The organism is Archangium sp. (assembly GCF_057119385.1).
In genome coordinates this window covers 1-52316 of the sequence record NZ_DBNGVP010000155.1, presented here as the reverse complement: position 1 = coordinate 52316, position 52316 = coordinate 1, and the positions used below count along the sequence as shown (strand labels likewise).

Annotated in this window: 41 protein-coding genes and 1 pseudogene; 22 read left to right on the top strand and 20 right to left on the bottom strand. The window is 69.1% G+C overall.

Going from position 1 to position 52316, the window contains the following annotated elements; all coding sequences use genetic code 11:
- Window positions 1–205: DUF3418 domain-containing protein (locus AC16DP_RS37740; RefSeq protein WP_483956948.1), on the top strand; the 205-nt coding region annotated here is incomplete at its 5' end.
- 105 nt (window positions 206–310) lie between these two features.
- Entirely contained in the window at window positions 311–985 is a 675-nt protein-coding gene (locus AC16DP_RS37735; RefSeq protein WP_329729624.1) for a transposase, read from the top strand.
- 180 nt (window positions 986–1165) lie between these two features.
- Here the strand turns inward: AC16DP_RS37735 and AC16DP_RS37730 are convergent, their stop codons facing one another.
- The gene (locus tag AC16DP_RS37730; protein ID WP_329729623.1) at window positions 1166–4108 is read right to left on the bottom strand and encodes a toxin VasX; all 2943 of its coding nucleotides are present in this window, start codon (window positions 4106–4108) and stop codon (window positions 1166–1168) included.
- Window positions 4105–4917 carry a hypothetical protein gene (locus tag AC16DP_RS37725; RefSeq protein WP_329729622.1) on the bottom strand — a complete coding sequence of 271 codons (813 nt, stop codon included), beginning with the start codon at window positions 4915–4917 and terminating at the stop codon, window positions 4105–4107. The genes AC16DP_RS37730 and AC16DP_RS37725 overlap by 4 nt, the downstream gene beginning before the upstream one ends.
- A gap of 395 nt (window positions 4918–5312) precedes the next feature.
- On the opposite strand from AC16DP_RS37725, the gene AC16DP_RS37720 reads away from it, so the two are divergent.
- The 6 genes from AC16DP_RS37720 (at window position 5313) to AC16DP_RS37695 (ending at window position 14007) form a co-directional block, all read left to right on the top strand.
- The gene (locus AC16DP_RS37720) at window positions 5313–5729 is read left to right on the top strand and encodes a hypothetical protein (RefSeq protein ID WP_329729621.1); all 417 of its coding nucleotides are present in this window, start codon (window positions 5313–5315) and stop codon (window positions 5727–5729) included.
- 244 nt (window positions 5730–5973) lie between these two features.
- Window positions 5974–7656 (top strand): recombinase family protein, encoded by a 1683-nt coding sequence (locus AC16DP_RS37715; protein ID WP_329729620.1) that lies wholly within the window; start codon window positions 5974–5976, stop codon window positions 7654–7656.
- A gap of 699 nt (window positions 7657–8355) precedes the next feature.
- Window positions 8356–9477, top strand: coding sequence for an AAA family ATPase (locus AC16DP_RS37710; protein ID WP_329729619.1), 1122 nt, complete (start codon window positions 8356–8358; stop codon window positions 9475–9477).
- The gene (locus tag AC16DP_RS37705) at window positions 9461–10042 is read left to right on the top strand and encodes a hypothetical protein (RefSeq protein ID WP_329729618.1); all 582 of its coding nucleotides are present in this window, start codon (window positions 9461–9463) and stop codon (window positions 10040–10042) included. The genes AC16DP_RS37710 and AC16DP_RS37705 overlap by 17 nt, the downstream gene beginning before the upstream one ends.
- Before the next feature lie 562 nt (window positions 10043–10604).
- A complete protein-coding gene (locus AC16DP_RS37700; RefSeq protein ID WP_329729617.1) occupies window positions 10605–13193 on the top strand; it encodes a WD40/YVTN/BNR-like repeat-containing protein in 2589 nt (862 codons plus the stop codon).
- A gap of 139 nt (window positions 13194–13332) precedes the next feature.
- A complete protein-coding gene (locus AC16DP_RS37695; protein ID WP_329729627.1) occupies window positions 13333–14007 on the top strand; it encodes a TVP38/TMEM64 family protein in 675 nt (224 codons plus the stop codon).
- Here AC16DP_RS37695 and AC16DP_RS37690 read toward each other — a convergent pair.
- Window positions 14004–14561, bottom strand: a complete 558-nt coding sequence (locus tag AC16DP_RS37690; RefSeq protein WP_329729616.1) for a hypothetical protein — start codon at window positions 14559–14561, stop codon at window positions 14004–14006. The genes AC16DP_RS37695 and AC16DP_RS37690 overlap by 4 nt on opposite strands.
- 529 nt (window positions 14562–15090) lie before the next feature.
- On the opposite strand from AC16DP_RS37690, the gene AC16DP_RS37685 reads away from it, so the two are divergent.
- Window positions 15091–15639, top strand: coding sequence for a hypothetical protein (locus tag AC16DP_RS37685; protein ID WP_329729615.1), 549 nt, complete (start codon window positions 15091–15093; stop codon window positions 15637–15639).
- 22 nt (window positions 15640–15661) lie between these two features.
- On the opposite strand, the gene AC16DP_RS37680 is transcribed toward AC16DP_RS37685, so the two are convergent.
- Window positions 15662–16588 (bottom strand): UbiA family prenyltransferase, encoded by a 927-nt coding sequence (locus AC16DP_RS37680; protein WP_329729614.1) that lies wholly within the window; start codon window positions 16586–16588, stop codon window positions 15662–15664.
- A gap of 554 nt (window positions 16589–17142) precedes the next feature.
- Here AC16DP_RS37680 and AC16DP_RS37675 point away from each other — a divergent pair.
- Both AC16DP_RS37675 and AC16DP_RS37670 read left to right on the top strand, forming a co-directional pair.
- Complete coding sequence (locus AC16DP_RS37675; protein WP_329729613.1) at window positions 17143–17553, top strand: hypothetical protein; 411 nt, start codon at window positions 17143–17145, stop codon at window positions 17551–17553.
- A 163-nt stretch (window positions 17554–17716) separates the two neighbouring features.
- A complete protein-coding gene (locus AC16DP_RS37670; RefSeq protein WP_329729612.1) occupies window positions 17717–18148 on the top strand; it encodes a CBS domain-containing protein in 432 nt (143 codons plus the stop codon).
- Between the two features lie 64 nt (window positions 18149–18212).
- Here AC16DP_RS37670 and AC16DP_RS37665 read toward each other — a convergent pair whose 3' ends face one another.
- Both AC16DP_RS37665 and AC16DP_RS37660 read right to left on the bottom strand, forming a co-directional pair.
- Window positions 18213–18797, bottom strand: coding sequence for a hypothetical protein (locus AC16DP_RS37665; protein WP_329729611.1), 585 nt, complete (start codon window positions 18795–18797; stop codon window positions 18213–18215).
- The gene (locus AC16DP_RS37660; RefSeq protein WP_329729610.1) at window positions 18794–20218 is read right to left on the bottom strand and encodes an AAA family ATPase; all 1425 of its coding nucleotides are present in this window, start codon (window positions 20216–20218) and stop codon (window positions 18794–18796) included. Before AC16DP_RS37660 ends, AC16DP_RS37665 begins: the two co-directional genes overlap by 4 nt.
- A 149-nt stretch (window positions 20219–20367) precedes the next feature.
- Between AC16DP_RS37660 and AC16DP_RS37655 the strand changes: the two genes are divergently transcribed.
- A complete protein-coding gene (locus AC16DP_RS37655) occupies window positions 20368–21519 on the top strand; it encodes a site-2 protease family protein (RefSeq protein WP_329729609.1) in 1152 nt (383 codons plus the stop codon).
- Here the strand turns inward: AC16DP_RS37655 and AC16DP_RS37650 are convergent.
- Window positions 21508–22056, bottom strand: a complete 549-nt coding sequence (locus AC16DP_RS37650) for a hypothetical protein (protein WP_329729608.1) — start codon at window positions 22054–22056, stop codon at window positions 21508–21510. The genes AC16DP_RS37655 and AC16DP_RS37650 overlap by 12 nt on opposite strands.
- 271 nt (window positions 22057–22327) lie before the next feature.
- Here AC16DP_RS37650 and ggt point away from each other — a divergent pair, with 271 nt between their 5' ends.
- Entirely contained in the window at window positions 22328–24160 is a 1833-nt protein-coding gene (gene ggt, locus AC16DP_RS37645) for a gamma-glutamyltransferase (RefSeq protein ID WP_329729607.1), read from the top strand.
- A gap of 24 nt (window positions 24161–24184) precedes the next feature.
- Here the strand turns inward: ggt and AC16DP_RS37640 are convergent, their stop codons facing one another.
- Entirely contained in the window at window positions 24185–24910 is a 726-nt protein-coding gene (locus tag AC16DP_RS37640; protein WP_329729606.1) for a Uma2 family endonuclease, read from the bottom strand.
- Between the two features lie 174 nt (window positions 24911–25084).
- The gene (locus AC16DP_RS37635) at window positions 25085–26530 is read right to left on the bottom strand and encodes an ATP-binding protein (protein WP_329729605.1); all 1446 of its coding nucleotides are present in this window, start codon (window positions 26528–26530) and stop codon (window positions 25085–25087) included.
- A 421-nt stretch (window positions 26531–26951) separates the two neighbouring features.
- On the opposite strand from AC16DP_RS37635, the gene egtB reads away from it, so the two are divergent.
- Together egtB and egtD are read left to right on the top strand one after the other, a co-directional pair.
- Window positions 26952–28256 (top strand): ergothioneine biosynthesis protein EgtB, encoded by a 1305-nt coding sequence (gene egtB / locus AC16DP_RS37630; RefSeq protein WP_329729604.1) that lies wholly within the window; start codon window positions 26952–26954, stop codon window positions 28254–28256.
- Window positions 28257–28277: 21 nt separating this feature from the next.
- Window positions 28278–29285: an L-histidine N(alpha)-methyltransferase gene (gene egtD / locus AC16DP_RS37625; protein ID WP_329729603.1), complete on the top strand. Its 1008-nt coding sequence runs from the start codon at window positions 28278–28280 to the stop codon at window positions 29283–29285.
- 129 nt (window positions 29286–29414) lie between these two features.
- Here the strand turns inward: egtD and AC16DP_RS37620 are convergent.
- Window positions 29415–30101, bottom strand: a pseudogene (locus tag AC16DP_RS37620) (formate/nitrite transporter family protein); the annotation flags it as partial.
- 190 nt (window positions 30102–30291) lie between these two features.
- Between AC16DP_RS37620 and AC16DP_RS37615 the strand changes: the two are divergent.
- The 3 genes from AC16DP_RS37615 to AC16DP_RS37605 all read left to right on the top strand — a co-directional run bounded on the left by AC16DP_RS37615 (window position 30292) and on the right by AC16DP_RS37605 (window position 32547).
- The gene (locus tag AC16DP_RS37615) at window positions 30292–30465 is read left to right on the top strand and encodes a hypothetical protein (protein WP_329729601.1); all 174 of its coding nucleotides are present in this window, start codon (window positions 30292–30294) and stop codon (window positions 30463–30465) included.
- A gap of 28 nt (window positions 30466–30493) precedes the next feature.
- Window positions 30494–31165, top strand: a complete 672-nt coding sequence (locus tag AC16DP_RS37610) for a DUF2231 domain-containing protein (protein ID WP_329729600.1) — start codon at window positions 30494–30496, stop codon at window positions 31163–31165.
- Window positions 31166–31236: 71 nt separating this feature from the next.
- The gene (locus AC16DP_RS37605; RefSeq protein ID WP_329729599.1) at window positions 31237–32547 is read left to right on the top strand and encodes an MgtC/SapB family protein; all 1311 of its coding nucleotides are present in this window, start codon (window positions 31237–31239) and stop codon (window positions 32545–32547) included.
- Window positions 32548–32820: 273 nt separating this feature from the next.
- Here the strand turns inward: AC16DP_RS37605 and AC16DP_RS37600 are convergent, their stop codons facing one another.
- The 8 genes from AC16DP_RS37600 to mnmG all read right to left on the bottom strand — a co-directional run bounded on the left by AC16DP_RS37600 (window position 32821) and on the right by mnmG (window position 43417).
- Window positions 32821–33378 carry a hypothetical protein gene (locus AC16DP_RS37600; protein WP_329729598.1) on the bottom strand — a complete coding sequence of 186 codons (558 nt, stop codon included), beginning with the start codon at window positions 33376–33378 and terminating at the stop codon, window positions 32821–32823.
- Window positions 33378–33830 (bottom strand): bactofilin BacM, encoded by a 453-nt coding sequence (gene bacM, locus AC16DP_RS37595; RefSeq protein WP_329729597.1) that lies wholly within the window; start codon window positions 33828–33830, stop codon window positions 33378–33380. Before bacM ends, AC16DP_RS37600 begins: the two co-directional genes overlap by 1 nt.
- A 3-nt stretch (window positions 33831–33833) precedes the next feature.
- Complete coding sequence (locus AC16DP_RS37590; RefSeq protein ID WP_483956947.1) at window positions 33834–34748, bottom strand: ParB/RepB/Spo0J family partition protein; 915 nt, start codon at window positions 34746–34748, stop codon at window positions 33834–33836.
- A gap of 209 nt (window positions 34749–34957) precedes the next feature.
- Complete coding sequence (locus tag AC16DP_RS37585) at window positions 34958–35749, bottom strand: ParA family protein (protein WP_329729595.1); 792 nt, start codon at window positions 35747–35749, stop codon at window positions 34958–34960.
- A gap of 2514 nt (window positions 35750–38263) precedes the next feature.
- Window positions 38264–38959 carry a hypothetical protein gene (locus AC16DP_RS37580; RefSeq protein ID WP_329729594.1) on the bottom strand — a complete coding sequence of 232 codons (696 nt, stop codon included), beginning with the start codon at window positions 38957–38959 and terminating at the stop codon, window positions 38264–38266.
- 142 nt (window positions 38960–39101) lie between these two features.
- On the bottom strand, window positions 39102–40433 hold the full coding sequence (locus tag AC16DP_RS37575) for a sensor histidine kinase (RefSeq protein ID WP_329729593.1): 1332 nt from the start codon (window positions 40431–40433) through the stop codon (window positions 39102–39104).
- A 379-nt stretch (window positions 40434–40812) separates the two neighbouring features.
- Window positions 40813–41469: a 16S rRNA (guanine(527)-N(7))-methyltransferase RsmG gene (gene rsmG / locus AC16DP_RS37570; RefSeq protein ID WP_329729592.1), complete on the bottom strand. Its 657-nt coding sequence runs from the start codon at window positions 41467–41469 to the stop codon at window positions 40813–40815.
- Window positions 41470–41566: 97 nt separating this feature from the next.
- Window positions 41567–43417, bottom strand: a complete 1851-nt coding sequence (gene mnmG, locus AC16DP_RS37565) for a tRNA uridine-5-carboxymethylaminomethyl(34) synthesis enzyme MnmG (RefSeq protein WP_329729591.1) — start codon at window positions 43415–43417, stop codon at window positions 41567–41569.
- 343 nt (window positions 43418–43760) lie between these two features.
- Between mnmG and AC16DP_RS37560 the strand changes: the two genes are divergently transcribed.
- From AC16DP_RS37560 to AC16DP_RS37550, 3 genes are read left to right on the top strand one after another with little or no spacing between them, the layout of a single operon-like run.
- Window positions 43761–45113: an AAA family ATPase gene (locus tag AC16DP_RS37560; protein WP_483956946.1), complete on the top strand. Its 1353-nt coding sequence runs from the start codon at window positions 43761–43763 to the stop codon at window positions 45111–45113.
- Window positions 45110–46105, top strand: coding sequence for a hypothetical protein (locus AC16DP_RS37555; RefSeq protein ID WP_329729589.1), 996 nt, complete (start codon window positions 45110–45112; stop codon window positions 46103–46105). The genes AC16DP_RS37560 and AC16DP_RS37555 overlap by 4 nt, the downstream gene beginning before the upstream one ends.
- A gap of 17 nt (window positions 46106–46122) precedes the next feature.
- The gene (locus AC16DP_RS37550) at window positions 46123–47763 is read left to right on the top strand and encodes a DUF262 domain-containing protein (protein WP_329729588.1); all 1641 of its coding nucleotides are present in this window, start codon (window positions 46123–46125) and stop codon (window positions 47761–47763) included.
- Window positions 47764–47817: 54 nt separating this feature from the next.
- Here the strand turns inward: AC16DP_RS37550 and AC16DP_RS37545 are convergent, their stop codons facing one another.
- Together AC16DP_RS37545 and AC16DP_RS37540 are read right to left on the bottom strand one after the other, a co-directional pair.
- Window positions 47818–49797, bottom strand: coding sequence for an ATP-binding protein (locus tag AC16DP_RS37545; RefSeq protein ID WP_329729587.1), 1980 nt, complete (start codon window positions 49795–49797; stop codon window positions 47818–47820).
- Complete coding sequence (locus tag AC16DP_RS37540; RefSeq protein ID WP_329729626.1) at window positions 49757–50290, bottom strand: substrate-binding domain-containing protein; 534 nt, start codon at window positions 50288–50290, stop codon at window positions 49757–49759. The genes AC16DP_RS37545 and AC16DP_RS37540 overlap by 41 nt, the downstream gene beginning before the upstream one ends.
- Before the next feature lie 843 nt (window positions 50291–51133).
- On the opposite strand from AC16DP_RS37540, the gene AC16DP_RS37535 reads away from it, so the two are divergent.
- The coding region (locus AC16DP_RS37535; RefSeq protein ID WP_483956945.1) for an ISAs1 family transposase at window positions 51134–52316 on the top strand (1183 nt) is incomplete at its 3' end.

Below are 52316 nucleotides of genomic sequence, written 5' to 3'. Positions count from 1 at the left end.
CAAGGACGCGGGGAAGGCCGAGCCCTTCACCCCCCTGTGGGAGACCTTCCTCGCCAGGCGCGCCACCGTGCGTGACCAGGAGGCGGCGCAGGAGCTTCGGTGGGCCTTCGAGGAGCTCCGCGTGGCCATCTTCGCTCCGGAGGTGACGACGCCCGTGTCGGTGACGGTGGCGAAGGTCGGCGCGGCCCTCGCGGCGCTGCGCTAGAAGCGAGTGGCTGTGCGTCCGCGACGTCCAGTTCTTCGGCTCGGCCTTGCAAGTGACGCCTCACTTCCACTCGCTGGTGCCGGACGGCGTCTTCGTGCCGGAGAGGTGGAGCGGCTGCTGAAGGTGGTGCGGCACCGGGTGCTGCGGCTGTTGGAGAAAAGAGGGGCCCTGCCCGCGCAAGGGCCCGAGGACGCGCTGCAGGCGTACCAGGCGCATTCCCCGCAGCAGCGACTGCGCTGGACGGAGGTGGACGTGCGGCCTCCTCCCCGAAAGCAGCCCCGGTGCACCTTCCTGGAGGGCTTCTCCCTGCACGCCAATACGCACCTGCATGCCAACGACAGGCAGGGACTGGAGCGGCTATGCCGCTACGGGGCACGCGGTGCGCTGGCGCTGGAACGTTTGTCACGAGCGGAGGACGGCCACATCACCTACCGCATGAAGCGCCCGCTGCCGGACGGCACCACGCACCTGCTCTTCACCGGGCTGGAGTTGCTGCGTCGCCTGGCATCCCTAGTGCCTCCGCCTCGGGCAAACCTCACGAGGTTCCACGGCGTCTTCGCTCCAGGCGCCAAACTGCGGCCATTTCTGCTCCCTCAAGCAGGTGCGGAGGAGGCGAGCGCGAGGCTTGAGGTAGCGGCCAGGAAGGAGCCGATGAAGGAGAAGACGCCGCGAGTGGACTGGGCAGAGTTGCTCAAGAGGACGTTCGACTTCGACGTGTTCGTCTGCGTGAGGTGTGGAGGCAGGCGAAAGGTGCTGGCGGATGTGACGGCCTACTCATAATGCCCCTCCTTCCTCCACACTTATTTGAGCCTGCCCATAGTCACCTGACTTGTAGCTCTGGGCTCTCTCTAACTTCATTGTTCCCAACCTTTACTACGCTGGCCGGACCAGCATGGTCGTCGACCTCAGCCTGCCACTCAGACTCCAGGCACAGTTGGCCCTTCGATTCCGAGACAGAAATCATCTACGGCTCACCTTCGTGCGCTTCTTGGAATCCATCGGGAGCACGAGCCGCGGTATCCCCTTCGCGTTGGGATGATACGAGAGTTCGACCTCGACCCCCCGGAACTGAGCGTCCTCCAGTTTGAGCTTTCCGCCATAGGCGTCATTCCTGATGGCTGGCGGTTCCAACCATCTGAACTGAGGGGAGCCATTCGAAAGGGGTTCACTACGTGCACTCAGCCTCTGTTCGTGCGGGTCGACCACTTGACCTTTCACGATCTTGGGTTGAATGATTTCATGAAAGATTTCACGACGACTCTCGCCTCGGACCAGCAGCGAGATCTTGCAGTCGATCACACTGTCTATTCCTGCTCCTGGCAGATCAATCCTGAAGCTGAACTCGGAACCGCTCCACGAGTCCTGGATCTCCATGGCCTTGGCATACACGACTTCATGCAGTGCATTCAACTCCTGTTCCGGTTCCTGGGCTGAATACTTCGCTCCTCCTACACCCTTCCCATAGAAAGACTTCCTGAGCCAAACCTCAAGCTTGTTATCTTCAGATTCCTTGGCAAACCAAAGAGATGTCACCCCGCCCGCCGCGAAGAAAACACTCGAGAAGAACCAGACGATTCCCGCCACGGGCGCACTCACCACCCCCAGCAGGATACCGACAATCGGGACGAAAGACGTCACCATGGAGCCCACTGCGAAACCACCCGCGGCCACGTGGAGCAACGCGGAGTCATAATCGTCAGCTCTCATTCGCTCATGAGCCTTGGAGGCGGCCTGTATGACATCCACGAGCGAAGACAATGATGACAGGACTCCAGCCTTCATCGCCATACTCGCGAAGACCTTGGTCCCCAACCGCTTCTGCATCCCATTGGAGTACATTTCCAACGCGAGCCCCGCGACTCCGAGGGTTCCCGACAGGACACTGAAGTACGCATCGGACTTATCGTCCTGGCCCGGATCGCGGCTGCTCTCGATGCTGTTGGACAGGTTGAGCATCTGGAGGGTCAGCCCCAACCAGGGCAGCGCCCCAGACGGGTTTTTTTTAAAATACTCCATCATTTCCCGAAATGGATTCACCTGTGGAGACGGCAACGCTCGAGCCGTCTCCTCCGTCAGCCAGAACTCGACCATGCGTGTCCTTTCCGCCGAGGACGAGTCCGCGCCGCTGGGCCCCACCAAGACCGCGCCGCTGGGCCCCACCACATGGACATGGACGCGCTTGCCGGTCGTCATCTCGGCATCGACCAACCGCTTGAGACGGGGATCGGGCGGTCCATGGGCGGCCTCCGCCAGCAGCCATGCCGCCTGGGAGAGACTGAGCGGAATGGTCCTGAGCTTGACGGTTATGTCTGTGCGAACCAATATGACACTCAGGACGCGTTTGAGCGCGATTTTGTAGAGTTCTGGTTCGCTCTGCTTCAATCGAATGAGTTGGTTGACCATGACCGCGCCGATGCGCATCAGGGCGTCGGGTTGGTCTCGCTTCTTCAGGTTCTCACGATACTTTAGGTTCTCACGATACTTTTTCACGCCCTCCATTATCTTGTCGGCCATATCAGTGATTTTGTCTGTCTTGCCGATATCTGTTCGCGACTCGCCCAGCATGAACTTGTCAAATCCAGCGTCGAGGGCCGTGAGGGCACCCCACAGCATGGCATTGGGATCGCTGAGGCTCTCCTTGAACCAGTCGTCCCACAGCTTTCTCTCGGCCTCGATGATGACGGCGCCGTCCAGACACAGGCTTGTCGCTTCCTGCCGGTCCTTGGCAGATTGATCGTCGGAGCGATCAAAATCACTCCACCATGCGCTCAAGGAACTGTTCAGTCTGGCCACGTCATGGGACATGCGGTTGATGCGCTTAAGGTCCCTGTCCATCTTGGTCTGGTAATCGTTCTTGTCGCGCTTCAATTGTTGATGTTCGTAGTGCGGCTTGTAGCGGTTCTCCCATTTTTTCGCTTGGTCGTTCCGCTTGAACATCTCCTCGAAGTGCAGGATGTATTCACCGACTCGTTGCGCGCGCTCGTTCTCCGCGACATACGCATTCATGCTTTGCACCTCGGCGTTGCGCAACGCATTGAGGTTGAATGCTAGCCCGAGGTCGTCCTTCAATACAAGGATGGCGCCATGCTTTTGCTTTCCCCTCTTTTCCCTGGTGACCTTCGCCATCATGCCAGCGAGCGCATCCGCGGCGTCGCTCCCACGCTCAGGAATGGGCGAGAGCAGGTTCCACGAGTTCCGCGAGTTGCTGTTGTACAGGCGCGGGCTGTTGCTCGGCATGATGGAGCCAGACAAATTCGAGTTCAGCCAGGATACGATTTTCTGTGGTGCGTAATCAGCCACCATGGTCTCAATATCTTTCCCCTTGACTTCCTTTGCATCGGATGAGCCCAACCGCACTACTTTTTGAGAGTGATCAATCGGGGAACCAGCCACGGCCGCCTTCACGTCGAGTTTGCTCATACGGTTGCGGCGGCTGCCCGCATCGGCAGCGTAGTTGGCCAGGACGGCATCGGTCCAGCGGTAGTAACTGAAAGCCAGCCACACCTCGCTGTGTTTGTCGGGATCGATGACGAGGAACCGCTCGTGCTTCAACTTGCATCCGAGCAGTTGGCCTTTTTCATTGATGGAGTAGGTGTCCCACATCAATGGCTTCGATGCGGTGGGCTTGAACACGTACAGGTAGCCAGATGGAAGCGTACGCAATACGTAGTTGTATTCTTCCAAGCCCGAGGCCCCCGCACTGATGTACAAACCGCCCAGTAGTGAAGCTTCCTTCGCGAGGTCGTCCGTAATCGGGGATTTTCGTGCCAGGGTACGCACCACCGGCAAGATCGCCAAACCCATGTCCGGTTGGGAGCAAGCCTCACAGATATTGTCCACTGGCCTCGAGCCGTCCGGGCATTTCGCGGGATCCGTGGGCGGTCTGCTTCCCGTGGTGCTCATGACCTCGCTCCGCGGCGTTCAAGCACGGATTGGGAACCCCTGCTCCGCGACAGGTTCTCGATCATTCTTCCGAGATAATGCATGGCCACACCTCGCAACCGCTCGAAACGTCCGAAGCCGCCGCTTGCCTTGCGTGCTGAAAGGGTCGCGGCGATCCAGGGAAATTGTGGATCCGTCAAGCAGCCATGGCCCAGCCCGAACATCAGCAAGGCGATGAGCGCCTCGTCAACCAAGGTCTGTGCGCCATGCGCTCGCGCCTGTGCGCGTGCGTGCCGGAGCAAGTCCCGAAGATCTTGCTCACCGACGTAACGCGACTTCTCGGGCCCAAGGACTTGAAGTTCCTCCAGCATCCATCGGTCCCATTCGGCGAACGGACCGATGGCTGGCTTCAGGCCGACAGCCCGAGCACGCCGCAGTGCATCCAGGGTGTACTGGCCGTCGGGACCGGCCGCGGCGTCCAGGAAAGTGCTCGTGGCGCGGTAGAGTTCGTGCGCACGGATACCTTGGAGTTCGTCCGCCAGCTCCTGTCCGAGGATCGTGGCGGCCCACGGAAACTGTGGATCGGAATCGAAGTCGCTGCCCAGGGTAAACATGACCTCGATGTACAAGCGCACCGGCCCACGCTGGGTCCATCCATGCCCGTTTGCCCGTTGAATGCCCAGCTCGATGATCGACCGCAGCGTCTTCGGCCGGAGGCTCCGTGCATGCACCGGAGTGAACTGGTGCAGATGGCCGAGCATCTCCTCGACAAAGCTTTGCCGCGATAGCCGCCTGAAGACTTGTAGCTGCTCTTTCGTGATTCTGAGCATAAAGGGTCCACCTGCCTCTGGAGGGTCGGCTCCAGTCCTGTTTTAGGGTCGCCTGGATACGGCTCGTGAACGTAAGGCCCTGACAAGGGGGGCGCCATTTTTTTGGATGGGAGACGATCCGGAATCCACCCAGGGAGTCTTTGTCTCAACCGTTCGCGGCATCATGGCGTATAGGAGGCATGGGGGCCCTGTTGAGCCCTGGGGGTTGGAGCAGAGAGGCAGGGGAAGGCTGCTGACGGGAGCCCAAGAGAAGTGCGCCATGCCGGTGCACTCACCGTGCAGCCCCCTTGAGGCACACGTCGGCCCTGCCGTCCTGCCAGCAGGGGCAGCTCAGGGAAGCAGGGGGCTTGGGCCTGTTGGCTGTGGCTGCTCAAGCCTCAACACCACGCGACCTTATGTGGCCCTCGCTGCCCGCGCAAGGGCCCCAGGACGCGCTGCGGGCGTACCAGGCGCACTCCCTGCAGCAGCGGCTGCGCTGGACGGAGGTGGACGTGCGGCCCCCTCCCCGAAAGCAGCCCCGGTGCGCCTTCCTGGAAGGCTTCTCCCTGCATGCCAATACGCACCTTCACGAGAACGACAGGCAGGGCCTGGAGCTCCCTCAAGCAGGTGCGGAGGAGGCGAGCGCGAGGCTTGAGGTAGCGGCCAGGAAGGAGCCGATGAAGGAGAAGACGCCGCGAGTGGACTGGGCCGAGTTGCTCAAGAGGACGTTCGACTTCGACGTGTTCAAGACGCAAACGGCAAAAACCCCATCCGCTTCTCGCTGCACCGCCGGGTCTTCAGGCTGTCCAGGCGCCCGTCGGCTTCGCGCGTAGCCGCTCAGCCAGGCGACCCATGTCCTCAGCAGCAGAGGCCGTCAGGCGAGCGGGATGGGCAAGCGTGTTTGGAAAGTGAAGTGGAGGGCGCGCCCGGCCCCGGACGGCGAGGAGCGGCTGAGCAGGGCCGTCAGGCTGCTGCTGGAGGCAGCCCGCAGCGGCTCGTCGGCAAGAAAGACAGGCCCCGGGGCAGCGTCGCTCAGTCAGGAGCCAAGGGGCCAGGAGGACAGCAAGGAGGAGGGCCATGACACAGAGGACGGCGATGTATGCGCGAGTGTCGACGACGCGCCAGCAGGAGGAGAGGACGGTGGCCTCGCAGCTGGCGGCCCTGGAGAAGGCCGCTGAGGGCATGGGGCTGGTGGTGGCCGCCGAGCACCGCTACGTGGATGAGGGCTACAGCGGCTCACGCCTGGACAGGCCCGGCCTGGATGCGCTGCGGGACGCTGCCGCTGACGGCCTGCTCGACCTGGTGCTGGTGTACGCCCCTGACAGACTGGCTCGCAACTACGTCCACCAGCAGATTGTCCTGGAGGAATTGGGCAAGCGCGGCGTGCAGGTGCACTTCCTGGAGCGGCCCGTCAGCCAGAAACCCGAGGACCTGCTGCTGGTGCAGATGCAGGGCGTGATTGCCGAGTACGAGCGGGCCAAGATTCTGGAGCGCACCCGCCGCGGGCGTATGCACAAGGTGAAAAGCGGGCAGATGCTGCCCTTCTACAATCCCCCGTACGGCTACCGGGTGGTGCGCACGCCCCAGGTGCCTCAGGGCATCATCGTCCTGGACGAAGAGGAGGCCACGCACGTGCGCCAGATGTTCCGCTGGGTGTTGGAGGAGGACCTCAGTGCGCGTCAGGTGGCCAGGCGCCTCAATGCCCAGGGGGTCCGCCCGCGCAAAGCCAACCTGTGGCGCCAGTCCACGGTGTATACCCTTCTCACCAATCCGGCCTACGCGGGCATGGCCACCTACGGAAAACGCGAGCCGGTGGAACCCACCCGGCCACGCCACCCTGGCAAGTACCGCAAGAACGCCAAGAGCAGCCACCGGGCGCGACCCAGGGCGCAATGGCTGCAGGTGCCTGTGCCTGCCGTGGTGGGAGAGCAAGAGCAGCGCGAAGTGCGAGAGCGTCTGGCGCGCAACAAGCTGCTGAGCCCGCGCAATGTCCGCCACGACTACCTGCTGCGCTCGCTGGTGGTGTGCGGTGGGTGCGGTTTGAGGATGGAATGCCACCACCTGACCCATCGCCAACGACACCCCTACGAGTACCACTACTACGCCTGCCAGCGTCGCTCCGCGGTGGACACCGGCCGCGCCGAGCGCTGCACCGCCCGGCGCGTGAGAGCTGAGGAACTCGATGCGGTGGTGTGGAAGGCTTTATGTGATTGGCTCCAGCAGCCGCAGATGCTTCAGAAGGAGGTGGAAACCTGGCAGGAGCGCCGTGAGAACTCGCAGGCCGCGAACCAGGAGAGAGCGCGGCTGGAAGGGGCCTGCCGGCACTTGCAGGGGCAGATTGACCGGCTCATCGACGCCTACCAACAGGGCGCCATCGAGGTAGAGGAGCTCAAGGTCCGGCGCGAGCGGCTGGAAGCTTCGCTCCAGGCCACGCGCACGCGAGTCGAGCACCTGGAGGCTCAACACGCCGAGGGGGCACGCATGGAGCGGCTGGGGGCCGACCTCGAGGCGTTCGCCGCAGCCATCCGGGACGGCTTGGAGGCGCTCGACTTCGCCGGGCGCCAACGCCTCGTCCGCTTGCTCGTCGAGCGGGTCATCGTGCTGGGGGAGGACGTCACCATCGAGCATGCCGTCCCCCTCTCCGGCCGTTTTTGTCGTTTGCGTCCTGATGATCGATGTGCTCGCGTGCTTGAGGTGTGGAGGCAGGCGGCGGGTCTTGGCGTACGTGAAGGGAGCAGCAGGGGGTGCGCGCGATTCTAGAGCACCTGGGGTTGCCCACGAGCCTGGCCCCGGCGCGGGGCTGGCAGCGAGGCGCAGGGCTCCCTGGCACGAAGGGACCCGGGCCCTCTGGCGAGTGAGGCCCGGTTCGGGATGGCATCTGCCACGCGGGCCCTCTCGTGCTCCCATGCGGCACGGGAGGCGGATGGCACGTCCCTTCGTCTGACGGGAAGCAGGGGCGGGAGCGCGCTGGCGAAGGAAACGAAGCCGGGCGGGGAGGCCGTCAGGAAGTCGGAGTGCAGCAGGCCGCGTCCAGGTCGCTCAAGCCCCTCCGAGGGGCGGGGAGCGTACGAGCGCTGGCCAGCACTGAACGCATGAGCCTGCCCCTCCCTGGGGACCATCCGGGCCGGCGTGTGCCCAATAGGGCCGCACCGCGTCTCCACCGGCCCGGCTCGATTGGAGGCGGCGGGAATCGAAGCCGCGAAGGGCGGATCCGCCCTCCCTCGGGACCTGAGGCACAACCCCGTTTTCCCTCTGGAAATGGAGAGCGGGTGGAGCCCCGCAGCACCCTGAACGTGCGCCGCGCGGCACCGCAACCACGGTACCTGGGGGCAGGTCCACCCCAGCAGGTCCATTGGCACGGGAGCGTGACACTCCCAGAAGTCTCCGATTGTACGTGTCCATTCCAGCGTGTTACCCCACCTGCCTACACCGCACCGCAGCCGTGCTCCGGGGTGAGGCATGCTGAAGCGACTCTACGCCGACAACTACAAGTCCCTCTTCAACTTCGAGTTTCAACCGGCGGCGGTGAACCTCCTCGTGGGCCGCAACGGCTCGGGCAAGACGTCGCTCTTCGAGGTGCTCGGGGGCCTGCAGGATCTGCTCGTCTGGGATAAGGAGGCCTCGGCGGCCTTCCCCACGGAGACCCTCTCACGCACCCGGAAGGACTCGCGGCAACGGTTCGAGCTAGAGGTCCAGCAGCCCAACGAGGGCACCTTCCGGTATGTGCTCGAACTCCACCATGAGCGTGAAAAGCAGGTGACCAGGATTCAGCAGGAGAAGCTGGAGTTCGAAGGTCTCCTCCTATTCGAGAGCAACGAGTCCGGAGTCACTCTCTACGAAGGAGCTCTCATCCCCGGCGCTCTCAAACCAGGTTTGTTCTTTCATTACACGTCCGAACGCTCCTACATCGCAACGATCGAGCCCGGGAATTCTCCCAGGATCGCCTGGTTCCGGCAATTCCTGGCAAACATCTGGCTACTGAATCTGGATGTCCGCAGCATCGGCGCCACCAGCCAGCGCGAGACACCCTTCCTGGAGCGCAATGCCAACAACTTTGCCTCCTGGTACCGCCACACGCTGCAAGAGCAGCCGGACGCCATTGCAGTGGCCAATGAGAACCTCCGAAAAGTCCTCCCTGGATTTCGCACGCTGAAGGCCATGGCCAGCGGCCGAGCGAAGGTGTTGACCGCCAGCTTCAATTGGCCCGGGGCAGGGGCGTACGATCTCGATTTCACCGAGCTGTCCGAGGGGCAGCGGACCCTCGTGGTGCTCTACGCGCTGCTGCACGCGAGCGCGAAGGGCGCCTCGCTGGTCTGCTTCGACGAGCCCGACAACTTCATTGAGCTGGCGGAACTCCAGCCATGGCTGGTCCGGCTCAGCGAGATTTCCCGTGAGGCGGGTAACCAGCTCCTCATCATCTCTCATAACCCGGAGGTGATTGATTACCTGGCGGCGGACCATGCGTGGATCTTCTCCAGGCCAGGAGGAGGGCCCACGCGGCTCAAGCCGCTGAAGATCGATCTCGAGGAGGGCTTACGGGCTTCCGACTGGCTTCGGGGGCGCTATGGCGAAGAAGAATGAGCCGCTGCGCATCACCCTCTTGTGCGAGGACCGGATGCAGGAGCAGTTCTTCGCCGCCATCTGTGAGGAGGAGGGTTGGCAGGTCCTCGACAGGCGTGTCGCGCCCAAGGGGGTACGCTCGGCGGAGCAGTGGGTGCGGGAGCAACTCCCCACATGGGTTCTGCAGTACCGCAAGTGGCGGCGTGAGAATCGGGCCCTGATGGTAGGCATTGATGGGGATAAGGTGGGCGTGCCCGGACGACGGGATTCGCTCAACGCCCGGCTGCGTGGCCAGGGCCAGGCCGCCATGGACCCTGGCGAAGCCATTGCCCTGATGGTGCCCACCTGGAGCATCGAGACGTGGATCCTCTACCTGCATCACGGAGAACTGGTGCCCGAGAGCGAGCAAAGCAAGGATTTTTTGCCCGCCAGGCTCCGTGCCCAGGAGCATGGCACCCTGACCCGCCAAGCCATGCGTAATGTGCAGTCCGCCTGGTCGCGAAGAGAGGTGCACCCGGACCTGCCTTCGTTGGAGGCAGGCTGGGCCGAGTGTAGAAGACTCCAGCTGTTGCGCGCTCCAGCCTGACTCCATGGGGACTCATCGAGGTGGGATGGCTCCCATGCTACGGTAGCGAGCTGTGCAGCGACGGGCTCATTCCCTGGGTTCCCCGGAAGCTCTTGGATTCTCCGCCCAAAGCTGGAGCCCGTCAGGTCGTAAGCGGCCCCGGAGACGTCACCCGAGGCGTTGTTGCTGAGTCCGGAGAGGCGGACCACCAGGCGCTGGTGGGTCTCCCCGGCACTTCCGAAAGCGAGCCACTCGCGGGTGTCCGTCGCGTCGCCGTTGAAGTCGTCGCTGAGTGTATGGGCTTTCGACACGGTGCGCTCCTCACGGCCAGGGCTCATCCCCGCCGTGTGTCTGGGGATACGGGAGCCCTCTGACAGGCATTGATGGGCGTCAGGGCGCCGCAATCCGTCCGGGATGAAAGTCAGGCTGTCTGGTTGGAAGCGCCCACCGCCGCCACAGCACATTTCCCTCACTCCTGAAAAACTTGTTTTTCCCGGATGCCGGGTGCTATGAGCGCGCCCAGGCTCCGGCCACCATCCCCCACCCCCGAAACCCGCAACGCACTCCGAATGGAGGAGAACCCGTGAAGCATCAATCCCGATGGCCCGCCCGTGTGATGGTGAGCGCCCTGTTGGCGCTCGGTGGTACCGCATGGGCTGAAGAAGAAGAGGAGTACTCCCGCCCCTCCGAGCGCCGCGGGAAGAACCGCGACGACAGCTACCAGATTGAACAGCGCCAGCGCTGGTTCATCGAGTCGCGCGGGCTCGACCGCGTCCCCAACGCCAACGCCGAGCGCGCCCGGGCGGCGCGCGAGCTGAAGGACCAGGTGAGCGCCCGGGCCATGATGCTGGGCCCCGGCGAGGTGTGGCAGTCCATCGGCCCCTCGTCCATGCAGATGGGCAGCTGGGTGATGGGCCGCGTCTCCGGCCGCACCAACGTCATCGTCCCCCACCCCACCGACGAGAACACCGTGTACTTCGGCGGGGCCGCCGGCGGCGTGTGGAAGACCACCGACGCGGGCGCCTCGTGGACGCCGCTCTTCGACTCCGTGGGCACCCTGCCCATCGGCTCCATCTTCGTGGAGCCCTCCGCCCCCAGCAACGTGTGGGTGGGCACCGGTGACAAGAACGGGGGCGGCTGCGCCGGCTACTTCGGCCAGGGCGTCTTCCTGAGCCAGGACGGCGGCTCCACCTGGGCGGCGAAGAATGGCAGCGGCACCACCAACATGCCCCTGTCCATCGTCAACGCGGTGGCCGTGCAGCCCACCAACACCAACGTGGTGCTCGCCGGTGGCTCCGGCACCTGCAGCAGCACCGGCTCCCTGTCCGGCGCCGGCATGTTCCGCTCCACGGACCGCGGCGCCACCTGGACGCGCGTGCTGAGCGTCAACGTGGAGGACATCGTCTTCGTCCCCGGCTCGGCCACCGTGTACGCGGCCGCTCCGGGCTCCGGCGTCTACAAGTCCACCGACGGCGGCGCCACCTGGTCCATCGCCATCTCCGGCATGACCGTCTCCGGCTCGCGCATGCGCCTGGCCATGTCCCCCAGCAACAGCAACGTCCTCTACGTGCTGATGGGCGGCAACGTCTACCGCACCCTCGACGGCGCGGCCACCTGGACGCTGCGCTCCAGCACCGCCTGCGAGGGCCAGTGCACCTACAACCAGGCCATCTCCGTGCACCCCACCAACACGAACGCCATCCTCGTGGGCACCATCCGTCCGTCCATGTCCACCGACGGCGGCGCCACCTACACCTTCCTCACCACCGGCTGGGGCAGCAGCCAGAAGGTGCACCAGGACATCCACGTGGTGCTGTTCTCCAGGACGAACGGCAACCGCTTCTGGATTGGCGGTGACGGCGGCCTGTGGCGCACCGACGACAACGGCGCCAACTTCACCAACATGAACTCCAACCTCAATGTCACGCAGTTCTATGACATTGCGGTGCACCCCTCGAACTCGGACATCGTGTTCGGCGGCGCGCAGGACAACTCCTCGCTGAGCCGCAGCAACAGCATCGTGTGGAACCTGACGCAGGTGACGGGTGACGGCTTCATGAACGCGCTGGACCCGGCCAACCCCAACATCGTCTTCCAGACGAGCTACCCCTCGGGCGGCTACCCGAAAATCCTCCGCTCCACCTCGGGCGGCGGCGCGGGAACCTTCAGCTACCTGCCGAGCACGGGCCTCACCTCCTCCAGCAACTTCCCCTGGGTGACGCCGCTGGCCGTGGGCAATGGCTACCTCTTCGTGGCCTCGGACGTGGTGTACCGCGGCGTCACGTCCGCCAGCCCGTTCACCTGGACGGCCGTGTCCGGAAACGTTGGCCGGGTGTCCGTCATCACGCCCATGCAGCAGGGCGCCATGCTCCCCACCTACGTGGGCACCGCCGCCGGCCGCGTCTACTTCTCCGCGGACGCGGCCAGCGCGAGCCCCACCTTCACGGACGTCACCGGCAACTACCCGGGCGGCAACGTGTCGGACGTGGCCATGACGCCGGGCAACCCGCAGCGCGTGTTCATCACCCGCTCGGGCTTCGGCGCCTCGCGCCTCTACCGCTCCACCACCGGAGGCACCACCTGGACGGCGGTGGGCGCCGGCCTGCCCAACGTCCCGGCCAACTCGGTGGCCATTGATCCGCTCGACACCCAGCGTGTCTTCGTGGGCACCGACGTGGGCGTGTACGAGAGCACCGACGGCGGTGACAACTTCATCGCCTTCTCGCTCGGCCTGCCGCTGGGCCTGGTGGTGATGGACCTCGAGGTGGATGACTCGCCGCACTTCCTGCACGCCGGCACCTACGGCCGCGGCGCGTGGAAGGTGGCGCTGGCGGGTGGAAGCACCCCGGGCGGAAACACCTTCAGCTACACCGCGGCCAACACCACCAGCGCCACGGTGAACACGGCCAAGAAGGTCATCGCCCTGACGGCGGGCCAGACGCTCACCCTGGGCACCTGCGGCGTGACGGGCGCCTCGTTCTCCGGCGACACCTACCTGCGCCTCTTCAACCCGGGCGGCACCGAGGTCATCTCCAACGACGACGCGTGCGGCGGCCAGGGCTCCAACTTCACGTACACCGTCCCGGCCGGCGCCGGGGGCAACTACGAGCTGCGCGCCGGCTGCTTCTCGAGCGGCAGCTGCAGCGGCACCGCCGCCTGGACCGTGCAGTAGGCCTCGCCGGGCCTGGGGCGGCCGGGTGAAGTGTTGCCCGGACCGCCCCGGTCCTCCCCGGCCCCCCGAACGTATCAGGCGATTCGGGGGGCGGGTTAGAGTGGGCCTCCATGAAGCACCTGAAAGCAGTCCGCCCGTGATGATGGAGAGAGCGACGGAGGCCCCGGTGTCCCGGGCTCGCACGGTGGCGGGGTGGACCGCGCTGGGAGCCCTGCTCCTCACGGCCATCCTCGTGCCCTTCTTCCTCTGGGAGGACCGCATCCACGCGGCCACCACGGCCTTCCTCCAGATGCCCCACTCGCGGGGGTGGATGGCCGGGGTGCTCGCGGGGCTGCTGGCGGCGGACATCGTGCTGCCGGTGCCCTCCAGCCTCGTCAACCTGGCCGCGGGCAGTCTGCTGGGGCTCTGGGCCGGCACGGCGGTGTCGTGGGTGGGCCTGATGGGGAGCTCGGTGGCGGGCTACCTCCTCGGGCAGGGCGCCAGCGCCACCGCGCTGCGGCGGCTGGTGGGCCACGACGAGGGACGCGCGGCCCGCGTCACCTCGGCCCTGGGCCCCTGGGCGCTGGTGGTGTGCCGGGGCGTGCCCGTCCTCGCCGAGGCCTCGGTGGTGCTCGCCGGCTTCAACCGCATGCCCTGGCGGCGCTTCCTCGCCGTCTGCGCGCTGTCCAACCTGGGCATCGCCGCCGCGTACTCGGCCATTGGCGCCTACGCGGTGGACACCGGCTCGTTCCTCGTGGCCTTCGCCGGTGCCGTCTGCGTCCCCGCCCTCGGCTTCTTCCTCACCCGCGGGCTCCAGGCACGGCCCGCGCGCTAGAAGCCCCCGCCCACCGTCAGGCTCACCGCCGGCTGGAACTCCGACTGCGGGTTGGCCAGCTGCGGCGCGTACCGCAGCCAGGCCATGCTGAAGCTCAGCTCGCCCACCAGGTCGAAGCCCCCGATGACCGGGTAGAGGCCCCGGATGCCCAGCGACGCCTCCGGCCCCGCCGTCTCCATGCCGCGCGGCCCCACCCCGAGGAACTGGAAGCCCGGGTCGTCCCGGCCAATCTGCAGCTCGGTGAACCCCACCCCCACGCGCGGCTGGAGCCAGCCAATCTCCGTCTTCCAGTTCGTCAGCGTGTACTTGCCCCGGAAATGCGCCAGCTCGGGCGATTCCGCATGGTGCAGGATTTCGCTCCCGGTGCCGCACGCCTCCAGGCTCCAGGCCTCCAGCGGGGAGATCTCCAGGCACATCTCCATCCGGTTGCTGCCCGTGCTCGCCCCGAAGCGGAGGTTGATGAAGTCCCGCGTGGGAATGTCCCTCGCGTGCGCCGTGACTTCCTGGGCCGCCACTTCCTGCTCCGCGGACCAGGCCAGCGTGGACCCGAGCATCCACGGTACGCCCACCAGAGCAGCGATTCGCCTTCCCAGAAGACTTCCGTGCCGACGCATGTGTCCCTCCCTGGCGAGAGGGTCCACGGGTGCCCCGGCCCTCTCGCTCGGCGCACCAGCATAGGGGGCGGCGCGGGCCGGAGCCACGATTTGGTTTCCGTGAGGACTCCGGGCTCCGCGGGAGGACCCCACGGTGAACGGACCGGTAGACCCTCACCCCAGCCCTCTCCCAGAGGGAGAGGGAGCATGCACGGACTCAACCTGGGGCCCTCGCCATCCGGATGCGGGTCATCGCCTCCAGCAACGTCACTCCCAATGACAGCCCCAGGAACAGCACCGACACCGGCAACACCACCCTCCTCGTCCCCCGCTGCTCCACCAGGTGCAACCCCTCCGGGTCCGTTGTTCCAGAACTTGTCCAACAGTTGGACAAGTTCGTGACGAGTGCGCCCGGAGTGCTTCCCGTCTCGCTTCGCCCACCTACCATGGGCCATTTCCCCATACGGCCCTCGGGCCTGGAGGTGGACTCATGGTTCCCACGACGTGGCGCTTCGCCCTCTGTCTCGCCGTGCTCTCCGTGAGCGGGTGCGCGGGCCAGCGCATGGAGGCGGCCCGCTCCCAGGAGGCTTCGCGCCCCCGGTGCTCCAATCCCGCGGGCCGGTACTCGATTGTCTATCCCTCCGGCTGGACGACGAACACGGGCAAGGGTGTGGAGCCCTGCCGCTTCTTCCACCCCACTCCCTTCGAGGTTCAGCCCAATAGCGAGGAGCCGCTCGTCGCCGTCTCCGTGAAGCGCGAGCCCATGCCGCTCGATGCCTTCGTCCAGGGCAGCACGGGCTCCAGCAATGAGGTCCTCCAGCAGGAACGGCTCACCCTCGCCGGGCACCCCGCCGTGCGTCTGGAATTGCGCGCCACCCAGGACTCTCCCCTGCTTCCCCCGGGCACCCGCGAGTACCTCTATGCCATCGGTGATGGGGACTCCGTCGTCCGCGTCAGCACCCTCGCCGTGCGCGGGCTCGACTACGCGGGCAACCAGGCCGTCGTGGATGAGATGGTGCGCTCGCTCGAGCTGCGCTGAGTCTCCGGGGCCTCGCCGCCCCTCACAGCACGACGATCGTGCTCAGCAGCGCCAGGCAGTACCAGTAGGTGAACAGCAGGTACGTCCGGTGGTCCGCGCTCCGCGTCCTCCACCCCACCACCCGCGCTGAAATCACCCAGCTCACCACCGCCAGCCCCACGTCGCACGCCACCACCGCCGCCGTCAGCCCCAGCGGCTTCATCAACACCTCGTGGATGGCCAGCGGCAGCAGCCCGAACAGCGTCCCCAACACGTACCGCGTCGGCTTCTCCCCGAACACCAACGGGAATGTCTTGCGTCCGCTCGCCCTGTCTCCCTCCAGGTCCCTCAGGTCCTGCAGCGACACCAGCATGAACACCACGCTCGACAGCACTCCCATCCACCGCCACGTCACCGCCGTCAGCGGCCCCACCAGCTCCCACGCCGCCGCCAGCTGCGTCACCACCCCCAGCGCGATCAGCAGGTTCTTCGCCCACCAGCGCTTCGCTCCCCCCACCTCGTTGTGCACCACGATGATCACCTGCCACAGCAGCGCCCACTCCCACACCCCGAACGCCCACCCCACCAGCGTCAGCAGCGTCATGCACGCCACCCACCGCCAGCGAGTCCCCCTCACCGACACCTCGCCCCGCACCAGCGGCCGGTGCGGCTTGTTCACCCGATCCTCCTCCACCCCCACCAGCTGGTTGGAGAGTCCAAAGGCATACGCGAACAGCCAGAAGTACAGCGCTCCCCGGCCCAGCGCCCCCAACACCGCTCCCGCTCCCAGGCCGTGATGGCTGCTCGCCGCCCCGATGAACAACAGCGGCGGCACCACCGCCGACGACACGTCTCCTCCCACGAATCGCCAGCTCACCCACAGCTCTCGCGGGATGAACCGCAGCCATGCCGCCGGCTCCGCCGGATTCGTCTCCGCTGACAGGGTCCGCATCGTCAGTCTCGGCTGCATGGTCTCCACCCCCGCTCGCCCCCGCCGCGCGAGCTTTCCCCAATCCTATCTCAATCACGACAGCTCTGTACTTCACGTCCACCCGGCCGCTCGCGCATTCAGCGACGCTGGGACTTTGCAGACAGCCCGTGCCGCACTCGCCGTCTGCTTCCACCTCGCTGCAAGTGCACACCCTGGCTGCCGCCATCGCGCCCGCCATCGCACACGCGCCCAGCTTCCCGGACTCCGGCTCCCCCCGCCTCACGGCCTCGGCGCCGACAGCAGGCCCTGGATTCGAACCCCGTGCGTGGACGCCGGATAACGCGCCCCCACCGCCCACGCGTCTCCGGGCCCCGTCACCCACACCGCGCTCAGGTCCACGCTCGTCCCCGAATGGGAGCCGCCGCGTGTTTCCTTGAACCGGTTCTTCCCGCGCCGGATCGCGGGGTTGCACCGCCGTCCGGGGGGTCCGGCCGCGAGCGGACACTTCAACCCCCCTGAATCCCCGCATCCGGCAACGTCAGACACCTGCCGTATTGTGTTCCTCATCAAGCGGGTGGATCACGAGGTGCGGCATGAGCTGGATCATCTATCTGATGGGCGCAGCGGGCTTCGATTCGGTGAGGGATTTCCCCGAAGGCTGGTCGCCTCCTCCGCTCGGTCCGCGCGAGGCCGTCATCCGCCAGCTGCGCGAGGTGCTCCCCAGCATCTTCTTCCCCACGCTCGCCGAGGGCTCCTTCCACGGCGATGGCTTCTCCATCACCTTCGAGCTCGGCCCTTGGGAGCCGGCGCCCCGTGTGAAGCTCATCGTCCACGGCACCGGGGACGAGGTGCTCGACCTCATCGGCAGGGTGGCCGAGGCGCTGGACGCGCGCGCGCTCGACACGGGCCTGGGGGACTTCATGCGCTTCCACAAGGACCCGGACACGGGCCGCCACGTGTGGCGCGACGCGCCCCAGCCCGGCCAGTGGATGGCTCCCGCCTGAGGGAGTCACCGGGCGAGCCCCTCGCTCCGGCTCGCCTCGCGGCCCGCCCGCCCGTGCGCTCTCCGGGAGGACGGCCCCGGCCCGCGTTGCCCCTCGCCGGGATGCTCCCCACGGTTCTCCGGAGGAGCACCCCCCCTCGCGGGGCACCCACCAAGGAGCGGCCATGGCCAGGATCATTCGTGAAGTGATGTCGAGCGACGTGGAGGTCATCAACCCCAATGACACCCTCCGCGATGCCGCCGAGAAGATGCGCAGCCTCAACGTGGGCCCCCTGCCCGTCTGCGACGGCCAGCGCATCCTGGGAATGATCACCGACCGCGACATCGTCGTGCGCGCCATCGCCCTGGGGAGGGACCCGAACACCACCCAGGTGGCCGACGCGATGAGCTCCGGCATCGAGTACTGCTTCGATGACGACGACGTGGACGGCGTGCTGCGCAACATGAAGGTGAAGCAGATCCGCCGGATGATCGTCGTGGACCGCAACAAGAAGCTGGTGGGCATCGTCGCGCTGGGCGACCTCACCGGCGAGGTCAGCGAGCAGCAGGTGGCCGAGACGCTCGAGGGCATCTCCGAGCCCTCCAGCCCCATCTGACGCACGCTCCGGCTCCGGGGCCGGCGCCCTCGTGGCGCTCCGGCTCCCGAGCGTGGCCCGTGTTTCAGGAGAAGAAGCTCTCCAGCCGGAGCTCCACGCCTCCCGGCGAGTGGTAGATGCGCATCCTCGACAACTTGTCGAAGCGGTTGGGCAGCTCCACCTTGCCCGGACGCATGCTCCCCTTGGCGAGCAGGCTGGCCGGGAACTCCGGACTGGCGATGAGCCCGCAGCACCAGAGCTTCGGGACTTCGGACTCGCCCAGCGTGAGCGTGGCCACCCGCACCAGGTACTCCGCGAGCAGCTTGCCCAGCTGCACCTGGGCCAGGGCCGCCTCGGCGCCCACCGCACTGGACTTGAGCTCGCACACCAGCACCTGCAGCGCCACGTCCTCGGGACGCTGCGCGGGAATCCGGGGCTCACTGAAGACGAGGTAGTCCGGCAGCCGGCGCACGCTGCGCTCCTTGGCCAGCGCGGCCAGGAGGGGCAGGTGGTCATCCGAGCGCAGCCGCAGGGCCCAGTGCGGAGTCGTCCCGCGCACCTGGAGGGGCGGGCACCGGCTCGCCTCCGCTTCCTCGTCCAGGGTCATGGGTGCTGGGACGATGCGCGCGGGTTCGAGGATGCCCTGGACCGCTTCGAGCAGACCGGTCATCCGCCGGTGCCACCAAACAGGGTGAAGTAGATGTCCTGCGACACGGTGTTGAGCGCGTTGATCTCCCGCTCGATGGTCGCCACTTCGATTCCGGTCGGGGTGACGGGGATGGGGTTGGCCTTCTCCGAGTCGAACAGATAGGCCCCCACCTGAGAGGGCGAGAGGGTCTCCTCCTCGTCATAGCCCAGCCGCTGCCGCACGCTGCCGTCCTTGTCCGCGCTCAACATGATGAGGTTGTTGAGCTCGCGGATGATGTAGTCGCTGTGGGTGCTGATCAGCACCTTGATGCCGGAGCGGACGATCCGGGCGAGCACCCGGGCCACGCGGCGCTGGTTGTCGGGGTGGAGGTTCAGCTCGGGCTCGTCGATGATGAGGAACTGGCTCTTCTCCGCGACGTGACGAAGAAAGAAGGAGAGCCCCGCCAGCGCTTTCACGGAAGAGGAGGACAGGTGCAGACTCAGGCGGGTGTCCGACTCGCTCGGATGAAACGACATCTCGCCCTCTTCATCCATGCGGATGGCGCCGCCCAGCACCTTGCCCTCCAATTGATCCGCGAGCGCAGCAAAGGAGGAGGTCTTTCCTTTGTATGTCGCAGGGTCATTGGCGATGAGCAAACTATTGCGGATGGCAAGCGGATAGCGCCGGGCCCGGTGCCCCAACGTCTCCCACAATGCATCCCGAGGGTCCGCTCGGTGGCCCGCGCTGCTCCTGAGCTGCATCAGGTCATCCACGAGCTCCGTGCGCTTGCTGGCCAGTTCGCGGCTGAAGAGCTGGATGGCCGCTCTCTCGGCGGTGAGCACATGCGTGTACCAGGGCATTCGCAGAAACAAGTCCGATATCGCCGCCGCGATACGCCAATAGGCGAATGAGCGCACCGGTAAGTCCACCCGGGGCAACGCAGACGCGCCGCTCACTTCCAGTGGAGCGGACTTAGGTAGCCGTTCGAAAGTCCAAAGGGGCTCCCCAGCCACCTTGTGCTCGGTCAGCCCGATGGTCGTCCACTCCTGCCGCTCATCCATCGCGAGCAGAGCCTGCCTGGCCGAGGCCAGTTGCGCTTCGTCCAGGTCCATCCTTGCTTCGGCCCGGGCAACGAACTCTTCACCGCAGGCCAGGATGTCCGTGAGCCTCCCGCGGAATGCGCGCGCGAGTTCGTCCAAGATGCGCCGCAGGTATTGATCGACGAACGCCACCACATCGACCCTGAAAACCGTCTCGCTTTCCTGGCGCTCCTTGACCCACTCGCTGAGGGCTGAACCCACGGCCCTTGATACATTCGTGTGGAACTCCTCCCCGAACCCATAGAGGGCGTGCGCGACGTATGTCTTCGACGTGTTGTTGGGCCCCGTCAGCAGGATGAGGTCCTTGTCCAGGTCGATGGTCGCCTCGCGCAGCCGTCCGAGGTTCCGCAGGGTGAGCTTCATGGGCGAGGCACAGTAGTGGCCAAGGGGTAGCCTGTCGAGGCAAGCGCCCGTCCGCTCCCTCGGGTGCGGACCGGGAGGCGGCCCGTCGTCGCTCCGCCAGATGGTTCCGTGCCGGACACTCCCCACCTTTCCCCGAGTGAGGTGTCACCGTGCGCGGAGCCATCCGAATCGCCACCCTGCGGGGCATTCCCATCCGGGTGCACTACTCCTTCCTGCTGGTGCTGCCGCTGCTGGCGTGGCTCTTCGGCCTCACCATGGCGAGCGGCTTCGGCCCCGAGCGGCTCCGGGGCCATCCGTTGCTGTGGGGCGTGGGCCTCGTGGTGTGCCTCTTCCTGTCCGTGCTCGTCCACGAGCTGGCCCACTCCGTCTACGCCCTGCGCAAGGGCGGCCAGGTCTCCGACATCACCCTGCTCATGATTGGGGGCGTGTCGCGCATCACCCGCATGCCCGAGGGCGCCCTTCACGAGGCCCTCATGGCGCTCGCCGGCCCCGCCACCAGCCTGGTGCTGGGCGTGCTGCTGATGGTGGGCTCCGTGCCCCTCCAGGCCGCGGGCGCCCTGGAGGTGAGCTTCGCCGTCGCCTACCTGGGCGGCCTCAACATCTTCCTCGGCCTCTTCAACCTGCTGCCCGCCTTCCCCATGGACGGTGGCCGCGTCCTGCGCGCGCTCCTCACCGGGTGGCTCGGCCGGGTGCGCGCCACGCAGACGGCCGCCTTCGTCGGCAAGGCCTTCGCCCTGCTCTTCGGCCTGGTGGGCCTCTTCGGCCTGCCCGGCCTGTGGCCCGCCGGCAACCCGTTGCTGCTCCTCATCGCCTTCTTCGTCTTCATGGGCGCCAGCGGCGAGTCGCGCGAGGTGGTCATGCAATCGCTGCTCTCCGGCATGCGCGTGCGCGAGCTGATGACGCCGCGCACCTCCTCGGTGGAGGCGGAGGACTCGTTGGAGGAGGTGGAAGCGCGCCTGCGGGCCGAGCGGCGGCGGGCCCTGCCCGTGGTGGACGGAGGGCGCGTGGTGGGGCTGGTGACGCGGATGGCCGTGCTGCGGGTGCCGGAGCCGCGGCGCGGGCAGCTGCGGGCGCGCGAGGTGGCCCAACCCGTGCCCGCGCTCTCCCCCGAGGCTAGCGCCTGGGACGCCCTGCGCGAGATGGGCCAGCGGCAGCTGCCCCAGCTGCCCGTGGTGCAGGAGGGCCTGCTGGTGGGCACCCTCACCCAGGAGGACCTCGTGCGCGGCATGCAGCTGCGCGAGCTGGAGCAGAACCAGCGCAACGGCCCGTGGGGCGTGGGCCCCCGCGAGTCACATACCTAGGGGCCCCAGCGTCTCCACCAGCGCCTCGAGCGCCAGCCGCTCCTCGCCCCGCAGCCGGCCCCACACCCGGCCGGCCAGCCCGTTGGAGGCCCTCGCCACCCGGGTGCCCACCGCCAGCAGGCACGCGTGGAAACGCGCCGCCTCGCCCAGCCCCAGCCGCTCCGCCACGCGCGCCACCAGCGGACGCAGGGGCTCCAGGTCCGGCGCCTCCCACAGCCACTCCGGCCCCCAGGCGCCGAGCTGACGCAGCGACTCGCCACAGATGCGGCCCACCAGCGGACTGCGCGAGCCCAGCCCCGCCTCCAGCACCCTCCGGCACGCCGCGAGCTGCCCCGGCCCCACCGGGCCATCCGCCGTGGCCACCCAGGCGAAGGCCCTCAACGGCGCGTCCCTCAGCACCTCCCACTCCTCGTCCGAGAAGCCGCACCGGTGGAAGGCGCGCTCCACCGTCCGCGCCGTCTCGCACGCCTCCTGCCGGGCGAGGAAGGCCCGCCCGCCTCCCGGCTCCTCCCGGACAGACCAGACCCGATGGTCCATGCGCTCTCCCAAGACATGTCTGGGTTTCCCCTCCGCCCCCCCTGCCGCTTCGCGCGTGCATCGTAGGGACACGCCCGGGCCCGACGAATCGGCTCCGCCCTCCACACGCCACAAACCCGACACACCCGCGGCACGCGTGTGCAATGCCTGTCATCCGCGTGCCCCCGGGTGTGGCCCGCTTCCACTGTCAGCGTATTCCGGGCGAATTCCTCTCGGACTCCGAGACAGGTGAGCGCGAGGAAACGGACACCCGCTGGTAGGCTCCCGCCCCATGCGAAGGCTCCTCTTCTCCGTCAGTGCGTCCCTGCTGTGCCTGGGGCTCGGCCCCGGTTGCGCCACCTCCCCCGCGCCGAGGCCCGAGGCCGCCGCCCGGACGCTCCCCGCCTCCACCGCCACCGGACGCGGCGGCGGCGCCGCCACCGTGGACGTGCGCGCCACCTCCGCCGCCCTCGAGGTGCTGCGCTCCGGAGGCAATGCCGTCGACGCCGCCGTGGCCGCCGCCAGCGTGCTCGGCGTCACCGACCCGTACTCCTGTGGCATCGGCGGCGGGGGCTTCCTCGTCGCGTACCTCGCCCGGGAGGGGCGCGTCGTCACCCTGGACCACCGCGAGACGGCTCCCGCGGGCCTCGAGCGCGCGCTCCTCTATGAAAACGGCGCTCCCCTGCCTTTCGGCGAGCTCGTCACCAGCGGCCTGTCCGTGGGCGTCCCCGGCTCCCTCCTGGGCTGGAGCGAGGCCCTGAGACGGTATGGCTCGCGCTCGCTCGCCGAGGTGCTCCAGCCCGCCATCCGCGTCGCCGAGCAGGGGTTCGAGGTGGACGCCACCTTCCACGAGCAGACGCGTCACAACGTCGAGCGCTTCCGCGACTTCACCCCTTCCGCCGCCCTGTTCCTCGGGCCGGATGGGCGGCCCTGGCCCGTGGGCGCCACCTTCAAGAATCCCGGGCTCGCGCGGACGTACCGGCTCGTCGCCGAGGGCGGTGCCCCCGTCTTCTACCGGGGCGAGATTGCCCGGGCCATCGTCTCCACCGTCACCCGGCCGCCGCTGGCTCCCGGGGCCTCGCGCACCGTGCGCCCCGGGGTGATGCGGATGGAGGACCTCGCGCGCTACGAGGCCATCGTCCGTCCCCCCGTGACGAGCACCTACCGCGGCTACACGCTGTACGGCATGGGCTCGCCCGGCAGCGGCGGTGTCACGCTCGCGCTCACGTTGAACCTGCTCGAGGCCCATGCGCCGGCCTCGCTGTCCCGCGCGGAGTTCCTCCACCGGTACCTGGAGGCCTCGCGGCTCGCCTTCGCCGACCGCAATGCCTTCCTCGGCGACCCCGCCTTCGTCTCCGCACCCGAGGCGGGGCTCCTGTCACGTGAGTACGCCGTGCGGCGCGGCGCGACGCTCGAGGGGACCCGGGCATCCACCACCGCCGCGCTGCCCGGCAATCCCTTTCCCCATCAGGGCCCTGCCCGCGCCGTGCTCCCGCGCGTGCCCGAGGTGGCCCGCCCCGCCGCCGAGGAGCAGGTGCCCAACAAGGAGACCACGCACATCACCACCTCGGATGCCGCGGGCAACATCGTCGCGTACACGTGCACCATCGAGGGCGAGGGCGGCAATGGCATGGTCGTCCCCGGCTACGGCTTCCTGCTCAACAACGAGCTGACGGACTTCGACCTGCCCGCCGCCGTGGACGCGCCCCACCCCAATGCCCCCGCGCCCGGCAAACGGCCGCGCAGCAGCATGAGCCCCGTGCTCGTGTTCAAGGACGGCGCGCCCGTGCTCGCGCTCGGCAGCCCCGGCGGCGCCACCATCATCACCACCGTGGGACAGACGCTCGTGAATCACCTCGACTTCGGCATGCCCATTGAACAGGCCCTGGCCGCGCCTCGCGTGTCCCAGCGCAACTCGCCGGACCACCGCAGCCAAGCCGAGCCCGCGTTCATCGCCTCGCCCGAGGCCGCCGCGCTCGGGGAGTTGGGACATGGGTTCACGGATGTGGGGCCCATGGGCGCGCTCACCGCCATCCGCTTCCACCCGGATGGCACCGTCACCGCCGCCGCCGAGCCCACCCGCCGCGGCGGTGGCAGCGCCATGGTCGTCGAGCCCGTGAAGTGAGAGGGCCGGGGAGCGGCTCGGGACTCACTGCCCTCGGGACTTGAGCCGCTCCAGCTCGGCCTGGAGCTCCGCCAGCCGGCGTTCGGCTTCCTCGCGCCGGTGCGCTTCCGCTGCGCGCCGCCGGGCTTCCTCATCCGCTCGCCGCTGCTCACCGTCCAGCAGCTCCCGCAGCCGCTCGTTCATCTCCCCGGGCGACAGCAGCAGGGCATTCCCCGCCCAGAAGCGCAGCCGTCCTCCCTCCAACTGCAACTCCAGCCCCAGCACCTCCGAGGTGTACCGGCCCTGCTTCGGCTCCATCCGCACGTACTCCCGTGCCTCGGGAGAAGGCAGCCGGTAGGCCTCCAGCCTCTCCCGGGCCCGGTCGTAGATGAAGTATTCGGGGATGGCCAACCGGGCGTAGCGCCGCACGTTGTCCTCGGCGACCTTCTTGCGGTCGCCGCCCACGTGCACCTCCATCACCCAGTCCAATCCCTTTCCCTCGTGGCTCACCACCCACTTGCCCCGCGGGTGCGGCTCCACGTCCAACACCACCAACAGGTCCGGCGCGAAGCGCCTCTCCCCGGGGTAGTAGATGGGCAGCGCCACGCTCACGTACGCCCGGCGCCGCGGCGGTGTGAAGTAGCCCTCGAGTGCATCCTGCACCCACCACCTCGCCCGGGTGTGCAGGTCACCCTCAGGCATCGGCATCTCCTCCCACGTCACCTCCGCGGGAAGCGCCTGCACCACCCGCGCCCTCTCCTCCATGCTCATCGCCTCCCACTGCTCCTGTGTGGGGGCTCGGGGAAAGGCATCCACGTCGACCGGCCGATCGTTCTCCATGCTCAGGTAGGGTGGGGCAGGTGACCTGAAAGGTCAACCTCCATCACCCTCTACGAGTTCCTGCCCGAGCTGCTGTCCTGAGCCTCCGGGAGCAAGCGAACCGCGCTACCCCGTCCGCTTCCTCGGGCTCGCATAGGGCGCCAGCAGGTCCGGCCGGTCCACCAGGCAGCGCAGCGCCTTGCCCGCGAAGCCCTCCAGCCTGTCGATGAACGCGAAGTCGTGCTCGTCCCCCGCCTCGTGCGCCAGCTCGTGCAGGATGATGCCCAGCGTCCGCGGCTCCAACGGGTCCTCCAGCCGCACCCGCCCCTTCATGTTCACCCGCAGCACCCGCCGCTCGCGGTCGTACTCCGCCTCCACGTGCGCGCGCTCGTCCCTCACCTCGCGCTCGAAGAACTCCACCCCCACCTCCCGCCCCGTCAGCTCCTTCGACAGGCAGCGCACCACCCCCACCAGCCGCTCCGCCCTCGCCCCCGGCCGCACCACCACGTCCCTCGGCGGGCCCTCCATCCGCTCCACGTACGCGTCCGCCGCCTCCACCACCGTCTCCAGCTGCTCCAGCGCCGCCTGCGGCATTCCGCGCAGGTCCACCACCTTCGCCCCCAGCTGCCTCGCCCGGTCATCCGCCCGCGGGCCCACCGACAGCACCGCCCTCGGCGGCAGCACCTTCTCCACGTACGCCCCCAGCGCCTCCTCCCCCAACGTGAAGTGCGCCAGCACCTCCGTCACCCACGCCCCCGACAGCTCCTGCCGGCTCAGCTCCGGCGCCAGCGACTCGAGGAGGATCGCCGCCAGCGTCCGCTTGTACGGGTCCCTCGCCGCGTCGCGCTCGGCCGCCAGCGGAATGCGCTGCTGCACGTCCACGTGCCACGGCAAATGGTGCGGCTCCACCGGCAACCCCAGCTCGTACAGGTGCGGCGTCTCCCCGGGCCTCGGGTAGTACAGGTCCACCCGCGTGCCCCGCTCCACGTACCGCTCCACGCCGCGGTGCAGCTCCACCGTCTCCAGCGGGCAGTCCGCCAGCGAGTCCTTCGCCCTCGGCGGCCGCACCGCCCGCCCGTTGATGAGCAGCTCCACCCCCGGCGGCGCGAGGGTGAGCCGCAACAGCCGCACGGCCTCGTCGCGCTCGCGCTCGCTCGTGCGGCGGAAGAGCCGCAGGCACGTGCCCACCGTGCGCGAGTTGGCCTTCACGCTCCGCCCCGTGTCGTCGAAGACGAGCGTGCGCCCCACCGTCTCCACCTCGGCGCGGTCGCTCGCGGCGATCATCTCCTTGAGGCCCCGGCCCTTGCGCCCCCGCCACGTGGGCGGCGTGTCCTTCTCCCCGAGGAACACCGTGAAGGCGAACTCGTCGCGCGCCAGGCCCGCGGGCGCGTCGTCCTCGATGCGCACCTCGTCCTCCTCCAGGCGCACCTTCACCCGGCGCGCCCGCTGGTCGAACGCGTTCTGCAGCGCCTCGCGCACGAGCTGGCCGAGCGGCCGGGCGCGATTGGAGCGCCTCCAGCCCTCCTCCGACAACTCGAACCACTCCGAACGGCCGTTCCGGGCCTGACTCATGGACACGCTCCCCGCTCCGGGCTCCCGCGGGCGCCATGCGCCACCGCGAAGCAGCCGGGCAACAGGGGAGAACACTCCACGCCGAGCGGCTCTTCCCCCGCGCGCCTGCCCGGGCCTCGGGCGGGGGGGCTTCCAGGCGGGCGCTCGACACCCGCACACCGTCTCGACCCGGGACCCGGGTACCCTCACCCCGGGGGGCTTGCCCCCCCTTTGAACGACGGGGGGCTCCGCTCCCGGCGGGAGAGGGGTTGTAGAGGGGTTGTGGGCCTCCCGACATCCCAAGTCCCCGTCCTCCGCTGTTCTCGAGAGTCCTCCGCTCGGCGCCTCTCCCTTCCGGGCGTACGCTGTCTCACGGCGGGCTCGCGCCCCGGCACGGGGACACTCCCCCCGCCCCCCTCCGCTCCCTAACCTTGGAGGCACGATGCGCAGGCCCGAGCTTCGTCCCTGGAAATCCTCCGCCGTCTCCGAGCTCACCGCCGCGCGCTCGCGCCTGCTGCGCATGCTCGAGGGCCTCCCCGAGGACGCCCTCACCCGCCAGCACTCGCCCCTCATGTCCCCCATCGTCTGGGACGTGGCCCACGTGGCCAACTACGAGGAGCAGTGGTTGTTGCGCGCGCTCGGCGCCCCCGCCCTCACCGACTCCGCCTTCGACTCGCTCTACGACGCCTTCCGCCACCCGCGCTCCTCGCGCTCCCAGCTGCCCCTGCTCTCTCCCGCGCAGGCCCTCGCCTATGCCTCCCGCGTCCGCGAGGCCTCGCTCGAGTGGCTCCACCACGTCCCCGAGGACTCGCCCGTCCCGCTGCTGCGCGGCGGCTTCGTCTTCGGCATGGTGGCCCAGCACGAGCAGCAGCACCTGGAGACGCTCGCCGCCACGCTGCAGCTCATGACGAGCCACGTGTACCGGCCCGCCGCGCTCCCCCGTCCGCGTCCCGCTCGCGCCGCGCAACACGAGGTCTTCATCCCCGGAGGCCCCGTGCGCCTGGGCAGCGACGCGCCCTGGGCCTACGACAACGAGCGCCCCGCCCACACCGCGCACGTGCCGGACTTCCTCCTGGACTCGCACCCCGTCACCCATGGGGACTACGCCGTCTTCGTCGAGTCCGGCGGCTACACCGACAGCCGCTGGTGGGACCCGAAGGGCTTCGAGTGGATTCACGCCCAGGGCATCCGCCACCCGCTCTTCTGGCTCCCCCAGGAGGGCGGTGGCTGGCTGCGGCGGCGCTACGGGTGGGTGGAGCCCCTGCCCCGGGACGAGCCCGTGCAGCACGTGTGCTGGTACGAGGCGGATGCCTACGCGCGCTGGGCCGGCAAGCGGCTGCCCACCGAGGCCGAGTGGGAGAAGGCCGCGACGGGCTCGGACGGCGAGCCCCGCGTGTACCCCTGGGGGGACGCGGCGCCGGACGCCGGCCACGCCAACCTCGGCGGAGACACCTGGGGCCCCTCGCCCATTGGCGGCCACCCCGCGGGCCAGAGCGCGGACGGCGTCTGGGGCCTGCTCGGAGATGTCTGGGAGTGGACCTCCAGCACCTTCGATGGGTACTTTGGGTTCAAATCATTTCCCTACCGGGAGTACTCGGAGGTGTTCTTCGGGACGGAGTACCGGGTGTTGAGGGGTGGAGCGTGGGCGAGCGCGCCGGTGGCGGTGCGCAACAGCTTCCGCAACTGGGACTACCCCATCCGCCGGCAGATCTTCGCCGGCTTCAGGTGCGCGCGAGACGCGAGGTGAGTCATGGGACAGGGGGGAGGGATGGGAGGCACGGGACTGGGGCGGCAGCGCGAGCTCGAGGTGACGGTGGAGGTGCACGTGCGGCCGGGGGACGCGCAGCGGGCGTTGCGCGCGGAGGTGCTGGCGGGGCTGTGCACGGAGGGCGCGCCGAAGGAGCTGTCCCCCAAGTGGCTCTATGACGAGCGGGGCAGCCAGCTCTTCGACGACATCACCCGGCTGCCGGAGTACTACCCCACGCGGCGCGAGCGGGAAATCCTCGTGGCGCACGCGGGGGACATCGCCCGGGCGAGCGGGGCGGACACGTTGATGGAGCTGGGCAGCGGGAGCAGCGAGAAGACGCGGCTGCTGCTGGACGCGCTGAGGCGCACGGGGCAGCTGAGGCGCTTCGTGCCCTTCGACGTGAGCGAGGCCTTCCTGAGGCAGGCGGCGCGGACGGTGGCGGGCGAGTACCCGGGGCTGCGGGTGCACGCGGTGGTGGGGGACTTCGAGCGGCACCTGGAGCGGCTGCCGAGGGGAGGCCGGCGGCTGGTGGCCTTCCTGGGCGGGACGATTGGCAACCTGAAGCCGGCCGAGCGGGCGCGCTTCTACGGGCAGCTGGCGTCGGGGATGGAGCCGGGCGAGGGGCTGCTGTTGGGGACGGACCTGCTCAAGAGCCGCGAGCGGCTGTTCGCGGCGTACAACGACAGCGCGGGGGTGACGGCGGCCTTCAACCGCAACGTGCTGAACGTGCTCAACCGGGAGCTGGGGGCGGACTTCGAGCCCGAGGCCTTCGAGCACCTGGCGCCCTTCGACGAGGAGAACGGCTGGGTGGAGATGCGGCTCATCTCCACGAGGGCGCAGGCGGTGAGGCTGCCGGCGCTGGAGCGGCACGTGAACTTCGCCGAGGGCGAGGTGCTGCGCACGGAGGTGAGCTGCAAGTTCCGCGTGGAGCAGGTGGAGGCGGAGCTGGCGGCCGCGGGGCTGCACCTGGCCGAGCGCTGGACGGACGCGGCGGGCGACTTCGCCCTCTCGCTGGCCCTCAAGCGCTGAGCGCGCTCCGAAGGTCCGCGGGCCGTCACGACGGAGGGGGGACGGCTCGGAGCTCGTCTCCACCTGCCCGTAGTTGAGCAGGCTCACCAGTCCCACGCCGCCCACCGCGTTGCCGAGCACCGCCATCGCCAGCCAGCGCAGGAAGTGGCTCACCGGCAGGCCCCCGTCGAGCACCGCGGCCAGCACCTCGGAGCTGCCGGCGATCGAGTGCGCGAAGTGGCCCGCGCCCACGATGAACGTGAAGAACCCGATGAGCGACAGCTGTCCGAACGTGCTGTGGCTCGCGGACACCAGCCACGCCACCAGCGCGATGAGCCACCCTCCCATCACCGCGCCCCAGAACAGCTCCCCGCTCCCCCGCTCCGCCGCCTCCCTCCCCAGCGCCACGAGCTTCTCGATGACGCCGTGCTTCACCGCGCCCGTGCGGCTCACCCACAGCGTGAAGAGGAACGCGCCCACCAGGTTGCACCCCAGCACCACCGCCCACAGCAGGAACAACCGCGTCAGCCTCGCCGGCTCGCGCAGCACCACCACCACCGGGAAGAGCGTGTTCTCCGTGAAGAGCTGCGCCCGGCCCACGATGACCGCGATGAAGCCCGCCGGGTAGAGCGCGAAGCTCGCCAGCCGCGCGCCCTCGCCATCTCCCAGGAAGGAGCGCATCAGCGCCACCCCCAGCCCGCTCAACCCCATCAGCAGCCCGCCCGCCACCCCCGACCACACCAGCTGCCCCACCGGACGCGTGAGCTCCTCGCGCCCGGCCTTCACGACGTGCTCGTAGATTTCGTGCGCCGTCAGCCGCGGTTGCTCGTCGTTCATCCCTCCCAGTCAACCGGAAGCCGTCCGCCGGGACGAGCCACTCCCGCGCGCGCCGTGTGCTGCACGACAGCCCCCCGTGGCCGGTGCGCATGCCCTGCAGGCAGGCGGCCCTGCCTTCGCTCCGGCTCGTGACGGCCCACTCCGGCGTGCCCAGCTTCCCGGAAACTCCTTTCACGGGCGAGGTGGGAACATGGACAGGAAGAACCCGGACGAGAAGACGGTGCCGCGGCAGGGCTCGGGCCAGGACGAGCGGATCCGCCACGAGGGCGAGGACCGCTCCACCCCCGAGGAGAAGAAGTCCGGGCCACAGCCCGATGGCAACGGCGCCACCGGCGAGCCCGCGGCCTTCCCACCGCACAACTGAACCCGCGGCGCGCCCAGGAGACCCTTCCATGAAGATGCTGCTTCACGAGCTGCACCCCGCAGTCATCCACACCCCGCTCGCCCTGCTCCCCACCGCCACGGTGGCCGACGTCATCGCCGTCACCACCGGGGACCGCGCCTGGGCCAGGGTGGGCCGGCGGTTGTGGGTCGCCGGTACCCTGAGCGCCCTCTTCTCGGGACTGGCCGGACTGGCCGCCTCGCAGGAGGTGAAGCTCGAGGAGCCTCGCGCTCGCGACATGGTGTTCCTCCACGGGCTCGGCAATGCCGTCATCACCCTGGGCGCCGTGGGCGTGACGCTGTGGCGGCTCGGGCGCGCTCCGTCTCCCGTGCAGTGCGCCATCGGCATCGCCGCCAACGTGGCCGCCGTCTACACCGCCACCCTCGGCGGCAAGATGGTCTACGAGCTCGGCGTGGGCATCAACCCCATGCCCGTGGAGGGCTCGGTGGGGACGCTCAAGGGCCCTCCCCTGTTGTCCCGCGAGGCCCCGAAGGCGCTCCTCCGCGATGCCGTCCTCGGCGTGCGCTGGATGCTCGACCGGGCGCGTGGCCTGTTCTCGGGAGCCCAGCCGCTGGCCTCCGGCGCCGAGGGTTTCGGCGAGGGGACCCAGGTGCCCGCGGTGACGAGCGAGCCTCTCGTGGATGACGCCACGCTCTCGCCCTCGCCGCGGCCCCTCATCTGAAGAAGGCGAGTCCTTCGTCAGCATGCGCAACCCGAGCATGCCGACCGCTCCCTCTCTGGTAGAGGAGGCGCATGGACAGCTACGAGCCCTTCCTCTCCCTCGGACTCGCCCTGGCCGCGGGCTTCCTCATCGGCCAGGAGCGCGAGTACTCGGCGCCGGACCCCCGCGAGGGCCGGGAGTCCTTCCTCGGCGGCTCGCGCACCTACCCGCTGGTGTCGCTGGCGGGAGCGGCCTCGGTGCTGGTGGCGCGCCAGTTCGGCCCCTGGCTGATGTTGCTGTCGCTCGCGGCGCTGGGGGCCCTGCTGGTGGTGTCCTACGCGGGGGACGTGCGCCAGGGCCGCTCGCACGGACTCACCTCGGAGGTGTCGCTGCTGCTCAGCTACCTGCTGGGCGCGCTCGCGCTGACGCAGGGCGTGCTCGAGCCCATGCGGGTGAAGGTGCTGGTGGTGGCGGGCCTCACGGTGGTGGCCACCACGCTGCTGTCCATGAAGCCGGAGCTGCACGCCTTCCTCGGCAGGCTGCAGCGGCGGGACGTGTCGGCCGGGGTGCAGTTGCTCTTCGTCGCGGTGGTGGTGGTGCCGCTGCTGCCGGACGCCACCCATGGCCCCCTGGACGTGCTCAACCCGAGGCAGCTCGGCTGGATGACGCTGCTCATCGCCGGCATCGGCTTCGCCGGCTACGTGGCCATCCAGGCGCTGGGCTCGCGCCGGGGGCTGGTGGTGACGGGCCTCATCGGCGGGCTGGTGTCCTCCACCGCGGTGACGCTCTCCTTCGCGGGCCGCGCCAGGGGGGCCCCGCGCGAGCTGCGCCAGGGGTGCGCGCTGGCGGTGATGCTGGCCTCCTCGCTCATGTTCGTCCGGGTGATGGTGGAGGTGGCCGTGGTGAATCCGCACATGCTGCGGCTCGTCGCGGTGCCCATGGGCGCCATGGCCGCCACCCTGCTGCTGGCCAGCATGCTGCTCTACCGCCGGGCGCGCGAGGCGCCCACCCCCGAGGGCTCCGAGGTCCAGGTGGAGTTCTCCAACCCCTTCGCGCTGGGCTCGGCCCTCAAGTTCACCGTGCTCTTCGCGCTGGTGCTGCTGGGCGCGCGCGCGGCCACCCGGTTCCTCGGCCACGGCGGCGCGTACCTGGCCGGCCTGCTCGCCGGGCTCACCGACGTGGACGCCATCACCCTGTCCATGGCGAACCTGGCGCGCACCGCCTCGCTCCCCGAGGAGGTGGCCGTCACCACCATCTTCCTCGGCACCACCGCCAACACCCTCACCAAGGGCGTCATGGCGGCGGTGGTGGGCGGGTGGAGCTTCGGCCGCTGGCTGCTGCTCGTGTTCGGCGGCACCCTCGCGGTGGGCGCGCTGGCCCTCGCCGCCGTGGGCTGGCGCTGAAATCCAACACTCCCGCCCCGGCAACCCCGCGGCGAGCGTCCGCGGGCACACACCCCCGTCGACGGTGGCCCCACGCGGTGGACCGCCGCGAGACACTCAGCCGTCCACCCTTCGCGGGAGCCACGGAAACGAAGGCACCCACCAGAGCGCCGGCCGTCCGGGGGGAAGGGCCGGTCCCTGGTGCGAAGGGGGGAAGCGTCGGGCGCGCACCCGGAGCACATGGGGCTCCGGGTCCGCGTCCGATGTCTTTCCGAGGGCGATGCCTCCGCGAGCTCAGCGCGGCTGCTGGAACTCGATGCCCCGGCAGGCGTCGGAGGCCTGGAGCACCTCGTCCTCGCTGACACCGGGGAAGGTGGCGCACAGGAACAAGTCCTTCTCCACGCGCCGCGCCCCGAAGAGCGCCGGGTAGCTCGCGCCCGAGCCCCCGTCCTCCAGCTTCGGCGTGAGCTTCACCCGCACCAGCGAGAAGTCCTCCCCCCCCGACTGCTGCTCGAGCGTGTGCTCGAAGCCCTCGAAGGACCGCCGCACCGTCTGGAGGAGCACCTCGGGAGCGGGGAGCGTGGCGCCCTGGCCGGGGCGCAGGTCCACGCGCAACACCGGGCGCCCGGGCGGGCCGAACTGGAAGCTCCCATCCTGCGCCACCTGGGCCACCCACCCCGGCGGCATGGGCACCTTCACGCCCACGCGGCGCTGGGGGACGGGCCGCTGCTCCGGGGCGGCGGGCTCCGGAGTCACGGGCGCCTCGTCCTTCTGACACCCACCGCAGCCGGCCGCCAGCCAGCACAGCGCCACCAGGGTGGCGCGCACGGACTGGCGCTCGGCGCGGCGCACTACTTCTTGTCTCCACCCGGAGGCGGCGGCGAGCCTCCCCCCTTGCCCAGGTTCTCCATCTTCGTGGTGCCCTCGAAGATGACGCCCCGGTCCATGGTGAGCGCCGGGCTCTCCAGGCTGCCCTTCACGCGCGCGGGAGCGTGCAGCTCAATCAGCTGCGCGGCGCGCACGTTGCCCTCCACGGTGCCATTGATGATGACGGTGCCGGCGTTGATTTCCGCCGTCACGCGGGCCCCGTCGCCAATGACGAGCACGTCCTTGGTGACAATCTGCCCGTTGAACTTCCCGTCGATACGAACCTGTCCCTCGAAGGTGAGCTTCCCCTCGAACTCGCTGCCCTTGCCGAGCAGCGTGTGAACCTCACCCGGACGCGTTGCCACCGATTCATCCTCCCGTCTGCCGCCTAGAAGCGGTACGTTGGTCTTCTCTTCTTTTTTACCGAGGAGCGCCACGAGCTACTCCTTCCTGAGTACCTTCAGGATGCGATCGAGGTCATCGTACGAGAAGTAATCGACCTCGATGGTGCCTTTTCCACCGCTCTTCTCCACCAAGCGCACTTTCGTCCCGAGAATGCGCTGGAGCTCTTCGGTGAGCGCCTTCACCTGCGGGCTCACCTTGGCCGGCTTGCCCGAGTCCTTCGCCTTGCCGCCCTTGGCCTGCTGAACGAGCTTCTCGGTGTCGCGCACGCTCAGCTTGCGGGCGGCGACCTGCTGGGCCAGCTCGTTCATCTCGGGGATGCGGGGCACGCCGAGCAGGGCGCGGGCATGGCCGGCGCTCAGGTTGCCCTCGGCCACCATGTTCTTCACCTCGGGGGGCAGGCCGAGCAGCCGCAGGGCGTTGGCCACCGTGGAGCGCTCCTTGCCCACGCGCTGCGCCACCTGGTCCTGCGTGAGGCCGAACTCCTCGACGAGCCGGTGATAGCCCTCGGCCTCTTCCATGGGGTTGAGGTCCGCGCGCTGGAGGTTCTCCACCAGGGCGAGCTCGAAGGCCTCGACCTCCGTCACCTCGCGCACGATGGCGGGAATCTCATGGAGGCCCGCGAGCTGCGAGGCCCGCCAGCGGCGCTCGCCGGCGATGATCTTGTAGCCGTCGCCGTCCTTGCGCACGAGCACGGGCATGAGGACGCCCTGGGCCTTGATGGACTCGGTGAGCTCGCGCAGCTTCTCCTCGTCGAAGTGGCGGCGGGGCTGGAGGGTGTCGCGGTGGATGGCCTCGATGGGGAGCTTGAGGACGCTGCCCTTGGGGGGAGCGGGAGGCTCGGGAGGAACCACCACCGCCGCGGCGGCCGCGGCGGGAGGAGGAGCGGCCTGGGGGATGAGGGCGGAGAGGCCACGGCCCAACGCCCGCTTCTGCTTGTCACCGTTCAGCACTGCGGATTCTCCGCCGGGAGGCCCGGCACTACCGGCCCGAGGGGGCTCGGGTGGCCACGTCCCTGGACGGCAGCACCTCGGCCGGGGGGACGCGGGAGCCCGGCGGGGGCGAGCGGGGCGGGGAGACCGCTCCAGCCCGGTTCATCGGTGAGGGAGGGCCGCCTCGGGAGCCACCTCTATCAGGAGGCGGGCGGGAGGCGGCCCGGGGGCTACGCGACCTTGCGAGCGGGGGGCGGGTTGGGCTCGCGCTGCATGATTTCACGGCCGAGCGCCAGGTAGCTCTCACAGCCCTTGGACTTGATGTCGTAGAGCAGGATGGGCTTGCCGAAGGAGGGGCACTCGGACAGGCGCACGTTGCGCGGGACGACCGAGGTGAAGACCTGCTCCTTGAAGTAGTCGCGCACGTCGGCGACGACCTGGTTGGCGATGTTCGCGCGCGAGTCGAACATGGTGAGGAGGATGCCCTCCATCTTCAGCGCGGGGTTGAAGGCCTGCCGCACCAGGTCGATGGTGTGGTTGAGCTGGGAGAGGCCCTCGAGCGCGTAGTACTCGCACTGGAGGGGGATGAGGACGGAGTCCGCGGCGATCAGCGAGTTGAGGGTGAGGAGGCCGAGCGAGGGCGGGCAGTCGATGAGGATGTAGTCGTACTGCTCGGCCAGGGGCCGGAGGGCATCGCGGAGGCGGTACTCGCGACGCTCCTGGTTGACGAGCTCGACCTCGGCGCCGGTGAGGTCCGGGGTGGCGGGGACCACCTGGAGGAAGCGCAGCTCGGTGGGGTGGAGGAGCTCGCCCATGGGACGGCCTCCGAGGAGGGCGTCATAGACGGTGCCCTGGAGAGTCTCGCGCTTGAGGCCGAGCCCGCTGCCGGCATTGCCCTGAGGGTCCATGTCGACGAGGAGCACCTTGCGCTCAGCGGCGGCGAGGCTGGCGGCGAGGTTGATGGCGGTGGTCGTCTTGCCGACGCCGCCCTTCTGGTTGGAGATGCAGATGATTCGACCCACGTGGCCCATCCTTGCGACGCCCCGGGAGTGCCCGGGGGCTCTGCGGGGGAGGCATGTACCGACTCCCGTATTGATCCATCAAATCGTCGGCTGATCCAGTCCGCGACCGGATCAGACTTCTAGCTCGCCTGCCTGACATCCGCCCGGCGTCGAGCCCGGTCCCATCGCGAGCCCAACCACCCCCCAACCACACCCAACTACCCCTCTCCCCCCGGGAGAGGAGCCCCCCGTCGTTCAAAGGGGGGGCAAGCCCCCCGGGGTGAGGGTGCCCGGGCCTCGGGTTGTATCCGCGGGAAGCCCCCTCTCCCCCTGGGAGAGGGCTGGGGTGAGGGTCATGGACCGGACCGTGAACCCGAGCCCCGCGCCGTTCCACGTGGAACAGGGGCCTGCCGGAAAGCCGTGCCCGCGAGCGCTCGCGGCCGCCCCACCTCCCGCCCGGAGCCATGGGAGCCGAAGCACGAGAAGAACGGGTACGGGGCAGAGCCGACGCGTTCCACGTGGAACACGCCTGAATCCGAAAGCCTCGCACCGAGCCGCCCCACCCGGCTCAGCGGGAGGTCGCGCGGGAGGTCGCGGCTCCCCGGGGAAAACGCCCCGCCCAGAAAGCACCCCCTCTGGACTCCAGGCTCCGGTTCCGCCCTGCACTGCCGCCCGAGCCGGGTCCACCGTTCCACGTAGAACTCCCCACGATCCCCTTTCCGCCAGGAATCGGAACGCGCCTCCGCCAGAAGGGCTCCTATCTGGGCTCGAGGTTCCGCGCCCTGCCCCAGTCCGCCCCACTCGAGCTCGCCGTTCCACGTGGAACACGCCTCATCCAGAAAGGCCTCTCCCGGTCCCCCCTCAGGCCAGAGCAGCGCAACGGACTCCGGTGCCCAGGACTGCCCCCGGTCCCACCTGTTCCACGTGGAACGTCCCCGGCCCGAAAGCCTGCCTTCCACCTCCAGGCGCCTGGCCAGAGCACCCCGCGCTTCTCTCCTGGGGCGTATCCCTGTTCCACGTGGAACGTCCTCGTGAGGCGCACCCGTGCCGGGCAGGCCAGGTCTGGTGCTCCCCCATCGAGCCCCGGGCGGTGCGTTCCACGTGGAACATCCCCCGGCCAGAAAGGCCCCGCCCGGTCTCCTTCAGACCCGAGCCGGGCGGTTGAGCCTCCCCAGGGCAGCCCCGGCCCCACCTGTTCCACGTGGAACGTTCCCGCCCTGAACGCCTCCCTTCCACCTCCAGGCTCCCAGCCGGAGCACCCCACCCGTCCCTCCTGGAGGGGGTCCGCTGTTCCACGTGGAACGTCCTCGCGAAGGCGCTCCAGCCGCCAGCCGGGTCCGGTGCTCCCCAGTCCTGCCCCGGGTGGTGCGTTTCACGTGGAACATCTCCCCGGTCTGAAAGGCCTCTCCCGGTCCCCTTGGGGCCAGGGCAAAGCAGTGGGCTCCGCCGCCCAGGGCTGTCCCCGGCCCCGTCTGTTCCACGTGGAACGTCCCCGGCGTGGACACCTCTCCCCGGACCAAGTCCTGGCCAGTCCCCCATTCTCTTCCCCGGGTGGTGCGTTCCACGTGGAACGTGCCCCGGACTGAAAGGCTCGAGTTACGCATGCCCCCTCTCCCCTCTGGGAGAGGGCGGGGGGTGAGGGTCGTCACCCCGGGTTCTTCACCCTGCCCCGCCTCGCGGGACACCACTGGCTTCTGGCCTCCTTCCGGCTGGAGATCTCCTGGGGGTCCTCCGGTCCAGGGGGGAAGACCCTCCCCCTGGCCCTCTCCCAGGGGGAGAGGGGATGTCCACGGAACCTCGGCTCCGGTCCAAGGACTTCGCGGGCACTCCACGAGAACCTCCCCGCCCTCCCCCTCCACGGGGCGGTTGTTCCACGTGGAACCCTCCGCCTGGAGCTCCACACCGGGTGCTCCGTCCCAACTCCTTCTCGCCTCCCTCGAGCATGAGGAGCGCCAGGCCGGGCCGATGCCGCCAACCCCGGGCACGTTCCACGTGGAACATCCCCTGCCCGGAATGCCTCGGTCCGGCACTCCCTCGCGTGACGCCCCGTCCAGAGGACCCCCGGCCGCGCCGAGGTGAGGCACCGGGTACCGCCCGTGGCACCGTTTCACGTGGAACACGCCGCCTCGGCCAGGGCTCCTCCCACGCGGCTCCCCTTCTTGTCCTCCCAGTCCAGGGCGCCACGTCTCCCGCCGTCCCTGTTCCACGTGGAACGTGCTTCCCCAGGCGGCGTGTCCCCAGAGGCCAGTTCGGTGGAGCCCGGCCGTTCCCAGCCCCTCCCGTCCGGCTGTTCCACGTGGAACAGCCCGGTGCATCCGGTTCTCTGGAGCGGCTCGGGTCCGCGCCCAGGGCGGATGCCGCGCGGCACGCCACCAGGCTCCGCGCCCTGGCCACGAGCCCGAGCAACGAGCTCCGCGGACGCCCGCACCCGCGCGACCTGGGGCAGTCACCCGGTCGAGCGCGAGGTGCACCGGCGGCACTGCTCGGAGCGGGGGGACCCGGCACCCGGGCCCGCTCCCCGCTCCCGCGCTCCCCTCAGCGCACCGGATCCATCAGGAACGCGATGCCGAACTGCAGCTGCGGACGCTCGCTCACCCGCGCCCACTGCCCCTGTTGTCTGTCCGCCACCGGCAACAGCATCGCCGCCTCCGGCATCACCCGCAGGCCCGGGTTCACCCGGAACGCATAGCCCAGCGACGCCCCCATCGCCGCCATCTCCCGGCTCTCCGGGTCGAACAGCGCGTCGAACCGCATCCACGTCGGGCGCAGCCCGAGCACCAGCTGCGAGCCATCCGGGTTCCTCAGCGCGAACAGCAGCGGCACCGCCACGAACAGCTGCGTATCCGACGACCAGTCCCCCGGCTCCCACGCGTGCGAGAACAGCACCACCCCCGCCGTGGGCGCCACCGACATCACGAACGGCGACCCCTCCTCCCTCCCCGCCAGCTGCAGCTTCAGCGAGCCCTCCGCCCCCTGCAGCGACAACCTGCCTCCCACGTCGAGCCCCTCCGTCACCCCCGCCCTCCCCGCCACCGCCACCTGCGGCAGCACCCCCGGCTTCCTCCCGTCATCCACTCCCTGCACCCAGGCCTGCGCGGTCAGCCGCGACTGGCCCTTCGGCACCGTGTCCGCCGTCTCCAGCGTCCCCAACGACGCGCACCCTCCCCACAGCGGGGCGCACGTCAGCAGGAACAGCCCTCGGGAGCGAAGTGAACGGCCAGCGCGATTCATGAAGCATCCTTTCCACGGGTGTGCCGGTGAGTCTCTCACCGGTCCGACCCTGGCGGGTTGCCTCCATGGGCCCTCGCTGGATCTCCCCGCCGTGCTTCCCGCACGCCCCTCGCACGGGTTCGACCCGGGGACCGAGAGACCCTCACCCCGTCCCTCTCCCGGCGGGAGAGGGGTGGAGGCTTGGGGGAACGTCTTCTCGCAGGGGCAACCGCACCGTGAAGCACGTGCCCCTCCCCTCCTCCGACTCCACCTCGATGCGGCCCCCGTGCCCCGTGACGATGCCGTACGCCACCGCCAGCCCCAGCCCCGTCCCCTCCCCCACCGGCTTCGTCGTGAAGAACGGTTGGAACAGCCGCCCCACCACCTCCTGCTTCATCCCCACCCCGTTGTCCCTCACCTCCACCACCGCCTCGCCCGGCTCCTCCCGCGTGCTCACCTTCACCACCCCCCCCTGCTCCGGCAGCGCCTGCACCGCGTTCATGATCAGGTTCAACACCACCTGCCCCATCTGCCTCGGCTGACCCACGATGGGCCGCAGCGCTCCCAGCTCCAGCTCCATCCGGCACCGGCCCCTCCTCTCCCCCTGCGACAGCCTCAGCGCCGACGACACCTCCGCGTTCAGGTCGAACTCCACCGGCTCCTCCGGGTCGTTCCGCGCGAAGCGTCTCAGGTCCGCGACAATCGCGTTCACCCGCCGGATTCCGTCCAGCGTCGCCGGCAGCACGTCCTCCACGTACTCGCGCAGCTCCTCCGGCAGCTCCCCCTGCGCCGCCAGGTCCCGGCTCAGCAGCCGCACGTTGCTCGTCACGAACGCCATCGGGTTGTTGATTTCATGCGCCACCCCCGCCGCCAGCATCCCCAGGCTCGACAGCTTCTCGTGCGCCACCAGCTGCCCCTGCATCCGCTCCCACCGCCGGTGGCTCTCCCTCGACGCCTCCAGCGCATCCAGCAGGAGCTGACAGCGCGTCTCGCCCAGTCCGTAGAACGCGCACGCCGCCAGGCAGAACACCCCCACCGTCCCCGCCTCCACCCCCTCGCGCAGCCCCAGCCCCGCCGACGCCGCCAGGTGCAGCCCCAACCCCACCCGCCTCACCGTCACCCCCTGCCTCGACGGCGCCCCTCCGTTCAGGAACACCGCCTGCACCAGCATGTTGATCCACCCCATCAGGCTCCAGTGCAGCAGCTGCGACCCCACCGCGCTCAGCGTCAGGTTGCCGAGCAACAGCGCCCACTGCTCCTCCCTCCGCAGCCGGCCCATCCGTTTCACCTGGGAGAGGAAGCGCGTGTTGAGCACCGCCCGCACGGCGAAGAGCCCGCACAGCGCCCCCACCACCGTCCACCTGCCCCACGCATGCGCCACCAGCAGCGCGTGCGTGAGCACCACCGTGCCGACAGCCCAGAGCACCAGGCGCCGGTTCATGACCTCGCCGTCCCCCTCGGGACTGCCCACCGTGTGGGCCCCTGCTGGCCTCATGTCGCGTTCCCCCCTGTGAACGCACCCGATCCCGGCTCGGCCGTCGTCCCGCGGCTTCACGTCACCGGCCGCCGCCGTCTCGGTGCATCCGAAAGTCTAGGGCAAGGGACGGACACGGACTCCGCTTCCCCCGGGGAAAACGGGACTCCGGGTTTCTCATTCGTGCGCTGGAGGACACGGGAGCGGCCCGCTCGGGGGGAACCCGGGGCCTCGATACCCTCACCCCGGGGGGCTTGCCCCCCCTTTGAACGACGGGGGGCTCCTCTCCCGAGGGGAGAGGGGAAATGCCCTCGGAGTGGATGCCCTCGGAGTGGATGCTCGCGAGTGATGCTCGTGAGTGATGCGCGGGGGGACTCCTGCGTCCTCCTCCGCTCCTGCTCTACTTCGCGAACGCCGCCACCTGACGCTCCGCTCCCGAGAACGGCAGCCGGTACGACCTCGCCGACACCAGCTTCAGGCCCCGCTTCTCCGCCTGCGCCTTCAGCTCGTCCTCGCTCAGCGGCTTGCCCAGCATCGCCACCACGTGCCCTCCCTCCGCCAGGTACGCCGGGGCCAGGTCCAACCAGTCCGGCAGGTCCATGAAGGCCCTCGCGATCACCCGGTCCGCTCGCGGCAATCCCTCCGCCTCCGGCTTGCCCTCCGCTCGCGTGTGCACCGCCTTCGTCCCCGTCAGCCCCAACCCCGCCACCGCCACCACCGCCTTCACGTACCCCACCTTCTTCCCCACCGCGTCCACCACCGTCACCGACAACGACGGCCTCGCCATCTTCAGCGGCAACCCCGGGAACCCCGCCCCCGCTCCCACGTCCAGCACGCTCCCCGCTCCCTCCACCTCCGGCAGCACCGCCAGCGAGTCCAGGAAGTGCTTCTCCACCACCTCCTCCTCCGCGGTGATGGCCGTCAGGTTCACCTTCGCGTTCCACTTCAACAGCTCGCCCATCAGCCGGTTCAGCCGCGCCGGCACGTCCTCCCCCACCGTCACCCCCAACGCCCTGCACCCCTTCTCCATCAGATCGCCGAAGCGCGCGTTATCCACAGCCACCCCTCCTGACTCGGGTCCCAAGTCCTTGAAATGTCTCGCACCTTTGGGTGCTCCAAACTTCTCCACACCTTGTCCACACCCCCCTGTGCGATCAGAACCCGCTTCCGCCCGGCCCTGAATCGCTCCCCACCCCGCCCCGCTTGAGCGCCACCAGCACCAGCGAGAACGCCGCCGGCGTCAGCCCCGGTATCCGCCTCGCCTGCCCCACCGTCGCCGGCCTCACCTTCTCCAGCTTCTCCACCGCCTCCGCCGACAGGCCCCTCACCCCCGCGTACGCGAAGTCCCCCGGAATCCTCCACCCGTCCCACGCCTCCGCCTCCCTCGCCGCCGCACGCTCCGCCATCACGATGTAGCCCTCGTACTTCACCTCCACCTCCACCTCCTCCACCACCTCGTCGCTCAAGCGCGGCCACCCCTCCGCCTTCTCCGCCGCCAGCGCCGCGTACGTCACCTCCGGCCGCTTCAACCGCGCCGCCAGCCCCGTCCGCTTCAGCCTCGCCACCTCCTCCGCCACCGCCCGCCGCTTCTCCTCCACCCGCTCCAGCACCTCGCGCGGCACCAGCCCCACCCGCGCCCCGTGCCTCGCCAGCCGCAGCTCCGCGTTCCCCTCGCGCAGCTTCAGCCGGTGCTCCGAGCGGCTCGTGAACATGCGGAAGGGCTCGTCCACCCCCTTCGTCACCAGCTCGTCCACCAGCACCGCCCCGTGCGCCTCGTCCCGCCCGAGCACCAGCTCCGGCTCGCCCTTCACCTTCAGCCCCGCCTGGATTCCCGCGAACAGGCCCTGGAACGCCGCCTCCTCGTAGCCGCTCGTCCCGTTGAGCTGCCCGGCGAAGTACAGGCCCTCCACCTGCTTCGTCTCCAGCGTCTCCTTCAGCTGCGTGGGCGGCGCGTAGTCGTACTCCACCGCGTAGCCGAAGCGCGCCACCTCCACCTTCTGGAGGCCCGGCAGCGTGCGCAGGAACTCGAGCTGCACCTCCGCCGGCATGCTCGTGGAGAGGCCCGCCGGGTACACCAGCGGCGAGTCCGGGCCCTCGGGCTCGAGGAACACCAGGTGCCGCTCGCGCGCCGAGAAGCGCACCACCTTGTCCTCCAGCGACGGGCAGTAGCGCGGACCCCGGCCCACGATTTCTCCCTGGAACAGCGGCGAGCGGTGGAGGTTGTCGCGCAGAATCCGGTGCGTCTCCGCCGTGGTGTACGTGAGCGCGCACGTCACCGCGGGCTGGTGGGGGAACGGGCCGTCCCCGAGTCCCCACCGGGTGCGCAGGGACAGCGGGCGCGGCGGGAAGTCACCGGGCTGCGGTTCGATGGAGTCCCAGTCGATGCTGTCGCGCAGCAGGCGCGCGGGCGTGCCCGTCTTGAAGCGCCCCAGCGAGAAGCCCAGCGAGCGCAGCGAGTCGGACAGGCCCTTCGCCGCCTCGTCGCCGAGCCGCCCGCCCACCTCCTTCTTCTCGCCCACGTGCATGAGGGCCTGGAGGAAGGTGCCGGTGGTGAGCAGCACGGCGCTCGCGGCCACGTGCGTGCCATCGCCGAGCACCACGCCCGCCACGCGTCCGCCCTCGGCCACCACGGAAGACACTTCGGCCTCGTGCACGGTGAGGTTCGGCTGGGCCCACAGCACGGACTGCATGGTGCGTGCGTAGGCCTCGCGATCGCACAGCACGCGGGTGGCCTGCACGGCCGGTCCCTTCGAGGCGTTCAGCGTCTTGAAGTGCGTGCCCGCGAGGTCCGCCACGCGGCCCATCTCGCCGCCGAGCGCGTCCAGCTCGCGCACCAGGTGGCCCTTGGCGGTGCCACCGACGGCGGGGTTGCAGCTCATGACGGCGGCGCGCTCGCGCTTGAGGGTGAGGCCGAGGGTGTCCAGGCCCATGCGCGCGCAGGCCAGGGCGGCCTCGCAGCCCGCGTGGCCCAGGCCCACCACGATGACGTCATACCGAGGCTTCATGTCGGCAGCAGAGGGGAGGGGAGGAGGTGGAGCCTCACTTCTCACGCGGAGCCCTCGCGAAGGCAAGCCATGACTCCCTCTCCCGCTGGGAGAGGGCGGGGGTGAGGGTGTTCCCCCGGTCCTCGTCCGAGCGGCCTGGAGGAACCGAGCCCTCCACACTCAGGCTTCCACCTCCGGCATCCACCCTGCGGACCCATCCTCTGCTCGCCGAGGAGCCGCTGTTGCCGCGCACCCGATACCCATCGAGGAGCAGCGTTGAAAGCGTGCGACCTCGCGTGCTAGCGCACCAGACCTGTGTCCCGGCGGTTATACACGTGCAGGTAAGGAACCGAGCTGAGCGGAGATGCCCGCCAGCCGTGCACGCCTCATGGCCCTCTCCTCGTTCACCGTCGCCAACTACCGCTCGTTCCTCCGCCCCACCACCATCGAGCTGAGGCCCCTCACGCTGCTGTTCGGGTACAACAACTCGGGCAAGAGCGCGCTCCTGCGGGTGTTGCCTCTGCTGGCGGATTCGGTCGGCGCGCCTCGAGGAGCTCCACTCAACCTCGACAGCGCCGCCGTCCGGGGTGCTTCGTTCCGCGACTTGTGCTGCCAGCTCAGCCCACGACGGCAAATCGATTTCGGGCTGAGGTGGGACGATGCAGATGGGGATGACCTGTTACGCCACTATCAGCTCTCCATCCTTGAACTGCCCGGCCCACAGGCGGAAGTCCTTCCCCCTGCTGTCAGCGAATTCAGCATCGAAGGGTTGGAAGGATTGGATGAGTTGGGCTCTCCTTTCGCCATACAGGGAACGTGGCATCCCAAGCAGGAGTTCCAGACCATCGGTCAGGCAATATACGACCTCCTTCCGTCCACCAATGGGAAGGAAGAGAACGTTGAGCCCTATCCCTTGGAGTTCCGTGGCATCCAGCCAGGGATTTCCATTCGGGGACGCGTTGATATCTGGCACGCCCTCATGAATTTAGGCCACCAACTGGAGCGCCTTCGCGACAATGTACACTGGCTCGGAGCCATCCGTCGGGTGCCCCACCGGAGCAAGGAGTTTCGCGGAAGCGCGCCGCCCAAGCTCCTCGAGGATGGTACGGGGGCGCTGGAGGTTCTCGTCCAGGACAAGCTTCGGGGGGGCACTCTGCTCACGACCGTCTCCGGGTGGTTCGAGAAACACACCCGGCAGCGTCTGGATGTGACCGAGGTGGCACCTCGTTACTACGCACTCACCCTGGGTCCGCTGGCCAGCCCCGGCATCCGGGTCAACGTCATCGACACCGGCGAGGGCATGGCCCAGGTACTGCCCGTGCTGGTGCTCGGTGCACAGGCCCGCCAGGAGGGAGCACACGGCTCGCTCATCGCCCTCGAGCAACCGGAGCTGCACCTGCACCCCGCACTTCATGCCTCCCTGGCGAACTACTTCTGCGAGCTCGCCATGCAGCCCAAACCCCCTCGCGCCCTCATCGAGACGCACTCGGAGAACTTCCTGCAGGGCATCCAGCTCGCCATCGTCCAGGGACGGCTCGATCCAGAGAGGGTAGGGGTGTACTGGGTCCAGCAGCTCGACGACGGGAGCAGCACGGTCGACCTCATCACCTTCAATGACAAGGGCCAGCCCAGCCGCTGGCCCCCCGGGGTCTTCGCCGAGGACACCGAGCTGGCTCGCAGGATCCTCAAGGAGCGTCGCGCCAAGGAGGGTCGGTGAGGATCATCATCGAGGCTCCGCTCCTCGTGTCCGCACAGCAGGCCAGATACCCGCTGGCCCTGCTGGAGCTGTTCAACCTCTGCCTGGACCAGGACTGTCACACCCTCGAGGTGGAGCCCCTGGATGCGCCAGAGCTGAAGCTCTGGACGGACATGCTGACACCCGCGCAGCGGGATGAGATCGAGCTCATTCTCGATGCGAGCACCGAGCGGCAGTTGCGTGACCCGCCCGCGAGCGTCGTCCGGGTAGCGGATGTCGAAGAGGCGGAGTGGGAAGGCACGGTTCCCCGGCTGCCCCTCCGGAGCGCGGTTGCACTCCTGCGCAAGCCGCTGCGCGTGCTCATCGAGGGCGTCCACGACGAGGCCTTCCTCCACGCCACCGTCCCCCATTTCTACCGCGCACGCTTCGAGGACTGGTCGAAGAGGGAGTTGCTGAAGCTCGAGCACCGGGGAGGGCTCCAGAACCTGGGCCATGCCCTCGAACAGGAGTGCGAGGTGCGCGAGCGGCGCCTACGCTTGTTCGTCATGTTCGACAGCGACGCGCGCAAGCATGGGGAGCCGCACAGCGAGTCCAAGAAGGTGGCGCGATTCTGCAAGCGCAAAACGCTGGCCCACCATCAACTCGAGCGCCGCGCCATCGACAACTACATTCCCGAGCCCGCGATCGAGCGCTGGCTGAAGCAGAAGCACCCACGCGAGTTCGATGGCAGGTGGCGGCCCAGGCTCCAGGCCTTCCGCCTGCTGAGCGATGAGCAGCGCCACCATTACAATATGAAGAGGGGCCTGCGTGGGGATCGGGAGGGCGCTGGGCTCGCGGACATCTTCGACGACCTCGTCAGAACGAAGCCCGACCAGGCCGCCCACCTGGAGGAGGGATTCAGCCCCGCCGTGGCGGAGTCCTTCCAGGAGCGCATCCCCGACGCGTGGCTCGCCCAGGACGGTCAGACCGACGAACTGATGCGGCTCTTCGAGACACTGCTGCGCGCCGCCTGACCAGAGAGGAGCCGACCATGGCGACACCCGCCTACTTGAGCGAGCCGCAGATCTACTCCCTGGCGCGACTGCTCCAGGAAATCATGGAGGGCAACCTCCGCCTTCCTCTCTTCCAACGAGACTTCGTCTGGCTGAACAATCAACGGATTGATCTGCTCGAGAGCGTGCGGGACGGGATCCCGATCGGCAGCGTGCTCATCTGGCGCACGGCGACCCGGAGCCTCCAGTGCTTCCAGGGGATCGGGCCCCACCGGCTTCCCGAGCGCCCGGCGATGGAGGGCATCCTGCGCAGCTATCTCCTGGATGGTGTCCAGCGGCTCACCACGCTGCTGGGGTCCATCCATCCCAGAAACTCGGGGGATCTCCCTGCCGGGCCGATCGAGCGCTCCATCGGGCAGGAGTGGAGCTGGAACCTCTATTATGACCTGGAGGCGCGGGACTTCCGGCTCCAGGAAGGAGACGAAGAGCCGCCTCCCACCTGGCAGCCCCTCTGGCTGACGCTCGATGGCATCGGTCTGTTGCGCTTCCAGCGGGAGCTGGCGAAACACCCGGGAGCCGAACGGCTCATCACCGCGTCCGACGAGCTGGTCAGCGCATTCCGCGACTACAAGATTCCGGTCCTCGCCATCGTGACCGAGGACCTGGAACAGGCCACCCGCATCTTCCACCGCATCAACAGCCGGGGAACTCCGATGGGCGAGTTCCACATGATGCAGGCACTCACCTGGAGTGAGGGATTCGATCTGCGCGAGCGGCTCACGGTGGCCAAGGCCCGGCTCAAGGAGCAGGGGTGGGAACCCGAGCCCGAGGAGGATCTCTTCCTCGATATCTGCAAGGCGGCGCTGGACCTCGACATTTTCGAAGAGGACGTCGAGGAATTGAGCCGGCGGCTCGCGGCGGCGCCGCAGATGATCGACGAGGCAACGGAGAACCTGCTGCTCGCGGTCCGCTTCCTCCAGAAGGAGTGCGGAATCCTGTCCGCCGAACTGCTGCCTTCGCGCTACCAGCTCATCCTGCTGGCCGAGGCGATGCGGACCTGTCGGGCGTGTGCCAACCCCCCGGGCGACGTGATGCGCCATCTGGTCCGCTGGTTCTGGCTGACGACCTACGGCAGCGCCTTCCGGGCCGTCACTGGAAACAAGCTTCAGCGGCTGCTCCACCATCTGCGGCAGCTCGCGAAGGGGGAAACCACACGCGCCTGGGGAGAACCCGTGGGCCTGTTTCCCCCACTCCCCGAGCGGTTCCACTACCGGTCTGCCCGCTCCAAGGTGCTGGCCCTCCATCTGGCTGGACTCCGGCCTCGAGACGTTTCCGGGCAACCCATCGAGGATCCCGTGGCGCTGCTGGCGAGGCACGGCGCCGATGCCATCGTTCCTCTCTTCCGGGGCCACGCCGAGTCCGCGAACCGCATCATCGTCCACCCCCAGCAGGCCCAGGCGATGCGGGACCTGTTGCTCGGCAATCTGCTGATGCGCGGCAGTGACGAGTTGCTCGCGAGCCACGCCATTTCTCCTGACGCCGCGCAAGCACTCCATGCGCAGGACGTGGCTCGCTTCCTGGAAGTTCGCGGCAAGACGCTCGAGGAATTGGATCAACGCGTCATCGACCACTTCACGAAGGAGGAGGTCTCCTTCTCCCGCCCCTCTCCGGGGAGATGAGCTTCCGCTCCCACTCCAGTACCCCGGCCTTCCGGGCGTCGAGCAGGCCCCTCCTCAGCCCACCGCGTCCGGAGCCTCGTCCACCGGCAGCTCCACCGTGAACGTGGAGCCCTCGCCCGGCCGGCTCTCCACGGAGATGCTGCCCCCGTGCGCCACCACCAGTTGCCGCGTGAGGTAGAGCCCCAACCCCAGCCCTCCATAGTGCCGCACCGGCACCCCGCGGCCGAAACGCTCGAAGAGGCGCTCGCGCTCGCCCTCCGGCATGCCGATGCCGTTGTCTCTCACCACCAGCACCACCGCGCCGTCCCGCGGCGTCACCCGCACGTCGATGGGCCGGCCCTCGCCGAACTTCAGCGCGTTGCGCACCAGCCCCGTCACCACCTGCTCCAACCGCCGCGCGTCCCACCAGCCCACCGCCGGCCCGCGCAGCTCCCTCCGCACCTCGGAGCCACTGGCCTCCACCTGCGGCCGCAGCTCCTCCAGCACCTCCGCCACCAGCGCGCTCAAGTCCACCCGCCGCCGGCGCAGCTCCAACGCGTGGCCCGCGCTCAGCTGTGACACGTCCAGCAACGGGTCCACCAGCAGGCCCATCTGCCGCGTCTGCCGCTCGGCGGTGGCCACCTCCTCCAGCAACCGGGCCGGCTCCAGCGCGGCGCCACTCCGGCCCCGGCGCAGCAGGCTCTGCAACCTCAGCTGCAGCGGCAACAGGGGCGTGCGCAGCTCGTGCGCGGCCACGGAGAGGAACACTTCCCGCAGGCGGATGGCCCGCTCGGCGTGCCGGTACAGCCGCGCGTTGTCCAGGGCGATGGCGGCGCGGCTCGCCAGCTCCCGGGCCAGGGCGAGCTCGGCGGGCCCATAGCGCTCGGGCGTGGCCGAGACGAACGTGATGGCGCCCAGCCGGTGCTCCCGCGCCACCAGCGGCACCACCAGCAGGCTCTGGATGCCGAGCGCCCGCGCCAGCTGGAAGTGCGCCTCGTCCACCACCATGGCGCGCAGCTTCTCGTCCGTGACGTGGGGCACCAGCACCGGCGGGCCCTGGCGCGCCACATGCGCCGGAGGCGACGTCGAGCCGGGGCCCGGCGGGTAGCGGCGCTGCAGCTCGCCGAGCAGGGCCCGCTTCTCCGCGTCCACGTGCGCGCCACCCACCCGCCGCATCTCCCCGTCCTCCAGCAAATCAATGACGCACCAGTCCGCCAGCGCGCCCACGCACAGCGAGGCCACGCGCGGCAGCACCTTCTCCATCTCCAGCGAGGAGAGGAGCACCTCGCCGGCCTCGGCCAGCAGGGCGTTGGCGGCCTCGGAGCGCTGGCGCTCGCCCAGCTCCTGGCGCAGCGACTCGCGCATCTCGTTGATGGCCGAGCACACCTCGTCCAGCTCGTCGCCGCCGGCGGGCCCCGGAGCCTCGTGCCGCAGCACCAGCGGCGCGTCCAGGTGCGCCGGCCCCAACCCGCGCGTGTACGCCGCCAGGGTGGCCAGGTGCTGCGTCACCATGCGCTGCACGACGAAGAGGACGAAGAGGGCGATGAGGAACGTCTGCGCCGCGTGCGTGGCGAGGATGACGAGCACCCGGTCCCTCAGCCGCGCGTGGATGCCCTCCAGGGTGGCGCTCACCCGGAGCGTGCCCAGGAAGAGCGGCCCGTGGTACAGCGGGATGGAGCGCACCACCGCGTCCGTCCCGGGCGCGGCGCCGGCCTGGTAGTGGGTGCCCAGCGCGCTGTCCACCTCGGCCTGGACGATGTCCGGCAGCGTCGTCATCCCCTCGAGCTGGATGCGCAGCGGCGCCTCGTCGAGCGACCAGAGACTCTGGGCCACGCTCTGCGCGTAGCTCAGGCGCAGCTGCTCCAACCGCTCCTCCAGGGCGTGGACCTCGCCCCGGTAGTCGGTGGCGAGCTGCACGGCGGTGCTCACCAGGCTGGCCGCGACGCTGAAGAGCACGATGGCCCCCAGCAGCCGGCGCCCGAGCCGGTTGCCGGGAATCCGCCTCCCCATCCGCTCAGGGGTGGTGCTCGGAGGGGAGGGGACGCGTGAATCCATACGACTCCAGGAGGGGACCCGGGAAGCGCAGCCGCCGCTGAGCGAACAAGGCCCGGAAGGAGAAGTCGTCGTGCGTCAGCGCGGGGTTGGCCACTTTGGAGAAGGCGCGGAAGTCGATTGCCGCGCAGTCGCCCTCGCCGAGCAGTTGCTGGAGGGTGTCCACCTCGGCGCGCGAGATGGGGGCCAGGGAGGTGCGCCACTCGAGCCCCTCGGAGGCGAAGTCTCGGCCGTGGTGGTGATCATACAGCAGCACCAGGGCCCAGGCGCCCTCGAGGAAGTGGCCGCCGAGCGTCGTCACCAGGCGGCCCTCGCGCACGGCCTGGAGGGCCGCGGGAGTCCAGTCGATGCCGCCCAGCAGCACGTCCTGGCCGGGGCGGCGGCCCGAGGCCTCCACCGCGCGCAGGGCCCCCAGCGCCATGGTGTCGTTGGCGGCCCAGAGCAGTTGGAGCTCCGGGTAGCGGCGCAGCAGCAGCTCCGCCTTGCGCCGGGCCACCTCCACGTCCCACGAGGCGGAGACGCCCTGGAGCAGCTCGGCCCCTCCCACCCGGCCACGGCCTGGCGCAGCCCCTCGGAGCGCAGCCACCCGGAGGCGTCCTCGGGCTGCCCCTCGAGCGCGGCGAGCCGCACGGGCGCGTGGGGCGGGTGGCCCCGGGCGGCGGCCTCCAACAGGATTTGGGCCAGCGTGCGGCCGGCCAGCGCATCGTCCGGCAGCATCTGCCCGAGCCACAGCGGGAAGTGCCCACGCGGCCCGCCGAAGCGCGCGGCGTCCGCGGGCAGCAGGCCCGAGTTGATGACGAAGACGGGGACCCCCGTGCGCCGGGAGAGCTCCAGCAGGCCGGTGCCGATGCCCCGGTGCATCGTGACGAGGAGGTAGTCGGGCCGGCCGGGCCCGCTCAGCACCTCGCGCGCCCGCTCCAGGACTTCCCCGGGCCAGTGGCCCACGGGGTGGACGGTGAGCTCGATGCGCAGGTCCCTCGCGGCCGCGCGCATGGTGCCCACGAGGCTGTCCCGCCAGGGATTGCCCGGCGCCAGGGCATCGAGGAAGGCCACCCGCATGGGCCGCTCCACCGCGAACCGCTGGGCCGCCGCGTCCGGAGACGGCAGCAGCGCGAGCACGAGGACGACGAACCGCCAGAGGCCAGACATGGGCCAGCGCCCCCCTTCCGAGCCAGGCTTGATTCAAAGTCCTACGAGAGAGGTTATCCCACCCGGGCCGACGGCTGGAGTATAGTCCCGCCTACAGGGGCCCACCCGTGGCGAGCAGCCGCGGGCTGATCGCGGGGGGGCGCCTGAAAAGAGCCCGGTGACGGGCCGGGCAGGTCCGTGGAGAAGAGGAATGAGTAGGGAGAAAAACCGGGGCGGGAGGGCTGGCGGGCCCTCCACACCCCATGCGGGAAGCGAGAAGGGGAAGAAGGATGAGCAGGACACCCCCTCGCGCGTGCAGAGGATGATGACGAGCCTGGGGCTGACATTCAAGGGAGTAAAGGACCCGCGAGCACGCCGGGGCCAGAGGCACCCGCTGGCGGCGATGTTGATGCTGCTGGTGCAGGCGCTGGCGGTGGGGCGGCGGGTGTTGCGGCATGCCGAGGCGCTGGGCGAGGACATGCTGCGAGAAGGCACGGCACCCGAGGGGTTGAAGCGGCCGGTGTCCGACACGACGTTGGACAGGCTGCTGGGGAGCTTGGAGCCAGAGGGCTTGGAGCAGGAGGTGGAGCAGCTGGTGCGCAGTGGGCTGGACAAGGGGTTGATACGCAACGAGCTCTTCGCCCGGGGCGTCGTCAGCATCGACGGGAAGGCGGGGGAGAGCACGCCGGGGCAGGCGCCGTGCGAGCCGAGCCACACGACAAAGGATGAGCAGGGGCGGGAGTACTGGTACCCGTACGCGCTGCGCGCCAGTCTCACCAGCAGCGCGGCGTGTCCGGTGCTCGACCAGAAGTTGCTGGAAGGCAAGCAGGGAGAGGCGACGGCGTTCCCGGAGTTGTTCAAGCGGGTGGTGGAGAAGTTTGGGCGCCATTTCGAGTACGTGACGGTGGACGCGGGAATGACGAGCGCGGCCAACGCGAGCGTGGTGAGGCAGGAGGGCAAGCACTACTTGATGGCGCTCAAGGAGAACTTCCACCGGCTGCATGGCAAGGCGTGGGTGGCGCTGGCGGTGGCGCCAGTGAAGGTGCGAGTGCGCGAGAGGGTGAAGGGGGAGTGGGTGCGGAGGGAGTTGAGGGTGGTGGACAAGCCGCCAGAAGAGGACTTTCCCGGCGCCGAGCAATGGGTGTGGGTGCGGCAGACGCGAACCAGAGACGGCGAGCTGCCGAAGGTGGAGACGCGGCTGTTCCTCACCTCCATTCCCAGTGGGCAACTGTCCCCGGAGCAGATGCTGACGCTGGTACGCCGGCACTGGGGGATTGAGAACGGGCCGAACTGGACAGCGGACGTGGTGTTGGAGGAGGACAGCGCCTCGCCCAGCCTGCGAGGCAAGGCACCCCTGGTGCTCAGCTGGCTGCGAGTGCTGGCCTACAACCTGC

What these genes read in the sequence shown, in the direction of transcription:
- AC16DP_RS37730 (WP_329729623.1), bottom strand. Translation starts at nt 4,108, where the DNA reads ATGAGCACCACGGGAAGCAGACCGCCCACGGATCCCGCGAAATGCCCG.
- AC16DP_RS37725 (WP_329729622.1), bottom strand. Translation starts at nt 4,917, where the DNA reads ATGCTCAGAATCACGAAAGAGCAGCTACAAGTCTTCAGGCGGCTATCG.
- AC16DP_RS37720 (WP_329729621.1), top strand. Translation starts at nt 5,313, where the DNA reads ATGTGGCCCTCGCTGCCCGCGCAAGGGCCCCAGGACGCGCTGCGGGCG.
- AC16DP_RS37715 (WP_329729620.1), top strand. Translation starts at nt 5,974, where the DNA reads ATGACACAGAGGACGGCGATGTATGCGCGAGTGTCGACGACGCGCCAG.
- AC16DP_RS37710 (WP_329729619.1), top strand. Translation starts at nt 8,356, where the DNA reads ATGCTGAAGCGACTCTACGCCGACAACTACAAGTCCCTCTTCAACTTC.
- AC16DP_RS37705 (WP_329729618.1), top strand. Translation starts at nt 9,461, where the DNA reads ATGGCGAAGAAGAATGAGCCGCTGCGCATCACCCTCTTGTGCGAGGAC.
- AC16DP_RS37695 (WP_329729627.1), top strand. Translation starts at nt 13,333, where the DNA reads ATGATGGAGAGAGCGACGGAGGCCCCGGTGTCCCGGGCTCGCACGGTG.
- AC16DP_RS37690 (WP_329729616.1), bottom strand. Translation starts at nt 14,561, where the DNA reads ATGCTCGGGTCCACGCTGGCCTGGTCCGCGGAGCAGGAAGTGGCGGCC.
- AC16DP_RS37685 (WP_329729615.1), top strand. Translation starts at nt 15,091, where the DNA reads ATGGTTCCCACGACGTGGCGCTTCGCCCTCTGTCTCGCCGTGCTCTCC.
- AC16DP_RS37680 (WP_329729614.1), bottom strand. Translation starts at nt 16,588, where the DNA reads ATGCAGCCGAGACTGACGATGCGGACCCTGTCAGCGGAGACGAATCCG.
- AC16DP_RS37675 (WP_329729613.1), top strand. Translation starts at nt 17,143, where the DNA reads ATGAGCTGGATCATCTATCTGATGGGCGCAGCGGGCTTCGATTCGGTG.
- AC16DP_RS37670 (WP_329729612.1), top strand. Translation starts at nt 17,717, where the DNA reads ATGGCCAGGATCATTCGTGAAGTGATGTCGAGCGACGTGGAGGTCATC.
- AC16DP_RS37665 (WP_329729611.1), bottom strand. Translation starts at nt 18,797, where the DNA reads ATGACCGGTCTGCTCGAAGCGGTCCAGGGCATCCTCGAACCCGCGCGC.
- AC16DP_RS37660 (WP_329729610.1), bottom strand. Translation starts at nt 20,218, where the DNA reads ATGAAGCTCACCCTGCGGAACCTCGGACGGCTGCGCGAGGCGACCATC.
- AC16DP_RS37650 (WP_329729608.1), bottom strand. Translation starts at nt 22,056, where the DNA reads ATGGACCATCGGGTCTGGTCTGTCCGGGAGGAGCCGGGAGGCGGGCGG.
- ggt (WP_329729607.1), top strand. Translation starts at nt 22,328, where the DNA reads ATGCGAAGGCTCCTCTTCTCCGTCAGTGCGTCCCTGCTGTGCCTGGGG.
- AC16DP_RS37640 (WP_329729606.1), bottom strand. Translation starts at nt 24,910, where the DNA reads ATGAGCATGGAGGAGAGGGCGCGGGTGGTGCAGGCGCTTCCCGCGGAG.
- AC16DP_RS37635 (WP_329729605.1), bottom strand. Translation starts at nt 26,530, where the DNA reads ATGAGTCAGGCCCGGAACGGCCGTTCGGAGTGGTTCGAGTTGTCGGAG.
- egtB (WP_329729604.1), top strand. Translation starts at nt 26,952, where the DNA reads ATGCGCAGGCCCGAGCTTCGTCCCTGGAAATCCTCCGCCGTCTCCGAG.
- egtD (WP_329729603.1), top strand. Translation starts at nt 28,278, where the DNA reads ATGGGAGGCACGGGACTGGGGCGGCAGCGCGAGCTCGAGGTGACGGTG.
- AC16DP_RS37615 (WP_329729601.1), top strand. Translation starts at nt 30,292, where the DNA reads ATGGACAGGAAGAACCCGGACGAGAAGACGGTGCCGCGGCAGGGCTCG.
- AC16DP_RS37610 (WP_329729600.1), top strand. Translation starts at nt 30,494, where the DNA reads ATGAAGATGCTGCTTCACGAGCTGCACCCCGCAGTCATCCACACCCCG.
- AC16DP_RS37605 (WP_329729599.1), top strand. Translation starts at nt 31,237, where the DNA reads ATGGACAGCTACGAGCCCTTCCTCTCCCTCGGACTCGCCCTGGCCGCG.
- AC16DP_RS37580 (WP_329729594.1), bottom strand. Translation starts at nt 38,959, where the DNA reads ATGAATCGCGCTGGCCGTTCACTTCGCTCCCGAGGGCTGTTCCTGCTG.
- AC16DP_RS37575 (WP_329729593.1), bottom strand. Translation starts at nt 40,433, where the DNA reads ATGAGGCCAGCAGGGGCCCACACGGTGGGCAGTCCCGAGGGGGACGGC.
- mnmG (WP_329729591.1), bottom strand. Translation starts at nt 43,417, where the DNA reads ATGAAGCCTCGGTATGACGTCATCGTGGTGGGCCTGGGCCACGCGGGC.
- AC16DP_RS37560 (WP_483956946.1), top strand. Translation starts at nt 43,761, where the DNA reads ATGCCCGCCAGCCGTGCACGCCTCATGGCCCTCTCCTCGTTCACCGTC.
- AC16DP_RS37550 (WP_329729588.1), top strand. Translation starts at nt 46,123, where the DNA reads ATGGCGACACCCGCCTACTTGAGCGAGCCGCAGATCTACTCCCTGGCG.
- AC16DP_RS37545 (WP_329729587.1), bottom strand. Translation starts at nt 49,797, where the DNA reads ATGGATTCACGCGTCCCCTCCCCTCCGAGCACCACCCCTGAGCGGATG.